Annotated in this window: 50 protein-coding genes and 1 pseudogene (1 of these 51 only partly in view); 33 read left to right on the top strand and 18 right to left on the bottom strand. The window is 69.3% G+C overall.

The window, feature by feature from the left end:
- Positions 1–717: the 3' portion of an ROK family protein gene (locus AC069I_RS36885; protein ID WP_478267438.1), read on the top strand. It extends 243 nt beyond the left edge of the window; the window shows 717 of its 960 coding nt (coding positions 244–960); its start codon lies off the left edge, out of view; the stop codon is at positions 715–717.
- A gap of 4 nt (positions 718–721) precedes the next feature.
- Positions 722–1594 carry an NUDIX domain-containing protein gene (locus AC069I_RS36880; RefSeq protein WP_478229997.1) on the top strand — a complete coding sequence of 291 codons (873 nt, stop codon included), beginning with the start codon at positions 722–724 and terminating at the stop codon, positions 1592–1594.
- A gap of 60 nt (positions 1595–1654) precedes the next feature.
- Here the strand turns inward: AC069I_RS36880 and AC069I_RS36875 are convergent, their stop codons facing one another.
- The 3 genes from AC069I_RS36875 to AC069I_RS36865 are packed head-to-tail and all read right to left on the bottom strand — an operon-like array spanning position 1655 to position 4076.
- Entirely contained in the window at positions 1655–2797 is a 1143-nt protein-coding gene (locus AC069I_RS36875) for a glutamate--cysteine ligase (protein WP_478229998.1), read from the bottom strand.
- Between the two features lie 20 nt (positions 2798–2817).
- A complete protein-coding gene (locus AC069I_RS36870; protein WP_478229999.1) occupies positions 2818–3309 on the bottom strand; it encodes a hypothetical protein in 492 nt (163 codons plus the stop codon).
- On the bottom strand, positions 3306–4076 hold the full coding sequence (locus AC069I_RS36865) for an alpha/beta hydrolase (RefSeq protein WP_478230000.1): 771 nt from the start codon (positions 4074–4076) through the stop codon (positions 3306–3308). Before AC069I_RS36865 ends, AC069I_RS36870 begins: the two co-directional genes overlap by 4 nt.
- Before the next feature lie 214 nt (positions 4077–4290).
- On the opposite strand from AC069I_RS36865, the gene AC069I_RS36860 reads away from it, so the two are divergent.
- Together AC069I_RS36860 and AC069I_RS36855 are read left to right on the top strand one after the other, a co-directional pair.
- A complete protein-coding gene (locus tag AC069I_RS36860) occupies positions 4291–5052 on the top strand; it encodes a lysophospholipid acyltransferase family protein (protein WP_478230001.1) in 762 nt (253 codons plus the stop codon).
- 20 nt (positions 5053–5072) lie between these two features.
- Positions 5073–5558, top strand: coding sequence for a polyadenylate-specific 3'-exoribonuclease AS (locus AC069I_RS36855; RefSeq protein ID WP_061984256.1), 486 nt, complete (start codon positions 5073–5075; stop codon positions 5556–5558).
- A 353-nt stretch (positions 5559–5911) separates the two neighbouring features.
- Here AC069I_RS36855 and AC069I_RS36850 read toward each other — a convergent pair whose 3' ends face one another.
- Positions 5912–6988 (bottom strand): 3-deoxy-7-phosphoheptulonate synthase, encoded by a 1077-nt coding sequence (locus AC069I_RS36850; RefSeq protein ID WP_478267431.1) that lies wholly within the window; start codon positions 6986–6988, stop codon positions 5912–5914.
- Positions 6989–7270: 282 nt separating this feature from the next.
- Between AC069I_RS36850 and AC069I_RS36845 the strand changes: the two genes are divergently transcribed.
- The gene (locus AC069I_RS36845) at positions 7271–8296 is read left to right on the top strand and encodes a 6-phosphofructokinase (protein ID WP_340683255.1); all 1026 of its coding nucleotides are present in this window, start codon (positions 7271–7273) and stop codon (positions 8294–8296) included.
- A gap of 131 nt (positions 8297–8427) precedes the next feature.
- The gene (locus AC069I_RS36840; RefSeq protein WP_478230003.1) at positions 8428–9945 is read left to right on the top strand and encodes an amidohydrolase family protein; all 1518 of its coding nucleotides are present in this window, start codon (positions 8428–8430) and stop codon (positions 9943–9945) included.
- 74 nt (positions 9946–10019) lie between these two features.
- On the opposite strand, the gene AC069I_RS36835 is transcribed toward AC069I_RS36840, so the two are convergent.
- On the bottom strand, positions 10020–11462 hold the full coding sequence (locus AC069I_RS36835) for an aromatic amino acid ammonia-lyase (protein ID WP_478230004.1): 1443 nt from the start codon (positions 11460–11462) through the stop codon (positions 10020–10022).
- 38 nt (positions 11463–11500) lie between these two features.
- Positions 11501–11971, bottom strand: a complete 471-nt coding sequence (locus tag AC069I_RS36830; RefSeq protein ID WP_478230005.1) for a group II truncated hemoglobin — start codon at positions 11969–11971, stop codon at positions 11501–11503.
- Positions 11972–12075: 104 nt separating this feature from the next.
- Between AC069I_RS36830 and AC069I_RS36825 the strand changes: the two genes are divergently transcribed.
- The 9 genes from AC069I_RS36825 (at position 12076) to AC069I_RS36785 (ending at position 22317) form a co-directional block, all read left to right on the top strand.
- Positions 12076–12417: a winged helix-turn-helix transcriptional regulator gene (locus AC069I_RS36825; protein WP_465434609.1), complete on the top strand. Its 342-nt coding sequence runs from the start codon at positions 12076–12078 to the stop codon at positions 12415–12417.
- A gap of 210 nt (positions 12418–12627) precedes the next feature.
- Positions 12628–13848, top strand: a complete 1221-nt coding sequence (locus AC069I_RS36820; RefSeq protein ID WP_340683250.1) for a glycoside hydrolase family 18 protein — start codon at positions 12628–12630, stop codon at positions 13846–13848.
- A gap of 101 nt (positions 13849–13949) precedes the next feature.
- Positions 13950–14615, top strand: a complete 666-nt coding sequence (locus AC069I_RS36815) for a DUF2461 domain-containing protein (RefSeq protein ID WP_478230006.1) — start codon at positions 13950–13952, stop codon at positions 14613–14615.
- 111 nt (positions 14616–14726) lie between these two features.
- A complete protein-coding gene (gene pyk, locus AC069I_RS36810) occupies positions 14727–16151 on the top strand; it encodes a pyruvate kinase (RefSeq protein WP_478267430.1) in 1425 nt (474 codons plus the stop codon).
- Between the two features lie 227 nt (positions 16152–16378).
- Positions 16379–17278, top strand: coding sequence for an acyl-CoA thioesterase II (gene tesB, locus AC069I_RS36805; RefSeq protein ID WP_034322491.1), 900 nt, complete (start codon positions 16379–16381; stop codon positions 17276–17278).
- A gap of 463 nt (positions 17279–17741) precedes the next feature.
- Complete coding sequence (locus AC069I_RS36800; protein ID WP_478230007.1) at positions 17742–18644, top strand: helix-turn-helix domain-containing protein; 903 nt, start codon at positions 17742–17744, stop codon at positions 18642–18644.
- A complete protein-coding gene (locus tag AC069I_RS36795) occupies positions 18641–18850 on the top strand; it encodes a DUF397 domain-containing protein (protein WP_125675531.1) in 210 nt (69 codons plus the stop codon). The genes AC069I_RS36800 and AC069I_RS36795 overlap by 4 nt, the downstream gene beginning before the upstream one ends.
- Positions 18851–19014: 164 nt before the next feature.
- The gene (locus AC069I_RS36790) at positions 19015–19227 is read left to right on the top strand and encodes a hypothetical protein (RefSeq protein ID WP_340685091.1); all 213 of its coding nucleotides are present in this window, start codon (positions 19015–19017) and stop codon (positions 19225–19227) included.
- Between the two features lie 63 nt (positions 19228–19290).
- Positions 19291–22317: a helix-turn-helix transcriptional regulator gene (locus tag AC069I_RS36785; protein ID WP_478230008.1), complete on the top strand. Its 3027-nt coding sequence runs from the start codon at positions 19291–19293 to the stop codon at positions 22315–22317.
- 74 nt (positions 22318–22391) lie between these two features.
- Here AC069I_RS36785 and AC069I_RS36780 read toward each other — a convergent pair whose 3' ends face one another.
- From AC069I_RS36780 to AC069I_RS36770, 3 genes are all read right to left on the bottom strand, one after another.
- On the bottom strand, positions 22392–24005 hold the full coding sequence (locus AC069I_RS36780) for a succinic semialdehyde dehydrogenase (RefSeq protein ID WP_478230009.1): 1614 nt from the start codon (positions 24003–24005) through the stop codon (positions 22392–22394).
- 117 nt (positions 24006–24122) lie between these two features.
- Positions 24123–24920 carry a hypothetical protein gene (locus AC069I_RS36775; RefSeq protein ID WP_478230010.1) on the bottom strand — a complete coding sequence of 266 codons (798 nt, stop codon included), beginning with the start codon at positions 24918–24920 and terminating at the stop codon, positions 24123–24125.
- Positions 24921–25024: 104 nt separating this feature from the next.
- Positions 25025–25639, bottom strand: a complete 615-nt coding sequence (locus tag AC069I_RS36770) for a TetR/AcrR family transcriptional regulator (protein WP_340685095.1) — start codon at positions 25637–25639, stop codon at positions 25025–25027.
- A 104-nt stretch (positions 25640–25743) separates the two neighbouring features.
- On the opposite strand from AC069I_RS36770, the gene AC069I_RS36765 reads away from it, so the two are divergent.
- Together AC069I_RS36765 and AC069I_RS36760 are read left to right on the top strand one after the other, a co-directional pair.
- Positions 25744–26895, top strand: coding sequence for an acyl-CoA dehydrogenase family protein (locus AC069I_RS36765; RefSeq protein ID WP_478230036.1), 1152 nt, complete (start codon positions 25744–25746; stop codon positions 26893–26895).
- Between the two features lie 27 nt (positions 26896–26922).
- Complete coding sequence (locus AC069I_RS36760) at positions 26923–28071, top strand: CaiB/BaiF CoA transferase family protein (protein WP_478267429.1); 1149 nt, start codon at positions 26923–26925, stop codon at positions 28069–28071.
- Between the two features lie 211 nt (positions 28072–28282).
- Here AC069I_RS36760 and AC069I_RS36755 read toward each other — a convergent pair whose 3' ends face one another.
- Positions 28283–28822, bottom strand: coding sequence for a GNAT family N-acetyltransferase (locus tag AC069I_RS36755; protein ID WP_478233628.1), 540 nt, complete (start codon positions 28820–28822; stop codon positions 28283–28285).
- A gap of 10 nt (positions 28823–28832) precedes the next feature.
- Positions 28833–29618: a crotonase/enoyl-CoA hydratase family protein gene (locus AC069I_RS36750; protein WP_478230019.1), complete on the bottom strand. Its 786-nt coding sequence runs from the start codon at positions 29616–29618 to the stop codon at positions 28833–28835.
- A gap of 132 nt (positions 29619–29750) precedes the next feature.
- On the opposite strand from AC069I_RS36750, the gene AC069I_RS36745 reads away from it, so the two are divergent.
- From AC069I_RS36745 to AC069I_RS36725, 5 genes are all read left to right on the top strand, one after another.
- The gene (locus AC069I_RS36745; protein ID WP_162182762.1) at positions 29751–29906 is read left to right on the top strand and encodes a hypothetical protein; all 156 of its coding nucleotides are present in this window, start codon (positions 29751–29753) and stop codon (positions 29904–29906) included.
- A gap of 350 nt (positions 29907–30256) precedes the next feature.
- A complete protein-coding gene (locus tag AC069I_RS36740; protein ID WP_478230020.1) occupies positions 30257–30739 on the top strand; it encodes a helix-turn-helix transcriptional regulator in 483 nt (160 codons plus the stop codon).
- Positions 30740–30870: 131 nt separating this feature from the next.
- Positions 30871–31755 (top strand): lytic transglycosylase domain-containing protein, encoded by an 885-nt coding sequence (locus AC069I_RS36735; RefSeq protein ID WP_478230021.1) that lies wholly within the window; start codon positions 30871–30873, stop codon positions 31753–31755.
- Between the two features lie 327 nt (positions 31756–32082).
- Positions 32083–32454 (top strand): hypothetical protein, encoded by a 372-nt coding sequence (locus tag AC069I_RS36730; protein ID WP_340685101.1) that lies wholly within the window; start codon positions 32083–32085, stop codon positions 32452–32454.
- 23 nt (positions 32455–32477) lie between these two features.
- On the top strand, positions 32478–32831 hold the full coding sequence (locus AC069I_RS36725; protein ID WP_034322453.1) for a DUF3817 domain-containing protein: 354 nt from the start codon (positions 32478–32480) through the stop codon (positions 32829–32831).
- Here AC069I_RS36725 and AC069I_RS36720 read toward each other — a convergent pair.
- On the bottom strand, positions 32821–34248 hold the full coding sequence (locus AC069I_RS36720; RefSeq protein WP_478267428.1) for an MFS transporter: 1428 nt from the start codon (positions 34246–34248) through the stop codon (positions 32821–32823). The genes AC069I_RS36725 and AC069I_RS36720 overlap by 11 nt on opposite strands.
- 136 nt (positions 34249–34384) lie before the next feature.
- On the opposite strand from AC069I_RS36720, the gene AC069I_RS36715 reads away from it, so the two are divergent.
- Complete coding sequence (locus tag AC069I_RS36715; protein WP_478230037.1) at positions 34385–34954, top strand: TetR/AcrR family transcriptional regulator; 570 nt, start codon at positions 34385–34387, stop codon at positions 34952–34954.
- 53 nt (positions 34955–35007) lie between these two features.
- On the opposite strand, the gene AC069I_RS36710 is transcribed toward AC069I_RS36715, so the two are convergent.
- Together AC069I_RS36710 and AC069I_RS36705 are read right to left on the bottom strand one after the other, a co-directional pair.
- Positions 35008–36582, bottom strand: a complete 1575-nt coding sequence (locus AC069I_RS36710) for a solute symporter family protein (RefSeq protein WP_340685105.1) — start codon at positions 36580–36582, stop codon at positions 35008–35010.
- Complete coding sequence (locus AC069I_RS36705; RefSeq protein ID WP_478230023.1) at positions 36579–37001, bottom strand: DUF485 domain-containing protein; 423 nt, start codon at positions 36999–37001, stop codon at positions 36579–36581. Before AC069I_RS36705 ends, AC069I_RS36710 begins: the two co-directional genes overlap by 4 nt.
- A 971-nt stretch (positions 37002–37972) precedes the next feature.
- On the opposite strand from AC069I_RS36705, the gene AC069I_RS36700 reads away from it, so the two are divergent.
- The 4 genes from AC069I_RS36700 to AC069I_RS36685 are packed head-to-tail and all read left to right on the top strand — an operon-like array spanning position 37973 to position 43148.
- Positions 37973–41353, top strand: a complete 3381-nt coding sequence (locus AC069I_RS36700) for a sensor histidine kinase (RefSeq protein WP_478230024.1) — start codon at positions 37973–37975, stop codon at positions 41351–41353.
- A complete protein-coding gene (locus AC069I_RS36695; RefSeq protein WP_005166055.1) occupies positions 41350–41802 on the top strand; it encodes a roadblock/LC7 domain-containing protein in 453 nt (150 codons plus the stop codon). The genes AC069I_RS36700 and AC069I_RS36695 overlap by 4 nt, the downstream gene beginning before the upstream one ends.
- A 7-nt stretch (positions 41803–41809) precedes the next feature.
- Complete coding sequence (locus tag AC069I_RS36690; protein WP_478230025.1) at positions 41810–42556, top strand: DUF742 domain-containing protein; 747 nt, start codon at positions 41810–41812, stop codon at positions 42554–42556.
- A gap of 28 nt (positions 42557–42584) precedes the next feature.
- Entirely contained in the window at positions 42585–43148 is a 564-nt protein-coding gene (locus AC069I_RS36685) for a GTP-binding protein (RefSeq protein WP_007033694.1), read from the top strand.
- A 49-nt stretch (positions 43149–43197) separates the two neighbouring features.
- Here the strand turns inward: AC069I_RS36685 and AC069I_RS36680 are convergent, their stop codons facing one another.
- The 3 genes from AC069I_RS36680 to AC069I_RS36670 all read right to left on the bottom strand — a co-directional run bounded on the left by AC069I_RS36680 (position 43198) and on the right by AC069I_RS36670 (position 44887).
- Complete coding sequence (locus AC069I_RS36680) at positions 43198–43755, bottom strand: dihydrofolate reductase family protein (RefSeq protein ID WP_478233632.1); 558 nt, start codon at positions 43753–43755, stop codon at positions 43198–43200.
- A 147-nt stretch (positions 43756–43902) separates the two neighbouring features.
- Positions 43903–44556 carry a DUF899 domain-containing protein gene (locus AC069I_RS36675; protein WP_478230027.1) on the bottom strand — a complete coding sequence of 218 codons (654 nt, stop codon included), beginning with the start codon at positions 44554–44556 and terminating at the stop codon, positions 43903–43905.
- Complete coding sequence (locus AC069I_RS36670) at positions 44549–44887, bottom strand: ArsR/SmtB family transcription factor (RefSeq protein WP_478230028.1); 339 nt, start codon at positions 44885–44887, stop codon at positions 44549–44551. The genes AC069I_RS36675 and AC069I_RS36670 overlap by 8 nt, the downstream gene beginning before the upstream one ends.
- A 135-nt stretch (positions 44888–45022) precedes the next feature.
- On the opposite strand from AC069I_RS36670, the gene icmF reads away from it, so the two are divergent.
- The 3 genes and pseudogenes from icmF (at position 45023) to AC069I_RS36655 (ending at position 50080) form a co-directional block, all read left to right on the top strand.
- On the top strand, positions 45023–48259 hold the full coding sequence (icmF, locus tag AC069I_RS36665; RefSeq protein ID WP_478267427.1) for a fused isobutyryl-CoA mutase/GTPase IcmF: 3237 nt from the start codon (positions 45023–45025) through the stop codon (positions 48257–48259).
- 43 nt (positions 48260–48302) lie between these two features.
- Positions 48303–49094: pseudogene (locus tag AC069I_RS36660) on the top strand (LLM class F420-dependent oxidoreductase).
- Entirely contained in the window at positions 49091–50080 is a 990-nt protein-coding gene (locus AC069I_RS36655) for a TIGR03557 family F420-dependent LLM class oxidoreductase (protein WP_478267426.1), read from the top strand. The pseudogene AC069I_RS36660 and the gene AC069I_RS36655 overlap by 4 nt, the downstream one beginning before the upstream one ends.
- A 68-nt stretch (positions 50081–50148) precedes the next feature.
- Here the strand turns inward: AC069I_RS36655 and kstR are convergent, their stop codons facing one another.
- Positions 50149–50796, bottom strand: a complete 648-nt coding sequence (kstR, locus tag AC069I_RS36650; protein ID WP_038523880.1) for a cholesterol catabolism transcriptional regulator KstR — start codon at positions 50794–50796, stop codon at positions 50149–50151.
- Between the two features lie 157 nt (positions 50797–50953).
- Here kstR and AC069I_RS36645 point away from each other — a divergent pair, with 157 nt between their 5' ends.
- The 3 genes from AC069I_RS36645 (at position 50954) to AC069I_RS36635 (ending at position 57114) form a co-directional block, all read left to right on the top strand.
- Complete coding sequence (locus AC069I_RS36645) at positions 50954–53029, top strand: acyl-CoA dehydrogenase family protein (RefSeq protein ID WP_478267425.1); 2076 nt, start codon at positions 50954–50956, stop codon at positions 53027–53029.
- A 138-nt stretch (positions 53030–53167) separates the two neighbouring features.
- Positions 53168–55924 carry a DEAD/DEAH box helicase gene (locus tag AC069I_RS36640; RefSeq protein ID WP_478267424.1) on the top strand — a complete coding sequence of 919 codons (2757 nt, stop codon included), beginning with the start codon at positions 53168–53170 and terminating at the stop codon, positions 55922–55924.
- Positions 55924–57114: an SWIM zinc finger family protein gene (locus AC069I_RS36635; RefSeq protein ID WP_478230034.1), complete on the top strand. Its 1191-nt coding sequence runs from the start codon at positions 55924–55926 to the stop codon at positions 57112–57114. Before AC069I_RS36640 ends, AC069I_RS36635 begins: the two co-directional genes overlap by 1 nt.
- Positions 57115–57252: the final 138 nt, after the last annotated feature.

The following is a 57252-nucleotide window of genomic DNA, read 5'->3' as shown; positions in this document are numbered from 1 at the left end:
GTCGCCGAGCGCATCGAAAAGCGGGTCGGCCTGCCGGTGACACTGGAACACGACGTGAACGCCGCCGCCGTCGGCGAGTACCGCTTCGGGGCCGCCCGTGGCGCTCATGTCGCCGCGCTGATCGCACTGGGCACCGGGATCGGCGCGGGACTGCTGCTCGACGGCAAGATCTACCGGGGCGCGTACGGTGTCGCGCCCGAACTCGGGCACCTGACCGTCGTCCCCGGCGGCAGGCCCTGCCCGTGCGGGAAGTACGGCTGCTGGGAGCGCTACTGCAGCGGGACGGCGCTGGCCGCGGCGGCGGTGGAACTGCTCGCACGGCATCCCGGGCGCTCGACCGTGCTCGCGCGCGAGACCAGGGGAGACCCCGGCTCGGTCACCGGCCGCCGGGTCGCCGGTGCCGCCCGCGACGGCGACCCGATCGCCCAGCGCGCGATGACCGAACTGGCGAAGTGGCTGGCCGAGGGCCTGGCCCTGGTCGCCGACGTCTTCGATCCCGAGATCATCGTGATCGGCGGCGGGGTGTCCGAGTCGGCGCCGCTGTTCCTCGACGAGGCGCGCGAACGCTACGCGGACAAGATCACCGGCGCCGGGCACCGCCCGCTGGCACGGATCCGGGCCGCGCACCACGGCGACGATTCGGCGATCGTCGGTGCCGCCGCGCTCGCCGTCGACGCGGCGAAGGCTCCCGGCGCCGAGGTCGGTGTGACAGGCTGAAGCCGTGACCCGGCAAGACGGCAACGGCTTCGTGAAGTGCGCTTTCGGGCATCTTCACTGGGGTTTGAACGGCGCCGCCGGGCTGCTGCTGTCCGATCCCGCGCGCGGGGTGCTGCTGCAGCGGCGGGCCTGGTGGGTCCATCACGGACGCACCTGGGCGCTGCCAGGGGGCGCGGTCGAGGCGGGGGAGAGCCCGCGTGAGGCCGCCGCCCGCGAGGCGCACGAGGAGGCCGACATCCCGCCCGGCCGGGTCCGCGCGCTGGCGGCGTCGCAGGTCGACCACGGGAACTGGCGCTACACCACGGTCCTGGCCGCGCCGATCGGCCCGCTTTCGGTCAGGGTGACCAGTGCGGAGAGCGCGGAACTGCGGTGGGTCCGGGCGGCCGAGGTCGCGGGCTTCCGGCTGCATCGCGACTTCGCGGCGGCGTGGCCGGGATTGAGGGAACACTTGGATCGCGGGCTGGTACTGGTGGTCGACGGCGCGAACGTCGTCGGGTCGCGCCCGGACGGCTGGTGGCGCGACCGGCGTGGCGCCGCGGAACGGTTGCGGGACAAGCTCGCGACCCTGGCCGGGACCGGGCTCGCCGATCCGGCGCTCCCCGGTGGTGGCGAATGGTCGTGGTGGCCGAAGGTCGTGCTGGTCGTCGAGGGCAAGGCGCGGGGAGTCGCGCCGGTGCCCGGTGTCGAGGTCGTCGACGCAGAGTCCGACGGGGACTCCCAAATCGTGGCCGTCGCGCGGGAGGCCCGGGCGGCCGGTCCGGACGACCACGTCGTCGTGGTGACCGCCGACCGTGAGCTGCGGTCCCGTGTCGAGGCCCTGGGCGCTTCGACCTTCGGCCCCGGCGCCCTCCTGGGCCACCTCGACTCCCGCATTTAGTCCTCTGAATGCGGTAGTTGCACGCGCAAGGACCGCATTCAGAGGACTGAATGCGGAGGGTCAGGGGCGCGCGATCTTCCCGTCCCGCATCTCCGCGATGAGCGAAGCGACGACGGCGCGGAGGCTGCCGTTGTACTGCTTCGCCACCGCGCGCTGACGCAGGTAGCTCGGCCCGCAGGTCAGGATCGTCTCCACCGACCGCAGTTCGTCGGCGCAGTCCAGGCGCCGGGCGACCGGTTCCAGCCGGTTCAGCAGGTCGTAGGTGTCGTCGGTGACCAGCCGCTCATTGCCCGCCGCGTCGAGGATGACGATCGCGTCGACGCCGTAGCGCGCCGCGCGCCACTTGTTCTCCTGGACGTGCCACGGCGGCAGTGTCGGCAGGATCTCGCCGTCGTCGAGGCGCGCGCTGAAGTCGTCGACCAGGCATTGGGTCAGCGCCGAGATCGCGCCGACCTCCTCCAGCGTCGGCAGCCCGTCGCACACCCGCATCTCGATCGTCCCGAAATGCGGCGCGGGCCGGATGTCCCAGCGGATCTCGGAGAAGTGGTCGATCACGCCCGTGGTGAACATGTCGTCGACGTAGCTCTCCAGCTCGGTCCACTTCCGGAACTGGAACGGCAGCCCGGCCGTCGGCAGCTGCTGGAACATCAGCGCGCGGTTCGACGCGTACCCGGTGTCCTCGGCGCCCCAGTACGGCGAAGACGCCGAAAGCGCTTGCAGATGCGGCGCGTACTTGAGCAGCGCGTCCAGGATCGGCAGGGCCTTGTCGCGGTGGTCGACGCCGACGTGCACGTGGACGCCGTAGATCAGCATCTGCCGTCCCCACCACTGGGTCCGGTCGATGAGCTTGGCGTAGCGCTCCTTGTCGGTGACCTTCTGCTGGTACCACGTCGAGAACGGATGCGACCCCGCCGAGAACAGTTCGACGCCCAGCGGGTCGAGCACCGAGTGCACGACGTCCAGCGAGTCGTTCAGATCGGCCTTGACCTCGGCGATCGTGTCGCAGATCCCGCTGATCACCTCGATGGTGTTGAGCAGCAGCTCCTGCTTGATCTTCGGATGCTCCTCCTCGCCGCCGGGACGGACGGCGTCGAGCACCTGTTCCGCGACCGACGAGAGCTCACCGGTCCGCCGGTCGACGAGGGCGAGTTCCCATTCCGCGCCGACCGTCGACTGGCGCGAGGGGGTGAAGTCGATCTTCATCTTCCGAATTGTCCGGCAGATCAGACCTGGGCGCCGTTGTTCGGATCCGCGCCGGGCGGCGGCCCCTGACGCACCCGCAGCAGGAGCAGGGCGATCGCGGTCGCGAGGGCGAGGATGCCGAGCGGGGTGCCGAGCCGCGTGCCCATGCCGATCAGGTTGGGCGCGATCAGGAGCAGCAGGCCGAGCAGGAAGAACAGCAGGACGATGAACGCGCCCTTGCGCGGACGCGGCAGGGGAGGCGGCTCGGGCGGCACGAAATGGCCCTCGTCGTCGCTCGGCCCGGCGGGGTCGTCCTCGAAGAGGGTCTTGTCCCAGCTGGTGCCGCCCCCACGCCAGCCCGGTTCGGGTTCGGCGTCCGACGGCTCGGGCCGGGGTGTCTTCTCGGCGGGCTTTTCCGCCGGTTTCTCCAGTTCCTCGTCCGGGAACAGGCCGACGCCCTCCGCACGGAGGTCGGCCACGATCTCGGCGAAGGTCGCGTCGACGTCCTCCGGCCCGTCCTTGCCTCTGCTCATCCGGCGTCCACCTGTCCCGCCCGGCGCACGGACCGGGCGAAGTCCACCGTACGCGTGAAGATCAGGCCTGCGTCGTGGTCTTGCGTGGCGACGTGGAAGCTGTTCTCCAGCACCACCTCGGTCACGTCCTCGCTGCCGATCCCAGCCAGGATCACCTGGGAGTTGACCGGCTCCACGATGTGGTCGACGGCCGAGTGGAGCAGGAGCACCGGCTGGGTCACCTTGCCCAGATCCGCGCGGGTGACCTTCCACAGCTTCGCCAAGCTCGCCGCGGCGCGCACGGGCGTCCGCGAATAGGCCAGCTCCGTCTCGCCGGGCTTCGCGATGTCGTTCGCCACGCCCGGCACCGAGGGCAGGATCCTCGACAGGACGGGCAGCAGCTTGGCGTCCCAGCGCAGCGTCAGGACCGACGGGTTCACCAGCACGATGCCGGCGATCCGGTCGCCGAACTCCTCGGCGAGCCGCAGCGTCAGTGTCCCGCCCATCGACATCCCGGCGACGAACACCGTCTCGCAGGTCGCGAAGAGGGCCAGCAGCTCTTCACGGACCGCGCCGTACCAGTCCTCCCAGCCTGTCCGGTTCATGTCCTGCCACCGCGTGCCGTGCCCGGGAAGGAGCGGGCAGCGCACCGTGTAACCGGCTTCGGCCAGATGGTCTCCCCAGGGCCGCATGCTCGCGGGAGTGCCGGTGAAGCCGTGGCACAGCAGGAACCCTGCTTCGGTCGAACCGGTGTGAGCGAACGGTTCCGCGCCGGCAAGGACGGCCATGCGATCGCCTTCCGTGAGAGCTGGGTGGGTCTCCTATGGTCGCACGACCGGAGCGGCTTGTGGGCCCCCGGTCACCGGCGGAATCGGGCCGGATCGGATGTGAGATCCGTCGCTGGGCGCGGGTAACCGGGTGGACTTCGTTGTGCCTGGGGTGCGCGATTCGTAGTCTTGACCATCGGGCGCGGGGGTTGAGCTGCTAGGAGGAGTTTTCGCAGTGCTGTACTGGCTCATGAAACACGTGTTTATCGGGCCACTGCTCAAGGCGCTGTGGCCCACCAAAGTCGTCGGCGCGGAGAACATCCCCGCCGAAGGCGGCGCGATCCTCGCGGGTAACCACCTCGCGGTCGCCGACTCCTTCTTCATGCCGCTGCGCGTCAAGCGCAAGGTGACCTTCCCGGCCAAATCGGAGTACTTCACCGAAAAGGGCTTCAAGGGCCTGTTGAAGAAGTGGTTCTTCACCGGCGTCGGCCAGTTCCCGATCGACCGCTCCGGCGGCAACGCCGCGCAGGCCGCGCTCGACACCGCGACCCGGCTGGTCCGCGAGGGACACCTCCTCGGTATCTACCCCGAAGGCACCCGCTCCCCGGACGGCCGCCTGTACAAGGGCAAGACCGGCGTCGCGCGGATCGCGCTCGAGTCCGGCGGCGTCGTGGTCCCGGTCGCCATGATCGGCACCGACAAGGTCAACCCGATCGGCTCGAAGATGTGGTGGCCGCGCCGCCTCGAGATCCGCTTCGGCAAGCCGCTCGACTTCTCGCGCTACGAAGGCCTCGCCGGCGACCGCTTCATAGAGCGGTCCATCACCGACGAGATCATGTACGCGCTCATGGAGCTGTCCGGTCAGGAGTACGTCGACATCTACGCCGCCAAGGCGAAGGAACTGATCGCCGCCGAAGAGGCGGGGCTCCGCCCCAAGGTGCCCGCGCAGCCGTCCGCCAAGGACGTCGCCCGTATCCCGGACACCAAGGTCGGCTGAGGCCCCACTAGGGTTCTCCGGTGCGCTTTTTCTACGACACCGAATTCATTGAGGACGGCGTGACCATCGATCTGGTGTCGATCGGTGTCGTGGACGAAAGAGGACGCGAGTTCTACGCGGTCTCGACCGATTTCGATCCCGGCAAGGCCGGCCCCTGGGTCCGCGACAACGTGCTCCCGAAACTCCCGTCGCCCGCCGACCCGGCGTGGCGCAGCCGCGAGAAGATCCGCACGGACCTGCTCGAGTTCTTCGGCAAGCCGCCCGGCGGGATCGAACTTTGGGCCTGGTTCGCCGCTTACGACCACGTCGCGCTGGCGCAGCTGTGGGGGCCGATGCCAGCGCTGCCGCGTCAGCTGCCGCGGTTCACGCGTGACCTGCGGCAACGTTGGGAGGACGCGGGCAAGCCGAAGCTCCCCGCGGCGCCGGACGACCAGCACGACGCGCTGGCGGACGCGCGGCACAACTACCAGCGCTGGCAGATCATCGAGTCCTACTGGCATCGGTAGGCCCTTGAGTGCTCGGACTGGTGTGAAGGCCGTGTTTCCACGGCTGAGCCGAGGGAGGGCCTTCACGCGCGGTCGTCGTGGCTGATGGGACTGCTGGGGCTGGAGTTGACGGTTCCGTCCGTGAAGGCCTCCTTCCCTACTCTCAAGGTAGGGAAGGAGGCCTTCACTACGGCATCGGCCTGACGGTCCTGAGGTGACGGGCGCCGGCCCCGCGTGCCATGCGGCGAAAGCTCCCTTCGCGGCATAAGACGCGAGCCCTCCACCCCTCGCAGCCCCGCGTGCCGTGCAGTGAACGGTCCTTTACTTGCGAAATTTGCCAGGAAAGGACCGTTCCCAGCGTTCCCGAGGGGCCCTCAGCGCCGCGAGTCGACGGCCTCGGCGAGGGTGTCCAGCAGCTCCGCCGTCGTGTCCCACCCGAGGCACGCGTCCGTGATCGACTGCCCGTAGGTGAGCGAAGCGGCCGAGCCCAGCGTCAGGTCCTGCCGCCCCTCCACCAGGAAGCTCTCCAGCATCAGCCCGGCGATGCCCCGCTCACCGGCGCCGATCCGCTCCGCGAGTTCACGGACGACCGTGGCCTGCCGCACGTGGTCCTTCGCGCTGTTGCCGTGGCTCGCGTCGATGATCACGCGCTCCGGCAGCCCCGACTTCGCCAGCCGGGCCAGCGTGTCGGCCACCGTCGCGGGGTCGTAGTTCGGGCCGGCGGAGCTGCCGCGCAGGATCACGTGGCAGTCCTCGTTGCCCGCCGTGGTGATCAGCGCGGCGAGCCCGTCGGGGTTGATGCCCGCGAAGACATGGCTGGCGCCGGCCGCACGGGTGGCGTCGACGGCGACCTGGACGTCGCCCTCGGTGGAGTTCTTGATCCCGACCGGCATCGACAGCGCGCTGCACAGCTGCCGGTGCACCTGGCTCGCCGCGGTCCGCGCGCCGATGGAACCCCAGGTCACGGTGTCGGAGATGAACTGCGGGGTGATCGGGTCGAGGAACTCGCAGCCCACCGGCAGGCCGAGCGCGGAGATGTCGAGCAGCAGTTTCCGCGCCATCCGCAGGCCGTGGTTGACCTCGTACGTGCCGTCGAGCCCGGGGTCGTTGATCAGGCCCTTCCAGCCGAGTGTGGTCCGCGGCTTCTCGAAGTAGACACGCATGACGATGTGCAGGTCGCGGCGGTGTTCTTCGGCCTTGGCGGCGAGGCGGCGGGCGTAGTCGAGCGCGGCGTCCGCGTCGTGCACCGAGCAGGGCCCGACGACGACGAGGAGCCGGTCGTCCCGGCCGTCGAGGATGTCGACGGCCGAGGCCCGCCCCGCTAGGACGGTATCGGCGATTTCCGCCGTCATCGGATGTTCGTGCCGCAGCATCGCGGGCGACAGCAGCGGGTTGATGGCCGCCGTGCGGTGCCCGTCGAGGGCGATCAGGGTGTCAGCGGAGGGAGACATCGCGGGTCTGGTTCCTTTCGAAAGGGATACCGACCCGCGGGAACTCGCCGAGCCGGTGTGATTCCGGCTCGGGGTGGAGGTCAGCGCAGGTTCACGCGGCCGTGCCCACCCGGGGCCGGCTTCGTAAACCAGAAATAGCGCTGCATGGCGCCAAGCTAGCACATCCCGGACGTGGACCGATTCCCGAGGTGGTCCGCCCTGCACCGATCCAGAGAACTCCCGCTACGCTGGTGGCGGGACATGTGACTGTCATCTCTACGGAACACAAGACGGAGGCTTCTCATGCGTGTCGGTGTGCTGACCGGCGGTGGCGACTGCCCGGGGCTCAACGCGGTGATCCGCGCTGTGGTGCGCAAGGGCATCGAGGTACACGGCTGGGACATCGTCGGGTTCCGCAACGGCTGGAACGGTCCCCTCACCGGGGACAGCCGCCCGCTCGGCCTGAACGACGTCGAGGACATCCTGACCCGAGGCGGCACGATCCTGCGGTCGTCGCGGACCAACCCGTACAAGGTCGACGGCGGCGTCGGCAAGATCAAGGCCGTGCTCGCCGAGCAGCAGGTCGACGCGCTGATCGCGATCGGCGGCGAGGACACTCTCGGCGTCGCGAAGCGGCTCACGGACGACGGTGTCGGCGTCGTCGGGGTGCCCAAGACGATCGACAACGACCTCGGCGCCACCGACTACACCTTCGGCTTCGACACGGCCGTCTCGATCGCCACCGAGGCCATCGACCGGCTGCACACCACGGCCGAGTCGCACCACCGGGCCCTGGTCGTCGAGGTCATGGGACGGCACGCGGGCTGGATCGCGCTGCACTCCGGTCTCGCCGGCGGCGCGAGCGTGATCCTGGTGCCGGAGCGGCACTTCAGCGTCGACCAGGTCGTGTCCTGGGTCGAGCGCCGGTTCGAGAAGGAGTACGCGCCGATCATCGTGGTCGCCGAGGGCGCGCTGCCCGAAGGCGGCGAGGAGAAGCTGCTGACCGGGGAGAAGGACGCCTTCGGGCATGTCCGGCTCGGCGGTATCGGCACCTGGCTGGCCGACGAGATCGCCGCCCGTACCGGCAAGGAGTCCCGCGCGGTCGTGCTCGGGCACGTCCAGCGCGGTGGCACCCCGACGGCGTACGACCGCGTGCTCGCCACCCGGTTCGGGCTCAACGCGGTCGACGCCGTGGCCGACGGTGACTTCGGCGTGATGGTGGCGCTGCGCGGCACGGACATCGTCCGCGTCAAGCTCTCCGAGGCGACCGCCGAGCTGAAGACCGTCCCGGTCGAGCGGTACGAAGAGGCCGAGGTCTTCTTCGGCTGAGCCCTGTTTCAGGAGTAGGCCCCTTACTTTGTGCTGTGTTCGGGTAAGGGGCCTTCGTTTTCTTGCGGCCCCGCCTCCGCGACAAGTTGAATCGCCCTCTGGGGATCCGGGTGAAAGGGACGGCGGTTCTCATGGCGGGTGCGGGATCCAGTAGGCGCGAATTCCTGAGGTGGCTGGCCGTCGGCGGGACCGGAGTGGCCTTCGCCGCGCTGCTGCCCGGCACGGCAGGCGCCGACCAGGGCGAGATCGTCGTCATCGCCGAGGTCACGCTGATCGACGGCACGGGTTCGGCTCCACGGCCCGGCGTTTCGGTCGTGCTGGCCGGTGACCGGATCGTCTGGGTGGGCGGCTCCGCCGAGCTTCCGGAAACCGGTGGCGCGCGGGTGATCGACGGCCGAGGCAAGTACCTCCTTCCGGGGCTCTGGGATATGCACACCCACGGCGCGGACCTCGAAGAAGTCGTCCCGCCCCTGCACCTGATCCACGGTGTCACGGGGGTCCGCGAGATGTGGGGGTACGCGGAGAACCGCGAGACGAAGGCCAAGATCGAACGCGGTGAGCTGCTCGGCCCGCGGATGGTGCTGGCGAGCGGGATCGTCGACGGGCCGGTCACGCTTCTGGCGCCACCGGTGCTCCATGTGTCGACGGAGGCCGAAGCACGCGCCGTCGTCCGTGCGGAGAAGGCCGCGGGTGCCGAATTCGTCAAGACCTACTCCTACCTCGGACGCGACGCCCTGCGCGCCGTCGCGGACGAATCCCGCGCGCAGGGCCTCCGGTTCTCGGGGCACTGGCCGTACAAACTGTCCCACCTCGAGGTGAGCGACCTCGGCCAGCACAGCCTCGAGCACTTCTTCGGGGTGTCCGTCCACTGCTCGTCCCGGTGCGACGAGATCCTCGACAGGTTGTCGGCGACGCCCTACGACCCCGCGGAGCCGCGTGCCTTCTTCGACCTGGCGCGGCGGCTGGAGTTCGAATCGGTCACCACGTACGACCGCGGCCGGGCGCAGGCCTACTTCGGCAGGCTGCGGCGCAACGGCACCTGGCATTCGCCGACGCTGACGATCAACCGGGTGGTCACGCAGCCCGCCGAAACCCACCAGCACGACCCGCGGCTGAAATACGTGCCTGCCGGCGTCCGCGAGAGCTGGGCCAAGGGCATCGAACGGGTGACGCCCAAGACTCCTGCGGATATCGCCCTGCAGGAGCGCTATTACCAGGAGACGCTGCGGCTGGTCGGCGTCGCGCACGAAGCGGGCGTCGGGCTCATCGGCGGCACCGACTGCCTCAACCCGTACACCTTCCCCGGCAGCGGGCTGCACGAGGAACTCGCCTTCCTGGTCGAGGCCGGGCTTTCGCCGGTGCAGGCGCTGAAGACCGTCACGGGTGACGCGGCGAAGTTCCTCGGCAGGGAAGCGACGTCGGGCACGGTGACGGTGGGGAAGGAGGCGGATCTCGTGCTCCTGGACGCGAACCCGGCCACCGACATCCGCAACGTCGCGAAGATCGACACGGTGATCACCCGCGGCCGGGTCCTCGACAAGGCGGAGCGCCTGCGGATGCTCGACGCCGTCGAGGCGGCCGCGAACCGGCCGGCGCCGGCCACGAGCGCCCGCCTCCACTCCCTCGCCCTGCGGGGTTGCTGCTGCTGACCTCCCGCATTTCGTCCTCTGAACGCGGTAGTTGGCGACGCGAACCACCGCGTTCAGAGGACGAAATGCAGGAGTCAGACGAGCGCGAGGGTGTCCAAAAGCGACACGGCGCGGGCGATGTCCTCGGTGAGCGGCCGATCGTCGACGCTGGGGTCGAGCACCGCCGCGGCTGCCTCGTAGGCGTCCCGCGCGGGCAGGGACACGAGATCGGCCTTGCGCATCCGCAGCGCCCGCACGGCCGCGACCAGTTCGCACGCCAGCACCTGCTGGTACGCCGAGCCCGCCGCGGTCGCCGCCCGGGCGGCCTGGGTGGAGAAGCTCGCGTGGTCCTCGATCCCGCGTGAGACGACGGCGGTGCCGAGCGTCGCCGGGAGCGCGGCCTGCCGCAGTTCGGTGAGCGCGTCATGCGCGACGTACTCCAGGATCATCACGCCCGAACTGCCCGACGGCCCGGCCGCGAGGAACGGCCGCAGCCCGGTGAACTCCGGTTCCACCAGATCGCCCAGCCGGGCCACCGACAGCTCGGCGACCTGATGGACGGTCGCGCGCACCTGGTCGAGCGCGGTCGAGACGTACGCGGTGTGGAAGTGCGCGTGGTGGTAGGCGTCCTGGTGCACCGTCGAGATCATCGGGTTCTCGGTGCTGGCGTTGATCTCCACCGCGAGCACGTCGCGCAGGTAGTGGATCGCGTCCAGCGCGGGTCCCTGCACCTGCGGGAAAGCGCGGAGGCCGAACGGGTCCTGGATACGCCTGCCGGGCTTGGGCGTGCCCTCCATCCCGAGCAGCCGCCGCATCTCCGCCGCGCACGCGACCTGCCCGGCGTGCGGCCGCGCCTCGTGGACGGGAGTCGCGTAGGCCTCCGGGTTCCCGTCGAGCGCGATGTAGGTCAGCGCCGCGACGACATGGCTCGCCCGCGTCAGGGTGTCGAGCCGCATCGCCGCGAGGGTCGCTTCGGCCAGCGTCGCGGCGTTGCTGCTCATGAACGCGAGCGCGTCACCTGCCCGCACGGGCACGGGAGGCACACCGCCTGCCAGCCACGGCCGTTCGCCGGTGAGGGCGAGCGCGGTCTCCGCGAGCGGCGCGAGGTCGCCGGTGCCGATCGCGCCCAGCCGGTGCACCAGCGGCAGCGCCCCGGTCCGCACGGCGGCGGCCAGCGCCCCGATCAGCTCGGGACTGAGCCCCGAGCGTCCGGCCAGCAGCTGGTTGAGCCGGATGAGCATCATCGCCCTGGTTTGGCCGGGGGACATGACGTCGCCGCTGCCACCCGCGTGACTGCGCAGCAGCCGCAGCCCGTGATCCGGCGATTCGCCCTCGCCGACCGGGTCCTCCTTGTTGGCGCCGACGCCGGTGGTGCGGCCGTAGACGATGCGGCGCGTGCTCAGCTCTTCGGCGAGTTTCCACGCGCTTTCCGCGCCGCGCAGCGCGGCGATCGAGACGTCGATGCCCAGCGGACCCTCGGTGCTCGCGGCGGTCACGACGTCCGCGCAGCGCAGGGTCCGGCCGTCCACCCGGATCACGGCGGCCTCCTTTCGTGACCGCCCCACTATGAACGCCTTCAGTCCGACGGCGGCTGCCAGGGCGGCCGGTTGCCCCAGTCCCATTTCGGCATGGGCTCGGGAACGGTCACCTCTCGGCCTGGTTGCGAGAACATCACCGCGAGCCTGCTGCCCCATTCGACATACGCGGCGAACGCGGAACGGAACTCCGGATCGGCGGGCAGCCCGGCCTCGTCGGCGGCGTCGAAGAGCAGATTCACCCAGCGGCGGCGCTGCTCTTCGGTGATGGCGCGGCCGAGATGGCGCCCGACCATGTGCCGGTGGCCGCCGTGGTCGTGACTGTAGGTCTCCGGGCCGCCGAACACCTCGGCGAGCCAGACCGCGACGTGCTCGGGGTGGCCGGGGTCCATGTCGCGGAAGACCGGTTCCAGCAACGGGTCCTTCAGCACGCGGCCGTAGAAGACGGTGGTCAGCCGTCGCAGGGCGGCCAGTCCGCCCGCCCATTCGTACAACGTCGGCGTCTCGGTCACGTAGGGTCCTCCCAGCGGCGCTGATCTTGCGGTCCGGCAAGGCAACCACCCCGGATCGCTCGGGACAACCGCTTACTTTTCGGTGCGTGCCAACGGGAGTGACGATGAAGCGGTACCGCTGCGCGGTCGAGCTCGCGGTCGACGTCATCGGCGGCAAGTGGAAGCCGGTGATCCTGTCGCATCTGAAGGAAGGGGTGCACCGGTACGGCGAGCTCCGGCGCCGGATGCCGGGCGTCAGCGAGAAGATGCTGACCCAGCACCTGCGCGAACTGGAGGCGGACGGCCTCGTGCTCAGGGAGAGCCGGGAGGGGCGGGTGCCGCACGTCGAGTACCGGCTCACCGAGGAAGGGGAACGGTTACGCCCCGCACTCGAAGCGCTCTACGACTGGGGGACTCGGCGCGCTGCGGACCGCGGTATCGCTTTCGAGCCGTTACCCATTCACTGACTGTTGCCGTTCCGCTATGGCCGAGTGGCTCCGCTGGAGAGCCTTGACCGGCTCGGCGAGGCGTTCGGCATATTCCCATCGGGGAATGTTCGAAAATGTCCATCCGAAAGTCGTGGTCTGCACCATTGACGAAGTGGTCTAGTCCACTTAACTTGTGCGTGTCCCGCCGCAGTCCTCTCGTCACCGCTGGTGACCGTGAAGGGAGAACGCATGTCCCGTTTGACCAGGTTCACCGCGCTCGCGGGTGCCGCGGCCGTCGCGCTGGGCGCGCTGGCCGTCGCCGCACCGGCGCAGCAGGCGGCAGCCGCACCGGAAGCACCGGAGGCCTCGGTCGGCAAGGTGCTCGGGTACTTCGCCGAATGGGGCGTCTACCAGCGGAACTACCATGTGAAGAACATCGACACGTCGGGTTCGGCGAGCAAGCTGACGCATATCAACTACTCGTTCGGCAACGTGACGAACGGTGGTTGCGCGATCGGCGACGCGGAGGCGGCGACCAGCAAGTTCTACGACGCCGCGGGCAGTGTGGACGGTGTCGCCGACAGTTGGGACACCGGCGCGCTGCGCGGGAACTTCAATCAGCTGAAGAAGCTCAAGGCCAAGTACCCGAACCTCAAGGTGCTGTGGTCCTTCGGCGGCTGGACCTGGTCCGGCGGCTTCGGCGAGGCGGCGAAGAACCCCGCCAAGTTCGCGGAGTCCTGCTACAACCTGGTCAACGACCCGCGCTGGGCCGGTGTCTTCGACGGCATCGACATCGACTGGGAGTACCCGAACGCCTGCGGACTCTCGTGTGACACCAGTGGACCGGCCGCGATCAAGAACCTCGCGCAGGCCCTGCGGGAGAAATTCGGCTCGAAGCTGGTCACCGCCGCGATCACCGCGGACGGCACCGACGGCGGCAAGATCGACGCGGCGGACTACGGCGGCGCCTCGCAGTACTTCGACTGGTACAACGTCATGACCTACGACTACTTCGGCGCCTGGGCCGCGCAGGGCCCGACCGCCCCGCATTCGCCGCTGACCGGCTACGAGGGCATCCCGACCGCCGGCTTCCACTCCGACGCCGCGATCCAGAAGCTGAAGAGCAAGGGCGTCCCGGCGAACAAACTGTTGCTGGGCATCGGGTTCTACGGTCGCGGCTGGACCGGCGTCACCCAGGAGGCCCCGGGTGGCACCGCTACCGGTCCGGCGGCGGGCACCGAGCCGGGCATCCAGGACTACAAGGTCCTGAAGAACACCTGCCCGGCCACCGGCACCGTCGCGGGCACCGCCTATGCCAAATGCGGCAGCGACTGGTGGAGTTACGACACCCCCGCGACCATCGGCGGCAAGGTCACCTACGCCAAGAACCAGGGGCTCGGCGGCGCCTTCTTCTGGGAGCTGTCCGGTGACACCACCGACGGCGAGCTGATCACCGCGCTGGCCAAGTAAGCCTCCCTCGGGCGCGCGTGAAGGCCCCCTTCCCCTTGGCTCAGCCGAGGGGAAGGGGGCCTTCACGCGCTTCTGTCGGAGGTGAGGATTACGGTCTGCGTATGGCTTTCGAGGGTTTCGGCGAGTACGCCATCGACTTCTACGACGGTCTCGAGGCGGACAACTCCAAGTCCTATTGGGACGCGAATCTCGCCACCTACAAGGCCGACGTCCGCGCGCCGATGGAGGCGCTGCTCGCCGAGCTGGTCCCGGAGTTCGGCGACGGCTTCGGCGAGGGCAAGGTCTTCCGTCCGTACCGCGACGTCCGGTTCGCCAAGGACAAGACGCCGTACAAGACCCACTGTGGCGCGGTGATCGAACAGGGCCGCGGCGGCGGCGCGTACTACGTCGAGGTCGGCCCGGCCGGGCTGCGTGTCGGCGGCGGCTGCTTCCACTTCGAGTCCGATCAGCTCGCCCGCTTCCGCAAGGCCGTCGACACCGAACTGCGAGGCGCCGAGCTGGCCAAGATCCTCGCGAAGCTGGAGAAGGCGGGCTGGGAGATCAAGGGGGACAGGCTCAAGTCGAAGCCGCGCGGCTTCACCGAGGACCATCCCCGCATCGACCTGCTGAAGTACCGCTCCGTGTACGCCGTCCGCGGCTGGGAGCCGGACGACGTCCTGCACGAACGGGGCACGCTCGACCGGGTGCGGAAAGCATGGCGGCAGGTCCGCGCGTTCAACGAGTGGGCGCGTGACCGCGTCGGGCCGAGCGAGAAGCCGCGACGATAACCACCGAACCCTGGTCGACGGTTGCCCTCATCGCCAGGTCGACTGACACTTTTCTTGAACTTTCGGTATCGGTACAGACGTATCCGCGATGAGGGACTACGCTGTGCGAACGTGAGCCGACGCGCGAAGATCGTTTGTACCCTGGGCCCCGCGACCGCTACGCCGGAGAAGATGCGGCAACTCGTCGACGCCGGGATGGACGTCGCGAGGATGAACTTCAGTCACGGGACGCACAGCGACCACAAGCAGGTCTACGACCTCATCCGCACCGCCGCCGCCGAATCGGGTCGCGCGGTGGGCATCCTCGCAGACCTCCAGGGGCCGAAGATCCGTCTCGGCACCTTCGCGGGTGGCCCGGTCGAGTGGCACAACGGCGACATCGTGCGCATCACCGTCGAGGACGTCGCGGGAACCCACGACCGCGTCTCGACCACCTACAAGGGACTCGCCGACGACGCGAAGCCCGGCGACCGTCTCCTCGTGGACGACGGCAAGGTCGGCCTCGTGGTCAAGAAGGTCGACGGCCCGGACGTCGTCTGCGAGGTCACTGAAGGCGGCCCCGTCAGCAACAACAAGGGCGTCTCCTTGCCGGGCATGGACGTCTCCGTGCCGGCGCTGTCCGAAAAGGACATCGAAGACCTCGAGTTCGCGCTCGAACTCGGCGTGGACTTCATCGCGCTCTCGTTCGTCCGCTCACCCGCCGACATCGACCTGGTCCACCAGGTGATGGACCGCGTCGGCAAGGGACGCCTCCCGGTCGTCGCGAAGATCGAGAAGCCCGAAGCGGTCTACAACCTCGAAGCCATCGTGCTGGCCTTCGACGCGGTGATGATCGCCCGCGGTGATCTCGGCGTGGAACTCCCGCTGGAGCAGGTCCCGCTGGTGCAGAAGCGCACCATCCAGATCGCCCGCGAGAACGCGAAGCCGGTCATCGTCGCGACGCAGATGCTCGAGTCGATGATCAACAGCTCCCGTCCGACGCGCGCCGAGGCCTCGGACGTCGCCAACGCGGTGCTCGACGGCGCGGACGCGCTCATGCTCTCGGGTGAGACCAGCGTCGGCCGCTACGCCATCGACGTGGTCAAGACCATGGGCCGGATCATCGAAGCCGTCGAGACCGACTCGCCGGTCGTGCCGCCGCTGTCGCACGTCCCGCGCACCAAGCGAGGCGTCATCTCCTACGCGGCGCGGGACATCGGCGAGCGGCTCAACGCCAAGGCGCTGGTCGCCTTCACCCAGTCCGGTGACACCGTCCGGCGGCTCGCGCGGCTGCACACGCGGCTGCCGCTGCTGGCGTTCACGCCGGAGGAGAGCGTCCGCAGCCAGCTCGCGATGACCTGGGGCACCACGACGCGGATCGTGCCGAAGGTGGGCTCCACCGACCAGATGATCCAGCAGGTCGACCACGCGATGCTCGAAATGGGCAAGTACGCCAAGGGTGATCTGGTGGTCATCGTGGCCGGTTCCCCGCCCGGGACCGTCGGCTCGACCAACCTCATCCGGGTGCACCGCCTCGGCGAGGACGACCACGCTTGACGCCGGCTCACGAGGCCGCGACTGTGCCGTGAAGGCCTCCTTCCCCACCGTCAGAGTAGGGAAGGAGGCCTTCACTACGTCTTGGCCCGACCGCCCGTACCGCCCCCTCGCCGGAGATGTCGGCCGCCAGCCGCCCCGAGAGTCCAAGGTGTCCCGAAGGTGGCCTTCGCGACAAACGTCCCGCCTCACCCGGGCCCACGGCACCCGCACGGCCTAAAGTTCAGGACATGACTGAGATGGCCAGGGAAGCCGCGGCCGGTTTCGACAACGCCGGTGGGGTGGGCGGACAGCCCGTGCTCGACCGGCTGGTCGCGCTGCTGGACTTGGAGAAGATCGAGGAGAACATCTTCCGAGGTGTCTCGCCCGCCCATTCGCCGGTGCGGGTGTTCGGCGGGCAGGTCGCGGGGCAGGCGCTGGTCGCCGCCGGCCGCACGGTCCCCGAGGAGCGGAAGGTCCACTCGCTGCACGCGTACTTCATCCGCGGCGGCGACCCGAGTGTCCCGATCGTCTACGAGGTCGACCGCATCCGCGACGGCCGCTCGTTCACCACTCGCCGCGTCGTGGGCATCCAGCACGGCAAGGCGATCTTCTCCCTGTCCGCCTCGTTCCAGAAGGACGAAGGCGGTATCGAACACTCCGAGACCATGCCGGACGTCCCCGACCCCGAGTCGCTCCCGACGCTGCAGGAGCGGGCCGAGGGGTACTTCATGGGTCATCTCGACCGGCCGCGCCCGATCGACCTGCGTTACGTCAACGATCCGCCGTGGGTGACCAGGAAATCGGGCGACCGGCCCGCCAGGAACCAGGTCTGGATGCGGGCCGACGGCAAGCTCCCGGACCAGCAGCTGCTGCACGTCTGCGTGCTGACCTACGCCTCCGACATGACGCTTCTGGACTCGGTCCTCGCGCGCCACGGCGTCTACTGGGATCTCGACAAGGTGCTGGGCGCGAGCCTCGACCACGCGCTCTGGTTCCACCGTCCGTTCCGGGCCGACGAGTGGTTCCTCTACGACAGCGCATCGCCGACCGCGTCGGGTGCCCGCGGGCTGGCGACCGGCCGGTTCTTCGCCGCGGACGGAACGCATATCGCCACCGTGGTGCAGGAAGGTCTTCTGCGGGTCGTGTGAACGGTGACGTTCCGCATCGGAGATGTCGTCTTGTCCACCCTTTAGAGGGAATGGCGAAACGCATTAACATCTGGAGCCAGAGCATTACGGAATGGATGCGGGCATAAAGGGAGGGCCGGAACCGATCGGGGGACGGCTCCGGCCCCGCACCGGGGGTGAATCCGGCTTCGACGGGTATCCTTCCGAAAGCCCATCGGTGCAGCTCGCGGCCCCGCGCCTGTGCCGCGAGCGGATCCGCTGCCGCCGGTGAGGGCGGGCGTACCGCGTTGCACAATGCTCAACCTACAACGGCAATCTGCAAATTGCAGGATGAAAATCGAGGCGTGGGTGAAAATGGTCGTGTGACCATCTCACCGAATGTGTCTCGGGCTGGTTAGATGTGCTTCGTGCGAGGTTACTGAACACTGTTCTCCTCGCCGTGTCGCGATCGGTGTTGCTCGGACAGCTTGTGGAGGGTGCCGTGATGACGAGGGGTCAGGGACCCACCGTGCGCCGCCGGCGGCTGGCGAGCGAGTTGAGGCGGTTGCGCGAGGCGGCCGACCTCACGATCGACGAGGTGAGCGAGAAGCTCGAATGCTCGGCGTCGAAGGTCAGCCGCATCGAGACGGGGCATGTCGGTGTCACCCCGCGCGACGCGCGCGACATGCTCGAGCTGTACGGCATCGCGGGCGACGAGCAGGAAGCGCTCGTCCAGCTGGCCAGGGAAGCCCGCAAACGCGGCTGGTGGCACGCGTATAACGAGGTGTTCACCGGCACCTTCGTCGGGTTGGAGGCGGACGCGAGTTCGCTGCGGGCGTTCCAGGCGCTGCTGGTCCCGGGCCTGTTGCAGACCGAGCGGTACGCCAAGGCCGTGATCAGGGCGATGCGGCCCGACGCCGAGGACGCCGAGATCAGGCGCCGGGTGGCGGCGAGGATGGCGCGGCAGGAACTGCTGACCGATCCCTCGCCCCCGGAGTACTGGGCCGTCATCGACGAAGCGGTCCTGCACCGCGTGGTCGACGGCCCCGAGGTCATGGCGGAGCAGCTGTACCGGATGGTCACGATGGCGGCGCAGCCGAACGTGACCGTCCAGATCGTGCCGTTCGGCGCGGGTGCCCATCCCGGGATGGAGGGTCCGTTCCTCATCATGGGCTTCCCCGAACTGGCCGACACCGACGTGGTCTACGTCGACAGCACCTCCAGCGGGCTGTACCTGGAGGAACCCCCGGACGTCCGGCGATACGCGTTGATGTTCGACCATCTGCGTGCCGCCGCGTTGAAGCCGGACGACTCGGTCGAGGTGATCGCCGAGGCCGCCGGAAGGTTCGCCGAACAGGCGGCCCTTCCGGAGAAGTCCCTGGAAACAAGTAAGGAGCGGGGAGCATGACGCCCAACGATGATCTTTCCCAGGCCCGGTGGTTCAAGAGCAGCCACAGCGGTGGCGGCAACGACTGCGTCGAGGTCGCCTTCACCGGTTCCGGTGCCGCGCTGAGGGACTCCAAGGACCCTGAGGGAGGTGCCTTCCGCCTCTCGCCGCAGGCTTGGCGTGGGCTGCTCGGCGCGGTGCGCACGAGTGGCCCCGCTCACGACTGAAGATCCCCGAACTCGACCCCTTACGCCCCCCGAGCAGGGGATGGGCCGGCGTAAGGGGTCGAATCACGTCCGGGTGTAGGTGATCACCCGATGCCTCAGGGCACCCCTCAGGACGAATCTCTTCACTACCAACAAGGCAGTGAAGTTCCTAAGGGGAGACAGTGATGAACACGAACGACGCTTTGCTCACCGGCGTACTGGCCGAGGTCGAGTATCGCCGGGAAGAGCTGCAGCGAGCGGGCCGCAGCATATGGGTCGAGCGGGCCCGCCGGGCGAGTAAGCGGATCCGCGCGCAGCGCGCCGAAGTCCAGGTGCCCGCCCAGGAGCGCCGAGAGGTCCGGCAGGCGCCCGCCCGCAGCGGCGACATCACCCGGTAGAGGTCGAGTGCGATGAAGCTCTCGGCGAAAACACAGGCGAAGTTGTCGGCCCGGTAGGCAAGAATGCACCTCGTGCCCCGTCTTGGCTCCGGAATCCCGATCGTCGCCCGCACACAGGAGATGCGGCAGCTCCGCGCCGCCTTCGCCCGTGCAGAACGGGGCGAGGCCGGCGCGGTGCTGCTCTCCGGTGACGCCGGCGTCGGCAAGACCCGCCTCCTGACCGCGCTCGGCGAGTACACCGCGGGCGCGGGCGCCCTGGTGCTCACCGGGCGCTGTATCGACGTCCATGAGGGCGGTCTTCCCTATCTTCCGTTCGCCGAGGCGCTGGCGCCGCTGGCGACGACGTCCGATCCCGCGGTCACCGCCGCGCTCCGGGCCCGGCCGGCGCTGGGCAGGCTGCTCCCGCAGATGCAGCAGGCGGAGGACTACCCCGCCATCGAAGACGGTCAGCTCACCGCGAGCGAACGGGTGTCGACGCAGCGCCTCGGGCCCGAACGGGACCTCGGCCAGCTCCAGCTGTTCGACGCGGTACTGGGGGTGCTGACCGTCATCGCGCAGCGCCGGCCCGTGGTGATCCTGCTGGAGGATCTGCACTGGGCCGACGGTTCCACCCGGAACCTGCTGTCCTTCCTGCTGACGAGGCTGCGCACCCAGCGGCTGCTGGTGGTGGCGAGCTATCGCGAGGAGGACGTCCACCGGCGGCATCCGCTCCGGGCGGTGCTGTCCGAGGTGGTGCGGCTGGGCGCGGTCGAACGTGTCGAGGTCAAGCCGTTCGGCGCCGAGGACGCGCGCGCGTTCGTCGAGGCGCTGGCCGACGAGCCGATCGGCCAGGACCTGATCGCCGACATCGTCACCCGGTCCGAGGGCAATCCGTTCTTCGTCGAGGAGCTGCTCGCGTCCGCGAAGGACTGCCGCGAGCTCCCCGCCGGGCTGGCCGAAGTGCTCCTCGCCAGGGTGGAGCAGCTTTCGCAGATCACGCGCCGGGTGCTGCGCGTGGTCTCGGTCGCGAAGGACGCGGTGGCGCACGCCGCGCTCGCCGAGATCTCCGGCCTGGACGAACTCGAACTCGACGAGGCGCTGCGCGAGGCCGTGCAGCATCACGTGTTGGTGATCGAGAACGGTTTCTACACCTTTCGTCACGCGCTGCTGCAGGAAGCCGTGTACGGCGACCTGTTGCCGGGGGAGCGGGTGCGCATGCACGCGGCGTACGCGGCACGCATCCGTAACCGCACACAAGGCCGGGGCCAGGACGCGCGGCTCGCGCACCACAGCATGGAGAGCAAGGACTTCGTCACCGCACTGGCCGCGTTGCTGCGCGCGATGGACGAAGCGGAGAAGCTGGGCGCGCCCGGCTCCGCGCTGAGGCACGTCGAGCAGGCACTGTCCATTTGGGACGCCGTGCCCGCGGCGGACCGGCCGTCGGACGTCGACGAGCTCCGCCTTCTGCACGAGGCGTCGTATTTCGCGAGCACGTCGGGGGAGCCGGAGCGCGCGGTCGCCTATTCGCGGTCCGCGACCGAGGCCTTGGGCCCGGACACCGGCAACGAGCGGGCCGCCAAGGTCTGGCGACGGCACGCCGAGGCGCTGCTTTCGGTCGACGGCACGCTGGACGAGGTCGTCGAGGCGATCGACAAGGCCTGGGAGCTGGTCGAACACACCGAGGCGAGTGCCGCGCGGGCCTGGGTGCTCGCCACCCGCGCCGGGATCCTGCGGCTGATCGACAGGCACGACGAGGCGCTGCAGTGCGCGCTGGCCGCGGTCGCCGACGCCAGGGCCGTCGGCGCGGGCGGGGCGGAGGCGGCGGCGCTGGTCTCGCTCGGGACGCTGGCCGATTCGGCGGGCGACGTCGAGGAGGCGCGGGAGAGGCTGCGCGAGGCCGAGCGGAAGGCCAGGGATTCCGGCGCGCTCAACGGCGAGCTACGGGCCCTGCACTTCCTCGGGCTGAGCTACGACGACAGGGCAGAGATCCATTCCGCCTTGAAGTACTACGCCAAGGGCATCAAGCGGGCCAAGGAGACCGGGCTGACCTGGAGCTCGTTCGGCATCGAGCTGCGGACCAAACACCTCACGCTGCGGTACGTCAGCGGGGATTGGCCGGAAGACGACGACGCCGGCCGCGCGGGCCGCGGTGTTTCGAGTGTCGTCGCCGGGCGCTTCCTGGGGATCTGGGCACAGTTCGTCGTCGGCAGGGGCCGGTTCGCGGACGCGGACAAGATCCTGCCCAGCCTCCGTCAGCACTGGAGCGCGGACTACTCGATCGCGCTCGCGGCGGGCGACGCCGCGATCCAGCTCGCGTCGTGGCGAGGAGATCACGCGGGTGCGGTGCGTCATGCGCATGAGCTGATCGACTGGCTCGAAGAGGTCGAACCCGCCGTGCTGGGCGGCATCCGGATCAGCGTGCACGGTCTCACGGCGGCCGTCGCCCAGGCCGCCGAGGCACGGGTACGTGGTGATCAGGCGGCAGTCGAGGCCGCGGTGGAATCGGGCGAGAAGTTCCTCGCCCACGGCCGCCATTGCGCCGAACACGGCATCCCGCGTTCGGTGTCGCTGGGCCCGGAAGCGCTGGCGTGGCTAGCCCGGCTGGAGGCGCTCGGCGGCAGCCTGCGCGGCGCGGGGGATCCGGCGCTGTGGGCGAAGGCGGTCGAGGCGTTCGGGTACGGCGCGGTGTACGAGCAGGCCATGTGCCGTCTGCAGCACGCGAAATCCCTGCTGGCTTCGGACGGCGACACCGCGCTCGCCGCGTCGGAGCTGCTGGCCGTGCACGCGGTGGCCGATCGGCTGGGCGCCTGCCCGCTGCGCGAAGCCGTCCGGGAGCTCAGCCACAGGGCGCGCGTCGAGCTTCCCGGGGAGGCCGCGGCGCCGCGTCGTGACGTCGTCGATCCGCTCACCGATCGGGAGCGCGACGTGCTGGAGCGCGTCGCGCTCGGCCGGACCAACCGGCAGGTCGGTGAAGAGCTGTACATCAGCGAGAAGACGGTGAGCGTCCACCTTTCGCGCGTGATGGCGAAACTCGGCGCGAGCCGCCGGGCCGAGGCGGTCGCGATCGCCTACGACCGGGGCCTGCTGGCCGCTCCGACCTCTTCCTCCTAGCCGCGTTTCGTCCTCTGAATGCGATCCTTGCGTGTGCAAGTACCGCGTTCAGAGGACGAAATGCGGGAGGGGGATCAGCGGCGCGGGAGGCGGCGCAGGGCTTTCAGACTCGTGCTCAGTGCCCGCACCCAGAGCTTCGGCGGGATTCCGCGGCCGGGGCGCAGCGGCATCCCGCGCTGCAAAGCGATCGCCTGGGCCTCGGTGTACTTGAGCAGGCCTTCGGCACCGTTGCGCCGCCCGACGCCGGACTCCTTCATCCCGCCCATCGGCAGGCCCACGGTCCCGAAAGTCGCCGCGAAGCCTTCGTTGACGTTGACGGTCCCGGCCTTCAGCCGCGCCGCGACCTCCCAGCCCGCCCGGCCGTTGCGCGACCACACGCTCGCGTTCAGCCCGAACTTCGTGTCGTTGGCCCGCTCGATCGCGTCGGTGACGTCGGTGTAGCCGTAGATCGACACGACCGGCCCGAAGGTCTCCTCGGCGAACAGCTTGACGTCTTCGGTGACGTCGGTGAGCACGGTCGGCTCGTAGAACAGCGGGCCGAGGTCGGGCCGCGCCTTGCCACCGGTGAGCACCTTCGCGCCCTTGGAGCGGGCGTCCTCGACGTGCGCCGACACCGTCTCCAGCTGGGCCTCGGAGGTCAGGGATCCCATCTGCGCCTGGTAGTCCAGGGCGCCGCCCAGCCGCAGCGCGGCGGTCTTGGCGACGAACGCGCGAGTGAACTCCTCGCGGATCGACTCGTGCACGTAGATGCGCTCGACCGAGACGCACAGCTGCCCCGCGGAGGAGAAGCACGCGGTCACCGCGCCCGTGGCGGTCTTGGCGATGTCCGCGTCGGGCAGCACGATCATCGGGTTCTTGCCGCCGAGTTCCAGCGAGTAGCTCGTCAGCCGCTCCGCCACCTTCGCGGCGAGCCCCTTACCCGTGGGCGTGGATCCGGTGAAGCACAGGTAGTCCGATTCCTCGACCAGGGCGTCGCCGATCTGCGAGCCCCGGCCGAGCACGATCTGCCAGACACCGGCGGGCAGACCGGCCTCCTCGGCGACCTCCTGCAGCCACAGCGCCGAGAGCGCGGTCTGGTTGTCCGGCTTCTGTACGACGGCGTTACCCGCCGCGAGCGCGGGCAGGACGTCCATCGCGGTCAGGGCGAGGGGGTAGTTCCACGGCGAGATGATCCCGACGACACCCTTGGGGTGCCGGATCTCGCCGACCTTCGTCAACACCGGGATCAGCCCGGCGGCGCGGCGCGGCGACAGGAACTTCGCGCTGTGCTTGCCGTAGTAGGCGGCCACGAGCGCGGTGGCGCTGACTTCGTCGAAGGCGTCCATCCGTGCTTTGCCCGCCTCGATCTGCACGAGGTCGAGCGCCTCTTCCTGCCGCTTCAGCACCAGATCGTGCAGGCGGATCAGGATGCGCTGGCGGTCTTCGACCGGTCGCTCGGCCCATGCGCGCTGAGCTTCCCGCGCCTGGTCGAACACGGCGCGGACGTCGGCGTCGGTGGCTTGGGGAAGGGTCGCGATCGGCTGTCCGGTGAAGGGCGCGCGCATCTGGACGGGCGCCGAGTCCGCACCGCCCACGACCCGGCGCACGAGCCGTTCCGCCCTCGTCATGGCGGGGGCGCCGGGAACGCCGCCGATGGTGGACGGTCCTTCGGTGTGCTGGCCCGCACTCGCCGGTGTCGTGCTCGTCATGCCGTCTCCGTTCCATGCCGCGCGGAGCCGGAAAGGCGCCACGCAGAGCCCAGGTGTTACCGACGAGTACAGCATACCGCCGGTATGGAGACTGTCCAGTGCTGATATGAATCAGTTTCACGTATTGTCGGGCCGTGGCGGATTGTCCGGGGACGGGCGCAGGATGTCCTGCTGCTGCAACGCGGATCCCGCGGGCGGCGTCGGGGGCGACGGCGGCTCGTAGGCCTGCGGATACTGCTGCTGAGGGACACCGGGAGCATAAGGGGTGTAGGTGACCGGGTAAGGGGCCTGTGGGGGCGGCGCCGGTTCACGACGGTTGGCCACGACCGCCAGCCCGACCGTGAGCAACGCCACGAGCCCGCCGGCGAGCAGGATCCAGAATCCGCTCCCGGTCCCATAACGCGAGACGAACCGGCCGGTGTCCTGTCCGAAGCTCAGGCTCGCCGAGATGTCCATGCCGAGCATCCAGACGCCGACCGCGGCCCCCGCCCCGCCCGCGATGAGGAGCGTCCTCGACGTCGTCGCGGCGGGCGAACCCGAATTGCGCTGGTACGCGGCGAAACCCACCGCGGCCCCGGCGAACAGAGTCAGCGCGGCGGCGGACAGCGGGATGCCGTAGCGGGCGACATGCGTCTTGTCGTAGAACTCCTTCTCCTCCGCCGACGGTTCGATGTCGAAGATCCGCGTCCAGCCGGTCTCGGCGAATTTCGACACCGCCTTGCCGTCGGACACCTGCTCGTACGTCGACTGCGGGAGAAAAGTCGCGAGAAGGACCAGCAGGCCGGCGAAAACCCCCATCATCGCGGCGAAGAGGCGGGGGAGCCGCACGTCGGACGGCGGGCGCGACGCGGTGGCGGGCGGTACTGCGCCGAACGGGCCAGTCGGTTGGTACGGCTGCTGCTGCGGCGCGTTCATGGTCGACTCCTCCGCCGGTTCGGTTGTCCAGCAAGGAATTCCACCACGGATCGGCCGACGGGATAAGTGTCAGCTGTGCTCTGGTCAAGGTGCTTTCGTGCGTGCTAAGCGGTGGTGTCCTCGTACAACATCACCGCGACGCGCTTCCATTCGTCGAGCAGTTGCCGCCGTCGCTTCGGATCGCCGCCGAGTTCGGCGTCCAGCGCCAGTCCCCGGGTGAGGTTCACGGTCAGCCAGAAGAGGATCTCCGCGCGTTCCTTCGGCAGATCCCCGGCGACCGCGGTGACGTGCTCCAGCGTCGAGCGGCCCAGCGCCCTGTCGACCGGGCGGATCGCCTCGCGGAGTTCGGGGTCGGTGCGCGCCGCGACCCACAGTTCCGTGGCGGCCGTGGACAGCGTGCCCGAGTAGCCCTCCCACAGCAGGTCGATCGCCGCCGCGACCCCCGAGGCGCCGCCGGGAAGCGCCGTGATCGACGCCGCGAGCCGCCCGCGCAGCTTTTCGGTCAGATGCTCGACGGCGGCCGCCATGAGTTCGGCCTTCGCGGAGAAGTGATGTTGCACGGCGCCCTTCGAGACGCCGGCGCGGGCGCAGATCTCCTGGACCGACGTGCGCGCGTAGCCGAGGTCGACCAGGCAGTCGATGGTCGCGTCGAGCAGCGCGGTGCGGGTCTGCTCGCGCCGCTCGGCCTGGGTGCGGTGGGTCCTGCCGAGCACGCTCACCGGCTCCGGCCCCCTTTACGTGCAGCTCGGTACGGATGTACATTCCGAATGGAACTTACATCCTAAGCGTCATGTTTTCCAGGTCCGATCAGGAGGCGTTGGCCGTGCCCTTGCAGATCCAGAAGAGTTCGTGGAGCACGACGGAGCTCGAAGACCTCCGGGACCTCGCCCGGACCTTCTGCCAGAAGGAACTCGTGCCGAACCAGGAGCGCTGGGCGGCCGAGAAGAAGGTCGACCGCGAGCTGTGGACGAAGGCGGGCGAGGTCGGCCTGCTGGCCCTGTCCATCCCGGAGGAGTACGGCGGTGGCGGCGGCACGTTCGCCCACGAAGCCGTGCTCTACGAAGAGCAGGCCCGGTCCGGTGACAGCGCTTGGGGCGTCACCGTCCACAATGGAATCGTCGCGCACTACATCCTCGAGTACGCGAATGAAGAGCAGAAGAAGGCGTGGCTGCCGAAGTTCGCCTCCGGCGAGATGGTCGGCGCGGTCGCGATGACCGAGCCAGGCACCGGTTCGGACCTGCAGAACATCAAGACCCGCGCGGTACGCGACGGCGACCACTACGTGATCAACGGCGCGAAGACGTTCATCACCAACGGTTTCCACACCGACCTCGTCGTGGTCGCGGTGAAGACCGACCCGGAGGCGGGCGCGCAGGGTGTCTCGCTGATCGCCGTCGAGACCGACACGCCCGGCTTCAGCCGCGGCCGCGTCCTCGACAAGATCGGCCTCAAGGGGCAGGACACGGCGGAGCTGAACTTCGACGACGTCCGCGTGCCCGCCGCCAACCTCCTCGGCGCACAGGAAGGTCTCGGCTTCATCCAGCTCATGCAGCAGCTGCCGCAGGAACGGCTGATCATCGCCGTCACCGCGGTCGCCGGGATGGAGGCCGCGATCGACCAGACCATCGCCTACACCAAGGACCGCCAGGCGTTCGGCCGCCCGGTCTACAACTTCCAGAACACGAAGTTCAAGCTCGCCGAGGCCGCGACCGAGGCCGCGGTGTCCCGCGCGTTCCTCGACCAGTGCATCGAACGGCACCTGCGCAAGGAACTCGACGTGCAGGGCGCGGCGATGGCGAAGCTGTGGACCACCGAACGGGTCAACAAGGTCGTCGACGACTGCCTGCAGCTCTTCGGCGGCTACGGCTACATGACCGAGTACCCGATCGCGCGCGCGTGGGCCGACATCCGGATCTCCCGCATCTTCGGTGGCACCAGCGAGATCATGAAGGAAATCATCTCTCGCACGCTCTGAGAAACCGTTGGCGTAGGAAGGAAGAACGTGGCGAAAAAGGCCGGCCCGCTCAGCGGGCTCAAGGTCGTCGAACTGGCCGGGCTCGCCCCGGCGCCGTTCGCCTGCACGATCCTCGCCGATCTCGGCGCGGAGGTCGTCCGGATCGACCGGGCGACACCGGGCAACGACGTCATCGGGTTCCCGAACGATCCGCTCGCGCGCGGCAGGCGGTCGATCGGGATCAACACCAAGACCCCCGAGGGCGTCGAACTGGTGCTGAAACTCGCCGACGACGCCGACGTGCTCATCGAGGGTTTCCGCCCCGGCGTCGCCGAGCGGATGGGCATCGGGCCGGAACAGGTCCACGCCCGCAATCCGCGGCTGGTCTACGGCCGGATGACCGGCTACGGCCAGGACGGCCCGCTGGCGACCGTCGCCGGGCACGACATCAACTACATCGGCATCTCCGGCGCGCTCGAACCCATCGGGCACGCCGGGCAGCGGCCGGTGGTGCCGCTCAACCTCGTCGGTGACTTCGGCGGCGGTGGCCTCCTGCTCGCCATGGGTGTGCTGGCGGCGCTGTTCGAACGCCAGACGTCCGGCAAGGGACAGGTGGTCGACGCGTCCATGGTGGACGGTGCGGCGCTGCTGACCACCAGCCTGCACGGGCTGCTGGATTCCGGGTTGTGGTCCGGTGGGCGCGGCGAGAACATGCTCGACGGCGGCGCGCCGTTCTACGACACCTACGAGACCGCCGACGGCAAATACGTCGCCATCGGCGCGATCGAGATGCGGTTCTGGGGCGACCTGGTGAAGGTGCTCGGCCTCGACCCCGAGGAGACCCCGGTCCACGTCGACAAGAACGAGTGGCCGAAGCTGCGCAAGATCGTCGCCGAAGCCGTCGCGAAGCACACCCGCGACGAGCTGGTCGCGAAGGCCGAGGGCACCGACGCGTGCCTGACGGCGGTGCTCTCCCCGAAGGAGGCGCCGTCGCATCCGCACAACGTCGCGCGCAAGACGTTCGTCGACGTCGGCGGCATGCTGCAGCCCGCGCCGGCGCCGAGGTTCGACCGCACGCCGGCCGAGACGCCGGAACCGCCTCGGCCCAAGGGTGGCGACACCGCCGAGGTCCTCGCCGAACTCGGCGTGGACGCCGAGGGGATCGAACGGCTCAGGGCCGCCGGGACGATCGCTTAGTGATCGGCCTCGTGAGTGGTAAGGACGGTTCTAACCGTCCTTACCACTCACGAGACCGCACCGACGATGTCACGTGACCTACCGGACGACACGCGTGATCCGGCGGACGACACGCGTGATTGGTGGGACGACACGACCGTGGCCGGGCCCCGCCGCGAGTCGTCCATCCTGCCACGCGCGTCGGCGGTAGGTAGCCAAGACACGATCGGCTCTAACCGGCCTTCCCATTCGCGGGGCCCAGGTCCGATCGCACCACCGAATAGAGGATGTGGTCGCGCCAGGCGCCGTCCCGGAACCCGTAGCCGCGCAGCACACCCTCCCGGGTGAAGCCCGCCTTCGTCAGGGAGCGCTGCTCGGCGAGGTTGCCCGCCTCCGTCGACGCCTCGACCCGGTTCATCTGCGTGTGCGCGAAGAGGTAGCGGACCAGCAACCGCTGCGCCTCGGTTCCGTAGCCGTGGCCGCGTGCCTCGGGGATGAGCACGAGCCCGGCGTTCCAGCAGTACGACGTCGAGCCCGTCCTCGTCTTGTGCCAGGAGACGAAACCGAGCCGCTGCCCGTCGAGCTCGATCATCAGCATCCCGTTGTCCGCCGCGAGCATGCCGGTCTCGGCCCAGCGGCGGCGCAGGAAGTGCGGGTCGTGCCAGCCGTGCCATTCGAACGTGCCCGCGGCCCGCGGATCGTTCGTCAGCGCTTCCAGCATCGGCAGGTCGTCTTCGTAGACCGGTCTGAGCGCGACTCCGGTTTCTGTCATCCGACAGACCCTAGAGCCGTGGGCCGTCGAAACTGCCGTGACGCCCCGCGCCGTCACTGAACCGGCTCGCGCCCGCGACGGCCTCCTCGGCGAGCCCTCCGCCGATCAGCGCGTTCGAGAACTCGGCGCGCATCGCCTCGTCCTCGGTCAGTCCGAACTGGCCGTACGCGGATTTGCGATCCGCGCGCAGACACGCCTGGGGGAACGCGGCCAGTTCGCGTGCCAGCGCTTGCGCGGCCGCCAGGGCCTCGCCATCCGGCACGACCCGGTTCGCAAGCCCGATCGCGAGCGCCTCGTCGGCGTCCACCGGCCTGCCGGTGAGGATCAGGTCCATCGCCCGCGAATGCCCGATCAGCCGGGGGAGGCGCACCGTGCCGCCGTCGATCAGCGGCACCCCCCAGCGGCGGCAGAACACGCCGAACACGGCAGTGCTGTCGGCGACCCGGAGATCGCACCACAGCGCCAGTTCCAGGCCGCCCGCGACGGCGTGCCCGCGGACCGCGGCGATCACCGGCTTCGACAGCGCCATGCGCGTCGGGCCCATCGGCCCGTCACCCGCCGGGCTGAGCGAGTTGGTGCGGCCGGTGCCGACGGCCTTCAGATCGGCTCCGGCGCAGAAGGCGTCACCCGAACCGGTGAGGACGGCGACCGCGGCCTGTTCGTCGGAGTCGAACGCGCGGAACGCGTCCGCCAGAGCGTTCGCCGTCGGACCGTCCACGGCGTTGCGCGACTCGGGGCGGTTCAGCGTGATCGTCGTCACCGGCCCCTCCCGGTGGACAAGAACGTTTTCGCTCATCGATCGCTCCCTCGGGGAAACCGGGTGGGCAACAGGGCCCGATTCTCCTTAAAGTGGTGACAAAGTCCGCAGTGCGCGCGGAGTCATCGTCTGGACACTACGGTGTGATGGGATGGAGCCATGTCGCCCGGCTTGAAGAAATTCGTTGTGATCGCCGTCGTCGCGCTCGTGCTCTTCTTTCTGATCAGCAGGCCGACGCAATCCGCCGACGCCGTCCACACCGCGCTCGGCTGGCTCCGGTCCGGTGCCGAAGCCATCGTGACGTTCGTCCGGAGCCTCTTCTCCTGACCCATCGCGGCGATCACCGGCGTCCCTGGTGATGCCGGTGATCGCTGTGCGCGGCCACCAGCGGTTATCACTCAGCGTCACCCGTCTCGGATTTCGGTCGGATGACTCGACCATCCGGGTGGATTGCCCCCGAAAACCCGCTGGTCGACGAATTCGTGCCCTGGAAGCTCTGGCGGAAAAGACCTCCGCGCCCCTACGGTGCTCACATTGCGTGATCGGTTGGTCCTCCAGGCGCCGGAGCCGGCCTCCTGGGCGAGGAGTTTCCGCAGGTGCAAGCCTCACGGCAGCGGAACTTTCAGCCGGGCAAGTAAGTCAGGGCTTGTCAGTCGGGGAATCATGAGGAGGCAGGGATGACCGGAGATCCCGGAGTCGATGCGTTGATCCGGCAGTGGGCGGCCGAGCGTGAGCAGACCCCCGAGGAGCAGGAAGCCGATCGCATCGCGTCGGCGTGGCTGGCCGATGTGCCGAGGCAGGCTCCCGGAATCCCCGGCCAGCGTCAGCAGTCCGGCCAGGGGCGCTGGGCGCCGGTCGAGGCCGCCGATCCCGGCTACCTCGACGCCATGCGCCGTCGTCTCCCGGAGGTCCCACAGGAGCTGCTCGTCGCGGCCGCCGGCTGGTGGCAGATGGTCGGCGGCGTCGCCGAGGCCGAAGCCTGGTGGGACGCCGGCATCAGCCCGCTCGACCAGCGTGCGCTCGACTACCGCGCGGCCGGGCTCGCCCCGTCCGACCTGAGCCGCCGTCTCGGCCCGATGACCGTTTTGCAGCACCTCCGTCGCGGCAGCGCCCCGGCCTGGTGCGTGGCGCGGCTGGCGAGGCAGCAGAAGTCCGCCTGATGAGAACTTCTCGCACGCGCGGGTGAACCGGCGTGGCAAGGGCGATTCCGGCGACCGCGTAACGCTAACCTGCGCGGGCTCGTTGTTCGAGCATCGGTCGTGATCGCCGCCCACGCTGGAGGACCCGCTTCGTGCGCACCACCCCGGAAAACGACGAGCTCGTCGCCGACCCGGCCACGCCCGCTCCGCCACGCCGCGGGGTGGGCGCCGCCGTATTCGGCAGGCTGGTGATCGTGCTGGCCGTGCTCGGCCTCGCCGGCGGCGGGATCTGGCTGGTGACCAAGGCGTCCGCCCCGGTCGCGAGCCCCACGACGATGGAGATCCCCGCGCTGCAGGTCAAGGCGGCGGACGTCAAACCCGGTTCGGTCGCCCCGGTCAACGCCACCCTCGCGGGCGGCGCCGCCCAGCAGACCGCGCCGCAGCAGGCGCAACCGAAGCCGGGCAAGGACCCGCTGACCGCCTGGACCGAGCGGGCGGCGCAGGCCACCGGCATCCCGGCGAGGGCGCTGCTCGCCTACGGCAACGCCGAGCTGGCGATGCGCCAGATGCAGCCGAACTGCAAGATCTCGTGGGCGACCCTGGCGGGTATCGGCCGGATCGAGTCGAACCACGGTCAGTACGGCGGCGCCGTCCTCGGCCAGGACGGACGGCCGTCGAAGCCGATCATCGGCGTCCCGCTCGACGGATCGCCCGGCGTGAAGGCGATCGGCGACACCGACGGCGGCCAATTCGACGGCGACGCGGCCGTCGACCGCGCGGTCGGCCCGATGCAGTTCATCCCCAGCACCTGGCGCCGGTACGCCGCCGACGGCAACCGCGACGGCCTCGGCGACCCGCAGCAGATCGACGACGCGACGCTGGCGGCGGCGCGGTACCTGTGCGTGAACAACCGGGACATGTCGGCCGCATCGGGGTGGTGGCAGGGAATCCTGTCGTACAACAACTCGACCGAGTACGCGCAGAAGGTCTTCGGGCTGGCGGACGACTACGCGAAGGCCGTCGCCTCGCGTTCGTGAGCGATTCGGCCCGGTCGGATCGTTCTGTGAAGGCTTCCAGGCGTCACGGCTGTCCCAGCGTCACAAGGCGTCACATTGGTGGGTAGTGAGGGCCTCCTTCACTACCTTCAGGGTAGGCAAGGAGGCCTTCACGGACCGGTGTGCGCGTCCGTTCAATCACGCGTGTCGTCCATCCGGTCACGCGAAACCGCCATCTGTGCACCGGCGGCACGCCCCCAACTCACTCACGACACCTTCGCCTCACGCGCGAGGTCGCGGCTCGGGACCAAGGTCCCGGGCGCCCAGGTCGGCGATGTTTCGCGGCGCGCCCAGTGCTAGCGTCGATATGTGCCCGCTTCGTCCGTCACCCTGCGCCGTCTCGGCATCGCCGGCGTCTGCCTGGTGAGCCTGGCGCTGTGCTGCGGGCTCGCGTGGTGGCAGTGGGAGCGGTTCTCCTCGGCCAGCGGGACGTTCCAGAACCTCGGCTACGTTCTGCAGTGGCCGCTGTTCGGACTGTTCCCCGCCTTCATGTTCTGGCGGATCCGCAAGCTCCGCCGTCGCGCCGCCGAGGCCGACGCCCAGGAGACGGTGGCCGAGACCGCCGTCCCCGAAGTGCCCGCTCCCCGGCAGCGACGGGCTCCGGCGCCGCCGCCCCCCGAGGACGACGAGCTCGCCGCGTACAACAGGTACCTGCGCGAACTCAACGCCCGCGACAAGTAGTCCCCAGAGAGGTTCGAGACCCTATGACCACCCGAACTGACGACGCCGCCCCGGCCCGCCCGGTCTCGTTGGGCGGACCGCTGATCCGGTTCCGCGTCGCGGCGTACGCCACCGGTGTGGCCCTGCTCGGGCTGGTCGTCGAAATGCTGCTGCAGTACGTCTTCCGCGTGGAACTTCCCCAGTTCGTGAAGATGATCCCCATGGTCCACGGTGGGCTCTACCTGATCTACCTGCTGCTCGCGGTCGACCTCGCGATCAAGGCCCGCTGGTCGATGAAGGGCACGCTCCTCGTGCTGATTGCCGGCTGCATCCCGTTCTTCTCGTTCGTGATGGAGCGCAAGGTCACGCACAAGGTCCAGGCGGGCGTCAAGCTCTAAGCCGGCGCCGGAAGGTCAGCGCCACCAGGAACGACACCGCCGTCACGACGGCCGCGGCGGTGAACGCCGCGGTCATCCCGGCGACGGCAGTCTCCGCCGGGCTCCCGGACGGCGTGCGGGTCGCCGCGCCGAACACGGTGATCAGGATCGCCAGCCCCAATGTCGCCCCGACCTGCTGCGACGTCTGCAGCGCGCCGCCGGCGGCACCCGCGTCGTCGGTGGGCACCGTCGCCATGATGATCACGCTGAGCGGGGAGAACGCCAGCCCGGCGCCCACGCCCATCAGCAGCATCGGCCCGAGCAGATGCGAGAAGTAGCCGCTGTCCGTGGTCAGGGTGGTCAGCCAGACGACCCCGCCGGTCATCAGCGCGGTCCCGGTCAGCGCGAGCGGCTTCGGCCCGAACCGGGGGAGCAGCTTCGGGATCAGCCTGCTCAGGAGGAACATGCAGACCGCCATCGGCAGGAACGCGAAGCCGGTCTCCAGTGCGGCGAAACCCGCGATGTCCTGCAGGAACTGGGTCAGGAAGAAGAACATCGACATCATCGCCATCGGCCCGAGGAAGAAGTTGACGTAGGCCGCGGCGCGGTCGCGTTCGGCGAACAGGCGCAGGGGGATCAGCGGTTCGCGCACCCTCGTCTCGATGGTGAGGAACGCGGCCAGCAGCGTCACCCCGGCGGCGAGGCTGCCGAGGGTGATCATGTCGCCCCAGCCGTGCGAAGCGGCGTGGGTGAAGGCGAACACGAGCGAGCCGACGCCGAGGGTGCCGGTGAACGCGCCGGGAAGATCCAGCCGGGCGCGCCGTCGTGGAGGATCGGCGACGTACCGGGAAGTGAGCAGCACGATCGCGAGCCCGAACGGGACGTTGATGTACAGCGCCGCACGCCACGAGATCCATTCGGTCAGCAGCCCGCCGAGCAGCAGGCCGATCGCGAAACCGCTGCTGGACATCGCCGAGAACAACGCCAGCGCGCGCACTCGTGCCTTGGCTTCGGTGAACGTGCTGGTGATCAGCGCCAGTGTGCTCGGCCCAGCGAGCGCGGCGCCGAAGCCCTGCGAGACCCGGGCGGCGATCAGCAGTTCCGCCGAACCGGCGAGGCCGCCGAGCAGGGAGGCGGCGGTGAACACGGCCGCGCCGACGACGAACGTCCGGCGGCGGCCGAACAAGTCGCCCGCCCGGCCGCCGAGGAGCAGCAAGCCGCCGAAGACCAGGCTGTACGCCGTCATCACCCAGGACAGGCCAGTATCGGTGAAGCCGAGTTCGGACTGGATGCGCGGGAGCGCGACGTTCATCACCGTCGCGTCGAGGATGAGCATGAGCTGGCAGGTCAGGATGATCGGGAGGACCAGCCGGTGCGGAGGTGGCGGGGCCCCGGCCGGTTCGGGCCGGGGCTCGGCACGCAGGGTTCGCTCGGTCAAGGAATACTCCGAAGACGTAACGAGATGAAGCGGAGAGACTCTCCACTTGAGGTCGTGAGCGATGATATGGAGACCGTCTCCGCTTACGCAAGTGAATTCGGAGAACGTCTCCGTTTTCGTCGCCGAGGAGGTGCAGATGGTCACGGCCGATCCGGCCCGCCCCATGCGCGCGGACGCGCGGCGCAACTACGAGCGCATCGTGGCCGTGGCGAAGGAGGCGTTCACCGCCGACGGCGTGGACGTGCCCGCCGACGACATCGCCAAACGCGCCGGTGTCGGCGCGGGCACGTTGTACCGGCACTTCCCGACGCGCGACAAGTTGATCGAGGCCGTCTACCGCGACGAGATCGACGGGCTGGCGCAGCAGGCGTACGACCTGCTCGACGAATTGCCGCCGGGCAAGGCACTCGAGACTTGGCTGGCCACGCACGTCATCTACGTTGTCGAGAAACATGGGCTCGCGATGACGCTGAAGGCGTCCGTCGACGCGGGCTCCGAAGTCTTCGGCTGGTGCCAGTCACGCCTGCGGGCCGCTGCTGACACGATCGTGAAAGCGGCTCAGGACGAGGGTGTGCTCCGGCCCGACGTCGCGGGCGTCGACATCTTGCGGCTCGGCCATGGGCTGGGCTCGGCCGCGAGCAAGGCTTCGGAGGAGGACACGAAGCGGCTTCTCGCGATCGTGCTGGACGGTCTCCGGATGCCATGAAAGGTCCTTTCCTTGCAAATTTCGCAAGGAAAGGACCTTTCATGGCGCGCGGGTCAGGAGCCGATCCCGGTGAGGGACCGCACCTCCATCTCCGCGTGCTTGACCGGATCGGCCTTCGACCGGCCGACGAACGTGCCCACGAACCCGCACAGGAACGAGAACGGGATCGACACCAGGCCCGGGTTCTTCAGCGGGAACCAGTGGAAGTCGACGCTCTTGATGATCGAGTCCGCGGCCCCGGACATCACCGGCGAGAAGAACACGAGCACCAGGCTCGCGATCAGCCCGCCGTAGATGCCCCACAGCGTGCCGGTGGTGTTGAAGCGTTTCCAGAACAGCGAGTACAGCAGCGTCGAGAGGTTCGCCGACGCCGCGACGGCGAACGCCAGCGCCACCAGGAACGCGATGTTCTGCCCGTTCGCCAGGATGCCGCCCACGATCGCGAGCGCCCCGACGGCGACCGCGGTCAGCCGGGCGACCCGGACCTCCGCGGCCGGCTCGGCCTTGCCGCGCTTGAAGATGTTCGCGTACACGTCGTGCGCGAAGGACGCCGAAGCGGTGATCGTCAGCCCGGCGACGACGGCGAGGATGGTCGCGAAGGCCACCGCCGAGACGATGCCGAGCAGGAGGGTGCCGCCGATGTTCAGCGCGAGCAGCGGCGCCGCCGAGTTCTCCCCGCCGGGCGCGTTCTTGATCGCCTCCGGGCCGACCAGCGCGGCCGCGCCGAAACCGATGACCAGGGTGCAGAGATAGAAGATCGTCATGCACGCGGTCGCCCACACCACCGAGCGTCGCGCCTCGCGCGAGTTCGGCACCGTGTAGAAGCGCATCAGCACGTGCGGGAGCGCGGCGGCGCCGAGGACCAGGGCCAGTGCCAGCGAGACGAAGTCGAGCTTCGTGACCTCGCTCTTGCCGTACGAGCCGCCCGGCTCCAGCAGTTCGTCACCGAGCGGGCTGTTGTCGGCGGCGGCCGCGAGCAGATTCGAGAAGCTGAAGCCGAACTTGCCGAACAGGAACACGGTGATCAGCGCACCGGTCAGCAACAGGATCGTGGCCTTGATGATCTGCACCCACGTGGTGCCCTTCATTCCGCCGACCAGCACGTACAGCACCATGACGACACCGACGACGCCGATCACCAGCGCCTGGCCGATACCACCGTGGATGTCCAGCAGCAGCGCCACCAGGCCGCCGGCGCCCGCCATCTGCGCGAGCATGTAGAAGAAGGAGATCACCAGGGTCGACGTCGCGGCCGCGGCGCGGACCGGGCGCTGCTTCATCCGGAAGCTCAGCACGTCGCCCATGGTGAAGCGGCCGGTGTTGCGCAGCAGCTCCGCGATCAGCAGCAGGTCGACCATCCACGCGACGAGGAACCCGATCGAGTACAGGAAGCCGTCGTAGCCGTGGATCGCGATCGCCCCGGCGATACCAAGGAACGACGCCGCCGAGAGGAAGTCACCCGAAAGTGCGATGCCGTTCTGTCGCCCGGTGAAGGCGCTGCCTGCCGCGTAGTAGTCCGAAGTGGACGAGTTACGCGTGCTGACGCGGTACACGACGTACAGGGTGATCGCGACGAAGAGCGCGAACACCGCGATGTTCAGCACCGGGTTGTTGTCGGGGATGCTCATCGCTCACCCGCCCCGACGGAGGCCCGCAGCGCCTCGACCTTGGGGTCGAGCCGCTTGTTCGTGAACTTCAGGTAGGCGATCGTGATCAGGATCGTGCTGGCGAACTGGCCGAGCCCGAGCAGCATGCCGACGTTGACCTCGCCCCATACCTTCCGGCTCATGAAGTCGTGCGCGTAGGCCGCCAGCAGCACGAACGTCATGTACCAGGTGAAGAAGAGCAGGCTCATCGGGAACACGAACCGGCGGAAGGTCTTGCGCAGCGCGACGAACTCCTTGCCGTGCTGGATCCGGTCGTAGTCCGGGCCGGTGGCGCGCGGTGGCGGGGGAGTGGGCTGGCGCTCGCGGACGAACAGCGCGGGCATCTGCCCGGTGTCCTCCAGGGCGTTGCTCGCCGCGTAAGGACGCGCGACGTCGGGCATGGGTTCCTCCGGGGCTTGCATCCGTGGCGCGGTACGGGGAGCGCACATACTATCTACGGCTTCACCTGCTCTGAATAGGCGACCCCGGTTCCGCGAAGGCGTGAGCCGGTATTCGGTTTTACCTTCCATTAGTGTTTCGGGAAATCGTTTCGGCCGGAATGAAACCGGGTTTATCACTCGTCATAGTGAGCCGGGTTGTCACGCGCGGTCGTCGCCCGAACGGCCCACTGCGGCAAACGACGGATGATGACCACGCTCTGTCCCTCGTTTTGGTGACAGATCGTAGTTTCGCTACCAGGGCAGGGCGGGTTCCGATACCGTGCCCGCCATCCCGGACCGGGGAAGATCCCCTGCCGCATCGGGTGTATCGAAAGAAATCACCATGTCGGGGCGATATCGAACCGGCTTGGGCGGCAAGGCCACAACATCGGGCACATATTTGGGCTTGACCCACCCTTTGGGGGCACGGAAAGTAGTTCGACCGGGCGACGCGGCTACCGTACGTAGGCTGATCGGGTGATTAGGGCACCCTGTGCATCCACGCAACCCGTAACCGGAATTCCCTCGTTTGTGACGCGCGAGCGGTTTTCCGGCCCGGTAGATCGTTCGGACGCACGCTTTTCGCTGGTCAGCAGCCGTGTACTGAACAGAATTGACGGCACCGGGATTGGTGTACGATTCTTTGGCCCGGCTGACCCGCAGTGATCGATTGGCAAAGAAAAGTTGATCTCGACGACCATGCACTTCGCAGGTTGCGACCTGCACGTGCAGGTGCAAGAACTCCTGAGGTGGACCGGGGTTCCTGGGGACACCCGGATCCCCGGACGGGGTCCCTCAGGTCGCGATCGATCACGCGGTCAGACCGGGGCCGAGTTCCCCGCAGGCAGGTACCTCACGGGAACGGGCGCCTCAGACCGTGCCAGGACGCCGGACAGGGAGTCACCTACGTGACCGTTGCAGGAGAAGGCCAAGTGCCTGTCGGGGAGCTGCTGGGACGCACTCCCCGGCCATCTCGGTGGGCCACCGGCTGGCGCACGCTCGTGCGCTGGCGGGACTGGAGCCTGCCGGTGAAGCTGTCGGCCGTGACGCTGGTGCCGATCCTCATCGCGCTCGCACTGGGCATCGCCACCATCGCCGGCCAGGTCGGCCGGTCCGACGGCTACCAGCGGCTGGACCGGCTCGTCGCGCTGAGCGGGCATATCCGCACCCTCGCCGACGGCCTCGGCCGCGAACGCACCCAGTCCGCCGCGGGGCTGACCGCCGGCACCGTCGGCGGGACCCTCGAGCTCGCCTCGGCCCGCGCCGACGTCGACACCGCCATCCCTCTCTACGGCGCCGCCGCGACCCGGGCGGTGGAGAACGAGCCGTCGCTCCGTCAGGCGCGGGAAGCGGCCGCCGCTCAGCTCGACAGGCTGCCCGACATCCGGCAGCGGGCCTCGTCCGGACAGCTCGACCCCGTCCAGGCGATCGGTGAGTACACCGACGTCACCACCGCGCTGCTCGCTCTCGACACCGCGCTGGCGGCCGGTGCCGGCCAGGACGTCCTCGGTGGCACCCCCACGGCCTTGCACGACCTCGCCATGATGAAGGAACAGCTCTCGCTGAGCCAGGCTCTGGTCTCCTTCGGCATCGCCCGGTCGAGTCTCGCGCCGAGCGAGCTCGACCAGGTGCGCACCGCCGAACTCCGGCTGGCCGACCGCCTCACGGACTTCCGTGCCGCCGCTTCGGAACAGCAGCGCCAGGAGTTCAGCGCCGCCGTCACCGGCCAAGCGATGGAAAACCGTGACAGGCTCGCGAAAACCGCCCTCGGTGAACAGGGAACCCCGTCCCCGCAAGCCTTCCGCTCGCTGTCCGCGCAGGGCTGGACCGACGCCTCGGCCGCGGTGATCGGCAAGGTCGGCGAGGTCGCGAACAAATTCGGTGCCGAGACGAGCGCGGTGTCGGCCGAACTGGTCGACGACGCCAGCAGCGGCGCGGGCCTGCTCGCGGTCCTGCTGTTCGGCGCGATGGTGCTCGCCGTCGCCGTCGTCTTCCTCATCACCCGCCAGCTGCTGCGCTCGCTGAAGGTGTTGCGCGCCAGCGCGCTCGACGTCGCCGAAAAGCAGCTGCCCGACGCGGTCCGCAACATCCAGGAGGGGCGCTCGCAGGGCACCGACGTGCGGCCGGTCCCGGTCGGCGGCGACGACGAGATCGGCGAAGTCGCCAGGGCCTTCGACAAGGTGCACCACCAGGCACTGCGCCTGGCCACCGAGCAGGCCTCGATGCGGACCGGCTACAGCAACGTGTTCGTCAACCTCTCCCGCCGCAGCCAGAGCCTCGTGCAGCGGCAGCTGCAGCTGATCGAGCGGCTGGAGCGCGACGAAGAGGACGCAGACCAGCTCGCCACACTGTTCCAGCTGGACCACCTCGCCACCCGCATGCGCCGCAACAACGAGAACCTGATGGTCCTCTCCGGCGCCGAGCCGGGCAGGCGCTCCGGGCAGCCGGTCTCCGCCACCGACGTGGTGCGCGCGGCGGTGTCCGAGATCGAGCAGTACCAGCGGGTCACCGTGCAGAATCCGCCGCCGGTGCGGCTGGTCGGGTACGCGGCCAACGACCTGATGCGCCTGATCGCCGAACTGCTGGACAACGCCACGGCCTTCTCCGCCCCGGAAACCCAGGTGACGGTCGCGACCAGGCTCGTCGAAGACGGCTCGTTCGGCATCGACATCCTCGACAAGGGCATCGGCATGAACGAGGCCGAGGTCGCCGAGGCCAACGCCCGGCTCACCGAGGCGCCCAACGTCGACCTCACCACTTCGCGCCGGATGGGCCTGTTCGTGGTCGGGCGGCTGGCCAGCAGGCACCGCATCGGTGTCTCGCTGCACGGCGGCAAGGACATCGTCGGCGTGCGCGCCACCGTCTCGGTCCCGGCGGACCTGGTGATGGCCCCGCCCGGGGGAGACCCCGGCCCCGCCACCGGCCCGATCACCCAGCGCCTCGCGCCGCTGCCGCCGCAGCAGCCGGGCGGCCTGCCCCGCCGCCAGCGGCCCACGAACGGTTCGCGCCCCGCGATGCCGGGCGTGCCCTCGCAAGGTGGGGAGCGGTGGCCGTCGGCGAACGATCTGGCGGGCCACACCAAGCCCGCGGTCAACGGGCACGGTCCCAAGGAGTCGCGGCCGCCGTCCGATCTGGAGATTTCGGGAACGGCGCTGTTCAGCCCGATTCCCCGGGACGAGACGACGACACCGCCGCCCGCGCCGGAACCCCGCCGCCCCGAACCGGAACCCGCCGCCGAGCCCGAGCCGGTCGCCAAGGAAGCGGAGAAGCCCGCCCCCGCGGAAGGCGATCTGCCCAGCGGCAAGGAACTGTTCGAGGCCAAGAACAACACCACGCTGAGCGAATGGTGGAACCAGGCGACCACGCCGCCGGCCCCGGCGACCCCGCCGCCGCCCACCGCGTCGGAGACGACGCCGATCTTCGACGAGATGCTCTCGGCGTGGTTCCGTTCGCCCGCGCCCGCTCCGGAAAAGCCCGCGGGCAAGAAGGCGAAGCCGGGGACGAAGGCACCCGAAGAGAAGAAGACGGCCGAGCCCGCTCCGACCGCCGAGCAGGAGGCCCGCACCTGGGACTTCGCCAGCGATAAGGCCTTCCGCACGGTGCAGGAGGTCTCCCAGAATGCCCCGTCGACGTTCACCCAGGCCGGGTTGCCGCGTCGCCGCAAGGGCGAGCAGCTTCTGCCGGGTAGCGCGGCGTCGTCGATCCCGGCCGCCGAACCCGCGGCCAAGGCGGAGCTGCCGGTCCGCGACCCGGCGAACGTGCGCGGCAGGCTGAGCAGCTTCCAGCAGGGTGTCAAGAGGGGACGCAAGGAAGCGGCGGACAAGGCCACGCCGGCCACCACCGAGCCCGTCGCCACGAAGCCTGCCACCGCCCAGCCGGACGCGAAGGTTGAGCAGGCAGCGGCGCCCGAGCCGTCGAAGGCGCCGGAGACGGCCGCGCGTCCGGCGGTCCCGCCCGCCGCGCTGCCGAGCAGGAAACCGCAGGCAGCGAGCCCGGAACCGGAACCGGTCGCCGCCGCCGAGCGGACGGACGCCTGGAACTTCGGCTCCGACGAAGGCTGGAAAGCGGCCCAAGCGGTGTCCCAGTCCGTGCCCTCGCTGATGACTTCGGCAGGATTACCCAGGCGCCGTCGCGGGGAGCAACTGCTCCCGGGCAGCGCGGGACCGCCCGCCGGGGCGGTCACCCCCCGACCACAGCGAGACGCGCACGACGTGCGCGGTCGCCTGAGCAGTTTCCAGCAGGGCATCCAGCGCGGACGGCACCGCACGGCCCAGGCGACCGAAGCCAACCACGAAACCCTGGAGGGTGAATGACCTCGCCGAACCCGGCCCAGCCCCAGCAGAACCAGTTCGGGTGGCTGGTCAACGACTTCGCCGAGCGGGTACCCGGAGTGGCGCACGCCGTGGTGGTGTCGGCGGACGGCCTCCTGCTCACCGCGTCCAGCAGGCTCCCGCTGGACCGGGCCGACCAGCTGGCCGCCGTCGCGTCCGGCCTGGTCAGCCTGACCCAGGGCGCCGCGCGATGTTTCGAGGCGGGCGCGGTCAACGAGACCGTCGTCGAGATGGAACTCGGCATCATGGTGCTGATGTCCATCAGTGACGGTTCCTGCCTGGCCATCCTCGCCGCCCCGAACTGCGACATCGGACAGGTCGCCTACGAGATGACGATGCTCGTCGATCGCGTCGGCCAGATCCTCACCCCGGAACTTCGCGCACAATTGCAGGGCGCCGGTGGGTCGCTGATCGGCGAACCGGTGGGATGATGTCCCGATGAGCACCGGGTCCGGATCCTTCGGCGAACCGCCGGGGACGGGTGAACACCAGCCTCCGTACGCGGGGGCTGCCCATGCTGCCGGTTCACGGGACGACGGCACCTTCGCCGACGTCCTGAACGGCTTCACCCTGGATTCGGGACGTGGTCGTCGGAAGCGCAAGAAGAACAAGCACCCTCAGGATTCCCGGGCGGGCGGAACACCCGCCACCGGGGAATCGGCAGTCCCGCAGCCGACCGATCAAGGAGACCGCGTGACCTCACTTGCTTCTCCACCCGACAGCGGCGCAGGCGCCGTCGGGCCGAGACCAGGTGGTCTTTTCGACCCGGGCCCGCCCAGCGGCGAGTTCATCATGCCCGCCGTCTTCGAGCAGGCGCCGTCGCCGCTCGAAGAGACGGCGATCGTCCGTCCCTATGCCCTCACCGGGGGCCGGACCAAGGCGAACTACGCTCTCGAGCTGGAGACCCTCATCTCCACCAAGGACCACGTCGCCGCGGGTAGCCTCCCCGCGGCCGCCGCGGACCAGATCGAGTGCGTTTCGATCATCGAGGAGTGCCGCACCCCGCGTTCGGTCGCCGAGATCGCGGCGACCCTGCGCGTGCCGCTGGGTGTGGCGCGCGTGCTGATCAGCGACGCGGCGGACGCGGGACTGGTCAGCGTGCACAAGACGATTTCGGGCAATGACGGCGCCGAGGCACATCTGGTGTTGATGGAAAGGGTTTTGAGTGGACTCCGTCGGCTTTAAGGCACCGCGGGAAACCGCGCCCCCGACCATGACATCCGCGAAGATCGTCGTGGCGGGTGGCTTCGGTGCGGGTAAGACGACCTTCGTCGGTTCGGTGTCGGAGATCGTCCCGCTCACCACCGAGGCGATGATGACGGACGCCAGTCGGGGGATCGACAACCTCGACCAGACGCCCAACAAATCGACCACCACGGTCGCGATGGACTTCGGCCGGGTCTCCCTGGACGCGGACCTGATCCTCTACCTGTTCGGCACGCCCGGGCAGCAGCGGTTCTGGTTCATGTGGGACGACCTCGTCCGCGGCGCGATCGGCGCCGTGGTGCTGGCCGACACGCGACGGCTGGCCGACTCGTTCGCGCCGATCGACTTCTTCGAGGACCGGGGCCTGCCTTATATCGTCGGGGTGAACACCTTCGACGGCATCCTCGAGCACGACATCAACGACGTGCGTGAAGCGCTGTCGATCGACCCCAACATCCCGATCGTCCGCTGCGACGCCCGGGAACGGGAGTCGACGAAGCAGACACTGATCACGCTGGTCGAGTACGCGATGCGGCAGTGGATCGCCTTGCGCGCGAGCAACGCGAGGTGAACCTGACGGCGGCAGCGTAGGGGCTGCCGCCCAGGGGGTTCACCTCACCTCACTTCGCTTCGTAGGTCAGCAGTACCGCGCGCCCGTCCATCGTCCGGGTGCCGGTCAGCCGCAGGTCCGTGCGCGCTCCGCCCGCGAACACCTGCTTGCCGCCGCCGAGTACCACCGGGTGCACGACGACGTGGAACTCGTCGATCAGGCCGTGGTCGGCGAGCGCGGTGGCCAGCTCGGCCCCGCCCATCAGCAGCAGATCCTTACCGGGCCTGCCCTTGAGTTCGGCCGCGCGTTCGGCGAGGTCACCCGCCACGACTTCGGTGCCCCAGTCCGCGTTCTCCAGCGTCCTGGAGAAGACGATCTTCGGCGTCTTCCGCCAGATCGGGGCGAACCGCAGATCGTGCGGGTCGTCGGAGATCGATTCGGCCTGCGGCCAGTACGACGCCATCATGTCCCAGACCCGTCGTCCGTAGACGAAGGTGTCGGCGCGGTCGACCAGTTCCTGGGAGTGGGCGGAAAGCTCCGGGCCCATCGTGGTCCAGTCGAACTCGCCCTCCGGGCCTTCGATGCGGCCGTCGAGCGAGGTGTGGACGGCGTAGACGAGCTTGCGCATGGCTTGATCCCTCCGGTGTGGCGCCCGCCTTCCGGGCGCCGGACACCGAGGGGTCGGAGCGGGCGCGGGGTTCTCGACATGCCTCCCGCATTTAGGGGTCCTCTGGATGCGCTCGGGGCGCATTCAGAGGACTAAATGCGGCAGGGCTCAGTACTCGTCGTGCCGCTTCCACCAGTGCCCGGGGCCGTCTGTCCCGCGGCCGGACTCCTCCCAGGCCTCCTGCCGCCCGAACGGGGTCAGGTCCAGGTATCGCAGCGTTCCCACCAGCTGGTCCCCGCCGCGACCGGTGGTGAAGTACGTCCGGTACACCTCGTCGCCGTCGCGCAGGAAGACGCTGATGCCGAACCCGCCGTCGATGCCGCAGTCCGGGTTGAAGCCGTCGGCGGTCGAGACCCACGGGACGGTCCAGCCCATCCGCTCCTTGTACCGCTCGATCTCGGGCAGTGTCGCCGGCGCGACGACGTACAGCGTGGTGTCGCGGGCGTGCAGGTGGGCGAGGTGACCGATGTTGTCCACGACCATCGAGCAGCCGGGGCAGCCCGCCTTCTGCCCGGGGGCGAGCATGAAGTGGTAGATGATCAGCTGCCGCCGCCCCTCGAACAGGTCGAGGAGGGTGACCCGGCCCTCGGGCCCGTCGAATTCGTAGGTGCTGTCGAAGCGGACCATCGGCAGCCGTCGCCGTTCGGCGGCGATCGCGTCCGCCGCGCGGGTGAGCTCCTTTTCCTTGGCCAGCAACGCGTCTCGGGCGATCTGCCATTCGCCCGCCGAGACGACTTCCGGCAGGGTGACGGTCTCAGTCATTGTGTTCGCCTTTCCTCAGTTCCGCGAGGTGCTCTTCCATGCGGTCGAAACCGCCTTCCCAGAAGCGCCGGTAGCGCTCGACCCACTCGGAGACGTCGCCGAGCGGGGCGGCCTCCAGCCGGCAGGGCCGCCATTGCGCGGTCCGGCTCCGGCTGATCAAGCCCGCGCGCTCGAGGACCTTGAGATGCTTGGAGATGGCTTGGAGGCTGACCGGAAAGGGTTCGGCCAGCTCGTTGACGCCGGCCTCGCCGGTGGCCAGCCGGGCGAGGATCGCCCGCCGGGTGGGGTCCGCCAGTGCGGCGAACGTGGCGCTGAGCTGATCAGTGGTCATCGCTGCTCAATCAATCGGTTGTTTAACCCTTAGGTTGAATATACTGGTGCGAGTCGATCTGTCAAGGACGAGTGAGAGCGTCATCACGCGAGTGGATGGGTTTAAAACAGTAGGAAGTCCAAGTATTTTGGAGGGATGAGCAGCGACCTGCACCGGCCCGTGAACCCCGTTCGTTTCGTGACGGCGTCGAGCCTCTTCGACGGGCACGACGCGTCCATCAACATCATGCGGCGCATCCTGCAGTCGCAGGGCGCGGAGGTCGTGCACCTCGGGCACAACCGGTCGGTCGACGAGGTCGCCACCGCGGCCATCGCCGAGGACGTCCAGGGTGTGGCCATCAGCGCCTACCAGGGCGGGCACGTCGAGTACTTCAGCTACCTGGTCGAGCTGCTCAACGAGCGCGGCGCGGGGCATATCAAGGTGTTCGGCGGTGGCGGCGGGGTCATCGTCCGCGAGGAGATCGACCTGCTGCACTCCCGGGGCGTGGCGCGGATCTTCTCGCCGGAGGACGGCTACGAGATGGGCCTCCCGGGCATGATCAACCTGATGATCAAGGCCTGCGACACGGACCTGTCCGCGCAGTCGCCCGGCTCGCTGGACAAGCTGCTTTCGGGGGACATCCCGGCGCTGTCCCGGGTCATCACGCAGCTTCAGCGCGAGGCGCTGCCGCAGGACGCGCTCGACAAGATCACCGAGGCCGCCAAGTCGCGGACGGTGCCGGTCCTCGGCATCACCGGGACGGGTGGTTCCGGTAAGTCCTCGCTCACCGACGAACTGATCCGCCGGTTCCGGCTGGACCAGGAGGACAAGCTCCGCATCGCCGTGCTCGCCGTCGACCCGTCGCGCCGCAAGGGCGGAGGAGCGCTGCTCGGCGACCGCATCCGGATGAACTGCCTCGACGGCAGCCCGGTCTACTTCCGTTCGCTCGCCACGCGGACCACCAGCGGCGAGATCCCCACCGGGCTCTCCGAGTCCATCCTCGCGTGCAAGGCCGCCGGATTCGACCTGGTGATCGTCGAGACGCCCGGTATCGGCCAGGGCGACGCCGGCATCGTCGACTACGTGGACCAGTCGCTGTATGTCATGACGCCGGAGTTCGGCGCGGCGTCGCAGCTGGAGAAGATCGACATGCTCGACTTCGCCGACGCGGTGGCGATCAACAAGTTCGAGCGCCGCGGCGCCGAAGACGCCCGCCGCGACGTCGCGCGCCAGCTCGTGCGCAACCGCGAGGCGTTCAGCTCCTCGCCCGAGGACATGCCGGTCTACGGCACCAGCGCCGCGAAGTTCAACGACGACGGCGTCACCGCGCTCTACCAGCACCTGCGCGACACCCTCGCCGAGCGTGGCCTGACCGTCTCGGCAGGCGTGCTCCCGAAGGTCGAGGGCAAGGTGTCCACCGACGCCAGTACGATCATCCCGGCCAACCGGACGCGCTATCTCGCGGAGATCTCCGAGACCGTCCGGGGTTACCACGCCAAGACCGAGCAGCAGGTCGCCGCCCTGCGCAAACGCGAGCACCTCGCCGCCGCCAAGGAGGCGCTGGCCGCCGCCGACGCGAGCACCGACGCGCTCGACGGCCTGCTCGCCGCCGCCGAGTCCGATGTGGACGGTGAAACGACGAAGCTGCTGGCCCGGTTCCGGGAACTCGCCGAGTCCTACCGCGCCGACGAGCTGGTCGTGAAGATCCGCGACAAGGAACTGCGCACCCAGCTCTGGCGCGACACGCTGTCCGGCAACCGGATCCCGCGCGTGGCGCTGCCGCGCTACACCGAGTCCGGCGAGCTGCTGTCGTTCCTGCGCCGCGAGCACCTTCCCGGTTACTTCCCTTACACCGCGGGCGTTTTCCCGTTCAAGCGCGAGGGTGAAGACCCGGCGCGGATGTTCGCGGGCGAGGGCGACCCGTTCCGCACCAACAAGCGGTTCAAGCTCCTTTCGGCCGACTCCGAGGCGAAGCGCCTTTCGACCGCCTTCGACTCGGTGACGCTGTACGGGCACGACCCGCACACCCGGCCCGACATCTACGGCAAGGTCGGCACCTCCGGCGTCTCCATCGCGACGCTCGAAGACATGAAGGTGCTCTACGACGGTTTCGACCTGACCTCGCCGAGCACGTCGGTGTCGATGACGATCAACGGCCCGGCGCCGACGATCCTCGCGTTCTTCCTCAACACCGCGATCGACCAGCGGATGGCGGCGTTCAAGGCCGAGCACGGCCGCGAGCCGTCCGACGCCGAGGCCGCCGAACTGCGCGAGTGGGCGCTCCGCAACGTCCGCGGCACCGTGCAGGCGGACATCCTCAAGGAGGACCAGGGGCAGAACACCTGCATCTTCTCCACCGAGTTCAGCCTGCGCATGATGGCCGACATCCAGGAATGGTTCATCGAGCACGGCGTCCGGAACTTCTACTCGGTGTCGATCTCCGGCTATCACATCGCCGAGGCCGGCGCGAACCCGATCTCGCAGCTGGCGTTCACTCTGTCGAACGGTTTCGCCTACGTCGAGAGCTACCTCGCGCGCGGGATGGACATCGACGACTTCGCGCCCAACCTGTCCTTCTTCTTCTCCAACGGCATGGACGCCGAGTACTCGGTGCTGGGCCGGGTCGCGCGCCGGATCTGGGCGGTCGCGATGCGGGAGCGCTACGGCGCCAACGAGCGCTCGCAGAAGCTCAAGTACCACGTGCAGACCTCCGGCCGGTCGCTGCACGCGCAGGAGATGAGCTTCAACGACATCCGGACCACGCTGCAGGCGCTCTGCGCCCTCTACGACAACGCGAACTCCTTGCACACCAACGCTTTCGACGAGGCGATCACCACGCCGTCGGAGAGCTCGGTGCGGCGCGCGATGGCCATCCAGATGATCATCAACAAGGAATGGGGCCTGTCGAAGAACGAGAACCCGTTGCAGGGCTCGTTCATCATCGACGAGCTGACCGATCTGGTGGAAGAGGCCGTGCTGCTGGAGTTCGACCGGATCTCCGAACGCGGCGGCGTGCTGGGCGCGATGGAGACCGGCTACCAGCGCGGCAAGATCCAGGACGAGTCGATTCTGTACGAACGCCAGAAGCACGACGGCACACTGCCGATCATCGGCGTCAACACCTTCCGCAACCCGAACGGCGGCGAAAACGACGTCGAGGTCGAACTCGCGCGGGCGACCGAGGACGAGAAGCGTTCGCAGCTGGAGCGGCTCGAGGACTTCCAGCACCGGCACCAGGCCGAGGCGCAGGTCGCGCTCAAGACACTGCGCGAGGCCGCGACCCGGGGCGGCAACCTGTTCGGTGTCCTGATGGACGCGGCGCGGGTGTGCTCGCTCGGCCAGATCACCGAGGCCTTCTTCGAGGTGGGCGGGCAGTACCGGCGAAACGTGTAGCGGCCTGGGAATATCGCGGCGCGTGTCCGGGTAGTTGCTGGACATGGAGATCGGAGTCGCCACCTTCATCACCGATGAAGGCATCAGACCGGACGTCCTCGCCGCGGCCGCCGAAGAGCGCGGGTCCAGCTCGCTCCACATCGCGGAGCATTCGCATATCCCGGTCAGCCGGGAAACGCCCTACCCGGGCGGTGGCGAACTGCCGCGCGTGTACTACCGGACCTTGGACCCGTTCGTCGCGTTGCTGCAGCAACGCGACGTCATCCACACGGCGAAAGAGGTCGCTTCGCTGGACCTGGTCTCGCGAGGCCGGTTCGTCTTCGGCGTCGGCGTCGGATGGAACCGGGAGGAAATGCGCAATCACGGCACCGATCCACGCACCCGCGGCGCGCTCGTCGACGAGCAACTCGCGGCGCTGAAGGAGATCTGGACGAAGGACGAGGCCGAATTCCACGGCGAGCACATCGACTACGATCCGATCTTCGCGTGGCCGAAGCCGGTGCAGAAGCCACATCCGCCGATCTACATCGGTGGCGCGGGGCAGAAGGCGATGGAGCGGATCGCCAAGTACGGGGACGGCTGGCTGCCGCACGCCCACACCCCGCCGGAGGAGCTTCGCCGGGCTCGTCAGTGGCTGGCGGACAAGGGCCGTAGTGACCTCAAGTTCTCGGCCTTCGGTGCCACCCCGGAAGAGGACGCGCTGGGCAGGCTGGCCGAGGGCGGCGTCGACTAGGCGACGCTCTTCCTGCCGACCGAGCCCGAAGCGGCGACACTGGAACGACTCGACCAGTTCGCGAAGGTCGCCGAGAGCTTTCGAAAGGGGCAGCAGGCGTGACTGAGGTTCAAATCGGCTTGGCCGCGGCACTGGAGCAGTTCTCGCCGCGCGAGTCGATCCGGCTGGCGACGCTGGCCGAACAGCACGGATTCTCCGGCCAGATGGCCGCCGACCACTTCCAGCCGTGGGTCCCTCAGCAGGGTGAAGCCTCGTTCGTGTGGAGCGTGCTCGCGTCGCTGGCGGAGAACACCACCGGCGACCTCGGGCCGGGCGTGACCTGCCCATCGTTCCGGCTCCACCCGTCGATGGTCGCGCAGGCCGCGGCGACGCTGGAGGCGACGTACCCCGGCCGGACCTGGCTCGGCATCGGCTCCGGCGAAGCGCTCAACGAGCACATCATCGGCGGTTACTGGCCCGAAGCACCCGAGCGCGTACGGCGGATGTTCGAGGCGCTCGAGATCATCCGGAAGCTGTTCACCGGCAAAGACGTCAAGCACAGCGGCGAGTTCTTCAAACTGCACACCGCCCGGCTCTGGACACTGCCGGACGAGCCGCCACCGATCTACATCGCGTCGGCCGGTCCGTACACCTCGCGCAAGACCGGTGAGCTCGCGGACGGGCTGATCACGCCGGGCGCGTCGATCGAGAAGCTGGCGGGGATCCTCGACAACTTCGGCACCGGCGCGCGGAAGGCCGGCAAGGACCCGGACTCGATGCCGAAGCTGCTGCAGGTGCACCTGTCGTGGGCCGAGGACGACGAGACGGCGTGGGCCAACGCGCTCGACCAGTGGCCCAACGGCGGCATGAAGTTCCCGAAGGCCGACATCCGCTCGCCGTTCGACTTCGCGCAGGTGGCGAAACTGGTGCGGCGTGAGGACTTCGAGGGCCGCATGGTCGTCTCGTCCGATCCGGACGTGCACCGCGCGGCGCTGCAGAAGTACGTCGACGCCGGGTTCAACAGGATCTACATCCACAACGTGGGCCGGAACCAGGACGCGTTCATCGAGACCTTCGGACGGGACGTGCTGCCGAAGCTGACCGCCTGACCCGCCCTCGCGCGCTATGAAAGGTCCTTTCCTCGCAAAATTTGCGAGGAAAGGACCTTTCATAGCGTTCAGACGTTCTTGTCCAGCAGCAGGTGCACCGACAGTTCGAGCCGGTTCGCGACGTCGGCCGCCGACGCGCGCCGCGTCACCCAGGCGACCAGATTCGCCATCCAGACGTCGGCGATGACGTGGAAGATGTCGCGATCGGCCTCGGTCGGGTCCTCGATGCCCATGGCCTTGGCGAACATGTTCTCCATCAGCCGCCCGACCTGCTCGACCTCGGCGGCGGCGGTCGTGTCGGCGAACATGAACGCGCGGACCATGGCTTCGGTCAGGTGCGGGTCCCGCTGCATCAGCCGGGTGTTGCGGCCGAGGACGAACATCAGCCGTTCGCTCGGGGTGTCGCCGGGGATCGCCGCGCGGTCGAGTTTCTCCTGCGCGCGTTCGAATTCCCTGGCGAGCCCGGAAACCAGCAGGTGGATCTTCGAGGGGAAGTAGCGGTACAGCGTGCCGAGCGCGACGTCCGCCTTCTCGGCGACCGCGCGCATCTGGACCGCGTCGTACCCGCCTTTCGCGGCGAGGGTGAGGGTCGCGTCGATGATGCGGCGCCGCCGGTCGCGTTGTGCCGCGGAGCCGAGTTCCTCGCCGCCCAGCGCGGAGAGACCATTGCCGCTTCGCGCCTTCGCGCTCGTGGGTGCCTTGGCCTTCCCTGGCATCGCCACGTCCCCCTTCGTCGAACCGATCTTCGGAACTTGTTCCACTTTCCCCGCGTAGCGTACCTAAGCGGACGAACTGTTCAAGACGTGACCCACTGGGCAAGAAACTGTAACACGTTCTACACTCGCGGGTAGGTCCGGCGAGGAGGTCTCACCCGTGTCGATCGCGCTCACCGAGGAACAGGCGGCCCTGGCCGCGTCGATCCGCGCTTGGGCGGCTTCCGCCCGTCCCGTCGACGCCGTCCGAAGTGGCCGGATCACCGAGCCGCCACCAGGGCTGGCGGAACTCGGCCTGTTCGGCGTGGCGATTCCCGAAGACGTCGGCGGCGCAGGCGGCACGCTGGCCGATCTGGCCGCCGGGCTCGCCGAAGCGGCCGAAGCACTCGTGCCCGGTCCAGTCCTCGGGACCGCGTTGGGCGGCGCGTTGCTCGCGACGGTTCCCCAGGCCGTCAAGGAGATCCTGCCCAGTCTCGCGGACGGGACCGAAAGGATGGCGGTGGTGCTGGGCGGCGGGTTTCGTATCGCGGATTCGGTGGTCGACGGCCAGTCGGGCCCGGCTCTCGACGTTCACCCGTCGGCGTGGACGCTGGTCTCCGACGGCGACGTCTCCGCGCTCATCCCACCCGGAGCGTCCGGAGTGGACATCGAGCGGTGCGAGCCGTTCGACGTCTCCCGGCCGGTCGGCCGGGTTCGGTGCGCGAAGGTGCGGCCCGAAGCGGTTTTCGAGGCGCTGCCAGTGGATTCCCACGCCGCCACACTCGGCGCCGCGGAAGCCGCGGGGATCGCACGATGGTGTCTTCGGATCGCCGTCGAGTACGCGAAAGTGCGGGAACAGTTCGGCCGTCCGATCGGGTCATTCCAGGCGATCAAGCATCTGTGCGCGGAAATGCTGTGCCGGGCCGAAGCCACCGACGCGCTCGCGTGGGACGCGGCGAGAGCGGCCGAAGACCCGGCGCAGCACGCCCTCGCGGCGGCGACCGCGGCGGCCTACGCGCTCGACGCGGCCGTGGCCAACGCGAAGGACTGCATTCAGGTCCTCGGCGGTATCGGATTCACCTGGGAGCATGACGCGCATTTCTATCTGCGGCGCGCGGTGGCGCTGCGGCAATGGCTGGGTGGTTCCGCCCGCTGGCGTCGTCGCGCGGCCGAACTCGCGCTGCGCGGCGACCGCCGGACGTTGAGCGTCGACGTCGGTGAGGACACCGGACTCCGTGACCTGGTAGGCGAAATCTCCGCCTTACCCGAGCCGGAACGCCGGGTCGCATTGGCGGATTCGGGACTGCTGGCCCCGCATTGGCCCGCGCCGTACGGCAGAGGCGCCGCCGCGGCCGAGCAACTGCGGATCGACGCCGCCCTCGCCGCCGCGGACATCCGCCGTCCCGACCTGGTGATCGGCGCCTGGGCGATCCCGACCCTGCTGGAACACGGCTCGGTGGAACAGCGCGAACGGTTCGCCGCGCCCACGTTGCGCGGCGAGATCACCTGGTGCCAGTTGTTCAGCGAGCCCGAGGCGGGCTCCGACCTCGCGTCGCTCCGCACGACGGCCCGCCGCGTCGACGGCGGATGGCTGCTGAACGGCCAGAAGGTGTGGACCTCGCTCGCGCGCGAAGCCGATTGGGCGATCTGCCTGGCGCGCACCGATCTGGACGCGCCGAAGCACAAGGGGATCACCTATTTCCTCGTCGACATGACCGCGGACGGGATCAGCACGCGCCCGCTGCGCGAGATCACCGGCGACGCCGTCTTCAACGAGGTGTTCCTCGACAACGTGTTCGTCCCGGACGAGATGGTGGTCGGGGAGGTCGACGGCGGCTGGCGGCTCGCGCGGACGACGCTGGCGAACGAGCGCGTCGCCCTCGGGAGCGGATCGGCGGTGGGGGAGGGGGTCGAGAATCTGCTCGCCACCCTGGGCGACGACGCCGATCGGGAGCGGCTCGGCGCGCTGATCGCCGACGGCAGCGCGTGTTCGGTCCTGGACCTGCGGGCGACGCTGCGGCGGCTCGACGGCCAGGATCCGGGTGCCGAGTCGAGTGTGCGCAAGCTGCTGGGTGTGCGGCATCGGCAGGCTGTGGCGGAGTTCGCGCTGGAGGCTTTGGGGGAGAACGCGCTCGTCGCCGGCGACCCCGCGCAGCACGAGTTCCTGCTGACCCGGTGCCTCAGTATCGCGGGCGGGACGACTCAGGTGCTGCTGTCGCTGACGGCCGAGCGGTTGCTGGGGCTGCCCCGGTCCTGAAAGCCGGGTCGTGAAAGTCCCGGTCACGCCCCTTCCGCGTGCTATGAAAGGTCCTTTCCTGGCAAAATTTGCAAGGAAAGGACCTTTCATAGCACCGCCGCCCGCGGCCTGTCGGTCCGGTGCTCTAGCGTGCTGGGCGTGGAGTTCGGCACAGGAACCCAGGCCACCTTCGTCCCCTCGGATCCCCCGCGGGACGGCGTGCTGGCGCTCTGGGGAGACGGCGTAGCGGGTGACACCGCGATCGAACTCGTGCTGCCGGTGGGGAAGGTCTTCCGGCGCACGAAGGTCGACGCGGCACTCGTCCCGTTGTCGCGCGCGATTCCGCGGCTGCTCACCGCGGACGGCGACTTGAGCCCGGCCATCGCCGCGTGGTCGGCCGTCACCGAAGCCGGGGTGAACCTCATCGCCCGCGGCAGGCTGCTGCCCGCGGCCTCACCCGGCGGGGTGGATTCGTGGCGGGTCGGGCCGCTCGACGTCGCCGACGAGGAGATGCTGCGCGGGCTCGCCGCCGCGCTGCCTCCCGAGGCGCACGCGCTGCCGTTGTCCGGGCTGAAGCGGATCCGCCTGCATTCGCCGGAGTCGTTGATCCGCGCGCTCTGGGACGCGACGGCGGACGTGCTGGTCCGCACGCCCGCCGCGAGCGTCGCGGCGGGCGGTCCGGCGTTCGCCGCGACCGAGCCGACGCTGGTCGGGCCGGACGGTGCCGCGTGGCTGGCGGAACTGAGCGCCCGGCAGGCGCAGGGCGCGCATCTCGTCCTGCGCATGGAGGTGCACGAGCCCGAGAACCCCGAAGAAGAACCCAAGTTCGCCGCGGTCCTCGCGGTGCGGAGTGCCGCGGATCCGAGCCTGATCGTCGAGGCGGCGACGCTGTGGGACGCGCCCGAAGCGGTGCTGGAACGGATGGGCGAGCAGGTCGAGACGCAGTTGCTGCTCGGCCTCCGCCGGGGCGCCAGGGCATGGGCGCCCCTCGGCCGCATGCTCCGGTCCGCCGCGCCGACCGGGCTGACACTCGAGTACGACGAGGTCGTCGACCTGCTGACCCACGGGGACGCGGCGCTGGGCGGCGCCGGCATCGAAGTGCAGTGGCCGAAGGACCTCTTCGCGGGCGAGCTCAAGGCGAAGGCGAGCGCGACGCAGGCCCCTGGCAGTGTCACCGGGCCCGAGTTCACGCTCAAGAGCCTGCTTCAGTTCCGCTGGCGGCTGAGCCTCGGCGACGAGGACCTCACCGACGCCGAGGTCACGGCGCTCGCGGAGGCGAAGCGGCCGCTGGTACGGCTGCGGGGCAAATGGGTCAAGGTCGACGCGCGCCTGCTCGCCAAGGTGCGTGCTCACCGCGCGAAGAAGCTGTCCGGGGCCGAGGCGCTGGCCGCGGCGCTCACCGGCGAATTGGAGCTGGACGGCGAAAAGGTCGAGTTCACCGCGCCATCGGCGCTGACGGGGCTGCTCCAGCGAATCCGGGAAAGCGCCGCGGAACCGATCGAGCAACCCGGGGACCTGAAGGCCACCCTGCGGCCCTACCAGAAGGCGGGGCTGGCTTGGCTGGCGACGATGACCGGCCTCGGTCTCGGCGCCTGCCTCGCCGACGACATGGGGCTCGGCAAGACGATCCAGCTCATCTCCCTGCACCTGCACCGCCGTCCCCTCGGCGAAGGCCCCACCCTCGTCCTGTGCCCGACGTCGTTGCTGGGCAACTGGGAACGTGAGTTCGCCCGGTTCGCGCCGGACATCCCGGTACGCCGGTTCCACGGTGGCGGGCGGCATCTCGACGAGGTCGCGCCGGACGAAGTCGTGCTCGCCACGTACGGCGTCCTCCGCCGCGATCGCGAAGCACTGTCCGAAGTGGACTGGGGGATGATCGCCGCCGACGAGGCGCAGCACGTCAAGAACCCGCTTTCGGCCACCGCCAAGGAATTGCGGAAGATCCCGGCCGCCGCGAAGGTCGCGCTGACCGGGACGCCGATGGAGAACCGGCTCACCGAACTGTGGTCCATCATCGACTGGACGACGCCGGGCCTGCTCGGTTCGCTCGACGGGTTCCGCCGCAAGGTGGCCCGCCCGATCGAACGCGACCGTGACGTCGCCGCCACCGAACGGCTGGCCACGACGGTCCGGCCGTTCCTGTTGCGCCGCAAGAAGACCGATCCGGACATCGCCCCCGAGCTGCCGCGCAAGACCGAGACCGACCGGTTCGTCCCGCTCACCGCCGAGCAGACGACGCTGTACGAGGCCGTGGTCCGGGAGAACCTCGCGATGATCCGCGAGCTGGACGGCGTGGCCCGGCGTGGGCAGGTGCTCAAACTGCTCACCGAGCTCAAGCAGATCTGCAACCATCCGGCGCAGTACCTCAAGGAACCCGGGGTGCTGCACGGCCGGTCCGGCAAGCTCGCCGCGTTCGAAGAGCTGCTCGACGTCATCCTCGACGAGGGTGACAGCGTGCTCGTGTTCAGCCAGTACGTCCAGCTGTGCCGCCTGCTGGAGAAACGCCTGGCCGAACGCGGGCTGCCGACGATGCTGCTGTCCGGGTCGAGCACGCCCAAGGTCCGGGAGGACATGGTCGCCCGGTTCCAGGCCGGCGAGGTGCCGGTGTTCCTGCTCTCGCTCAAGGCGGGCGGGGTCGGGCTCAACCTGACCAAGGCCACCCACGTGATCCACTACGACCGCTGGTGGAACCCGGCGGTCGAGGACCAGGCCACCGACCGCGCGTACCGGATCGGGCAGGACCGGCCGGTCCAGGTGCACCGGCTGATCGCCGAGGGCACGCTCGAGGAGCGTATCGCCAAGGTGCTGGAGACGAAACGCGGGCTGGCGGACGCGGTCATCGGCGCGGGCGAGGACTGGATCACCGAGCTTTCCGACGACGAACTGGCCGACCTGGTCCGGCTCGGGGAGACGTGATGCCCGGCATGACCGGCCGGAAACGGCGCACCTTCGGCAACACGTGGTGGGGTAAGGCGTGGGTCGAGGCCCTGGAGGAACGCGCCAAACTCGATCCGAACCGCTTGCCGCGCGGGCGGACGTACGCGCGCAAGGGCACGGTCAGCAAGCTCGCGGTCGGCGAGGGCGAGGTGACGGCCTGGGTGCAGGGCAGCCGGACGGTGCCGTACCGGGTGACCATCCACATGCGGGCGTTCACCGGACAGCAGTGGGAGAGCCTGCTCGGGATGGTCGGCTCCCGGCTCGGGCACGTCGCCGCCCTTCTCGACGGCGAGCTGCCCGGTGAGCTGGCCGAGGACGCTCGAGCCGCCGGCGCGGATCTGCTGCCGGGTCCCGGAGATCTGCGCCCGAAGTGCTCCTGTCCCGACAGCGCGAACCCGTGCAAGCACGTCGCCGCGGTGTACTACCTGGTCGCGGACGAGGTCGACGCCGATCCGTTCGTGCTGTTCCTGTTGCGCGGCAGGCCGAGGGAGGCCGTGCTCGCGGAACTGAGGTCCCGCCGCGCGCCCGCGAGCGAGCCGGGCAAGCGGGTGCGCGCCCCCGCCGCGCCCGGAGTGGACCCGAAACGCGCGTACACCCGGCGGATCGCCGCGCTCCCGCCGCGGCCGGCCGTCCCGGGCACGGTCGGACCGCCCGCGGTCCTCGACGTCGACCCGCCGCACCGCACCGGCTGGAGCGGCGAAATGTTCGTCGAACTGGCGGCCGACGCCGCCGCGAGGGCCTGGGAGCTGCTGGTCATGGGGCCCGAGCGTGAAGTGGAGCTGTCGTTCGAGGAAGACCTCGCGCGCCGCGCGGCGGCGAGTGACCCGCATGTGATCGCCGAACTCGCCGAAGCGGCCGGGGTGGCGGTGCGGGATCTGGCCCTGTGGGCGCAGGCCTGGCGTGAGGCGGGCCGGGGCGGGATGGCGGTGGTCCGGGAGGCGTGGCGGCCGGGGCAGGCGCCGCTCGCCCAGGCCAGGGCGGACCTCGCCGAGTCGGGATTGCCGGGAGAGCCCAAGACCTGGCGGAACCGGATCACCCAGGGCGATCTGCAACTGCGCTACGGCCGTGACGAACGGTGGTACCGGTTTGTGCGCGACGGCGAAGGCTGGCGGGTCGACGGCCCGTCTTCCGCCCGGCCGACCGACGTGATCTACCCGCCCTGCGAATAGCCGGCGGAGAGCGTTGGGCGCGGTGGTCGTGAGTGGCGTTTCGGGTTCGAACCCCAAAAACCACCCCCCACCCCCCCGGCCCATCCCTCACCCCCTTACCCCCCCCCCCCCAAAACCCCTCCCCCCCCCCAAAAACAC

The sequence above is a fragment of the Amycolatopsis sp. NPDC043885 genome (assembly GCF_056435685.1).
The sequence above is the reverse complement of the archived record's forward strand: the minus strand, read 5'-3'. Positions and strand labels throughout refer to the sequence as shown.

Excerpts from the sequence above, each read along its gene's own strand:
- AC069I_RS36875 (WP_478229998.1), bottom strand. The coding sequence starts at position 2,797 with ATGAAGATCGACTTCACCCCCTCGCGCCAGTCGACGGTCGGCGCGGAA.
- AC069I_RS36870 (WP_478229999.1), bottom strand. The coding sequence starts at position 3,309 with ATGAGCAGAGGCAAGGACGGGCCGGAGGACGTCGACGCGACCTTCGCC.
- AC069I_RS36865 (WP_478230000.1), bottom strand. The coding sequence starts at position 4,076 with ATGGCCGTCCTTGCCGGCGCGGAACCGTTCGCTCACACCGGTTCGACC.
- AC069I_RS36850 (WP_478267431.1), bottom strand. The coding sequence starts at position 6,988 with ATGTCTCCCTCCGCTGACACCCTGATCGCCCTCGACGGGCACCGCACG.
- AC069I_RS36845 (WP_340683255.1), top strand. The coding sequence starts at position 7,271 with ATGCGTGTCGGTGTGCTGACCGGCGGTGGCGACTGCCCGGGGCTCAAC.
- AC069I_RS36840 (WP_478230003.1), top strand. The coding sequence starts at position 8,428 with ATGGCGGGTGCGGGATCCAGTAGGCGCGAATTCCTGAGGTGGCTGGCC.
- AC069I_RS36825 (WP_465434609.1), top strand. The coding sequence starts at position 12,076 with ATGAAGCGGTACCGCTGCGCGGTCGAGCTCGCGGTCGACGTCATCGGC.
- AC069I_RS36820 (WP_340683250.1), top strand. The coding sequence starts at position 12,628 with ATGTCCCGTTTGACCAGGTTCACCGCGCTCGCGGGTGCCGCGGCCGTC.
- AC069I_RS36815 (WP_478230006.1), top strand. The coding sequence starts at position 13,950 with ATGGCTTTCGAGGGTTTCGGCGAGTACGCCATCGACTTCTACGACGGT.
- tesB (WP_034322491.1), top strand. The coding sequence starts at position 16,379 with ATGACTGAGATGGCCAGGGAAGCCGCGGCCGGTTTCGACAACGCCGGT.
- AC069I_RS36800 (WP_478230007.1), top strand. The coding sequence starts at position 17,742 with ATGACGAGGGGTCAGGGACCCACCGTGCGCCGCCGGCGGCTGGCGAGC.
- AC069I_RS36795 (WP_125675531.1), top strand. The coding sequence starts at position 18,641 with ATGACGCCCAACGATGATCTTTCCCAGGCCCGGTGGTTCAAGAGCAGC.
- AC069I_RS36790 (WP_340685091.1), top strand. The coding sequence starts at position 19,015 with ATGAACACGAACGACGCTTTGCTCACCGGCGTACTGGCCGAGGTCGAG.
- AC069I_RS36785 (WP_478230008.1), top strand. The coding sequence starts at position 19,291 with ATGCACCTCGTGCCCCGTCTTGGCTCCGGAATCCCGATCGTCGCCCGC.
- AC069I_RS36780 (WP_478230009.1), bottom strand. The coding sequence starts at position 24,005 with ATGACGAGCACGACACCGGCGAGTGCGGGCCAGCACACCGAAGGACCG.
- AC069I_RS36775 (WP_478230010.1), bottom strand. The coding sequence starts at position 24,920 with ATGAACGCGCCGCAGCAGCAGCCGTACCAACCGACTGGCCCGTTCGGC.
- AC069I_RS36755 (WP_478233628.1), bottom strand. The coding sequence starts at position 28,822 with ATGACAGAAACCGGAGTCGCGCTCAGACCGGTCTACGAAGACGACCTG.
- AC069I_RS36750 (WP_478230019.1), bottom strand. The coding sequence starts at position 29,618 with ATGAGCGAAAACGTTCTTGTCCACCGGGAGGGGCCGGTGACGACGATC.
- AC069I_RS36740 (WP_478230020.1), top strand. The coding sequence starts at position 30,257 with ATGACCGGAGATCCCGGAGTCGATGCGTTGATCCGGCAGTGGGCGGCC.
- AC069I_RS36725 (WP_034322453.1), top strand. The coding sequence starts at position 32,478 with ATGACCACCCGAACTGACGACGCCGCCCCGGCCCGCCCGGTCTCGTTG.
- AC069I_RS36715 (WP_478230037.1), top strand. The coding sequence starts at position 34,385 with ATGGTCACGGCCGATCCGGCCCGCCCCATGCGCGCGGACGCGCGGCGC.
- AC069I_RS36710 (WP_340685105.1), bottom strand. The coding sequence starts at position 36,582 with ATGAGCATCCCCGACAACAACCCGGTGCTGAACATCGCGGTGTTCGCG.
- AC069I_RS36705 (WP_478230023.1), bottom strand. The coding sequence starts at position 37,001 with ATGCCCGACGTCGCGCGTCCTTACGCGGCGAGCAACGCCCTGGAGGAC.
- AC069I_RS36695 (WP_005166055.1), top strand. The coding sequence starts at position 41,350 with ATGACCTCGCCGAACCCGGCCCAGCCCCAGCAGAACCAGTTCGGGTGG.
- AC069I_RS36690 (WP_478230025.1), top strand. The coding sequence starts at position 41,810 with ATGAGCACCGGGTCCGGATCCTTCGGCGAACCGCCGGGGACGGGTGAA.
- AC069I_RS36685 (WP_007033694.1), top strand. The coding sequence starts at position 42,585 with ATGACATCCGCGAAGATCGTCGTGGCGGGTGGCTTCGGTGCGGGTAAG.
- AC069I_RS36680 (WP_478233632.1), bottom strand. The coding sequence starts at position 43,755 with ATGCGCAAGCTCGTCTACGCCGTCCACACCTCGCTCGACGGCCGCATC.
- AC069I_RS36675 (WP_478230027.1), bottom strand. The coding sequence starts at position 44,556 with ATGACTGAGACCGTCACCCTGCCGGAAGTCGTCTCGGCGGGCGAATGG.
- AC069I_RS36670 (WP_478230028.1), bottom strand. The coding sequence starts at position 44,887 with ATGACCACTGATCAGCTCAGCGCCACGTTCGCCGCACTGGCGGACCCC.
- icmF (WP_478267427.1), top strand. The coding sequence starts at position 45,023 with ATGAGCAGCGACCTGCACCGGCCCGTGAACCCCGTTCGTTTCGTGACG.
- kstR (WP_038523880.1), bottom strand. The coding sequence starts at position 50,796 with ATGCCAGGGAAGGCCAAGGCACCCACGAGCGCGAAGGCGCGAAGCGGC.
- AC069I_RS36635 (WP_478230034.1), top strand. The coding sequence starts at position 55,924 with ATGCCCGGCATGACCGGCCGGAAACGGCGCACCTTCGGCAACACGTGG.